The sequence below is a fragment of the Ruminococcoides intestinihominis genome (assembly GCF_040096285.1).
Lineage (GTDB): Bacteria > Bacillota > Clostridia > Oscillospirales > Acutalibacteraceae > Ruminococcoides > Ruminococcoides intestinihominis.
The window spans coordinates 1-44,351 of sequence record NZ_JBBMEY010000016.1; the positions used below are offsets into that span (position 1 = coordinate 1).

Annotated in this window: 57 protein-coding genes and 6 tRNA genes; 54 read left to right on the forward strand and 9 right to left on the reverse strand. The window is 35.8% G+C overall.

Going from position 1 to position 44,351, the window contains the following annotated elements:
• Window positions 1-646: 646 nt before the first annotated feature.
• A complete protein-coding gene (locus WMO18_RS05620) occupies window positions 647-1,150 on the forward strand; it encodes a MarR family winged helix-turn-helix transcriptional regulator (RefSeq protein WP_022505302.1) in 504 nt (167 codons plus the stop codon).
• Window positions 1,151-1,213: 63 nt separating this feature from the next.
• On the opposite strand, the gene WMO18_RS05625 is transcribed toward WMO18_RS05620, so the two are convergent.
• The gene (locus tag WMO18_RS05625; protein ID WP_367286418.1) at window positions 1,214-2,878 is read right to left on the reverse strand and encodes a polysaccharide deacetylase family protein; all 1,665 of its coding nucleotides are present in this window, start codon (window positions 2,876-2,878) and stop codon (window positions 1,214-1,216) included.
• 454 nt (window positions 2,879-3,332) lie between these two features.
• On the opposite strand from WMO18_RS05625, the gene WMO18_RS05630 reads away from it, so the two are divergent.
• From WMO18_RS05630 to WMO18_RS05685, 12 genes are all read left to right on the forward strand, one after another.
• The gene (locus WMO18_RS05630) at window positions 3,333-4,160 is read left to right on the forward strand and encodes a hypothetical protein (protein ID WP_367286419.1); all 828 of its coding nucleotides are present in this window, start codon (window positions 3,333-3,335) and stop codon (window positions 4,158-4,160) included.
• 37 nt (window positions 4,161-4,197) lie between these two features.
• Window positions 4,198-5,124: a hypothetical protein gene (locus WMO18_RS05635; RefSeq protein WP_367286420.1), complete on the forward strand. Its 927-nt coding sequence runs from the start codon at window positions 4,198-4,200 to the stop codon at window positions 5,122-5,124.
• A 119-nt stretch (window positions 5,125-5,243) separates the two neighbouring features.
• Window positions 5,244-6,089 (forward strand): hypothetical protein, encoded by an 846-nt coding sequence (locus WMO18_RS05640; protein WP_367286421.1) that lies wholly within the window; start codon window positions 5,244-5,246, stop codon window positions 6,087-6,089.
• Between the two features lie 63 nt (window positions 6,090-6,152).
• Window positions 6,153-6,887 carry a signal peptidase I gene (locus tag WMO18_RS05645; protein ID WP_367286422.1) on the forward strand — a complete coding sequence of 245 codons (735 nt, stop codon included), beginning with the start codon at window positions 6,153-6,155 and terminating at the stop codon, window positions 6,885-6,887.
• 266 nt (window positions 6,888-7,153) lie between these two features.
• Window positions 7,154-8,683 (forward strand): AAA family ATPase, encoded by a 1,530-nt coding sequence (locus WMO18_RS05650; RefSeq protein WP_367286423.1) that lies wholly within the window; start codon window positions 7,154-7,156, stop codon window positions 8,681-8,683.
• A gap of 78 nt (window positions 8,684-8,761) precedes the next feature.
• Window positions 8,762-11,071 carry a hypothetical protein gene (locus WMO18_RS05655; protein WP_367286424.1) on the forward strand — a complete coding sequence of 770 codons (2,310 nt, stop codon included), beginning with the start codon at window positions 8,762-8,764 and terminating at the stop codon, window positions 11,069-11,071.
• A 21-nt stretch (window positions 11,072-11,092) separates the two neighbouring features.
• Window positions 11,093-12,070 (forward strand): hypothetical protein, encoded by a 978-nt coding sequence (locus WMO18_RS05660; protein WP_211147166.1) that lies wholly within the window; start codon window positions 11,093-11,095, stop codon window positions 12,068-12,070.
• Window positions 12,071-12,101: 31 nt separating this feature from the next.
• On the forward strand, window positions 12,102-13,838 hold the full coding sequence (locus WMO18_RS05665; protein WP_211147165.1) for a hypothetical protein: 1,737 nt from the start codon (window positions 12,102-12,104) through the stop codon (window positions 13,836-13,838).
• A gap of 29 nt (window positions 13,839-13,867) precedes the next feature.
• On the forward strand, window positions 13,868-16,339 hold the full coding sequence (locus WMO18_RS05670; protein ID WP_211147164.1) for an InlB B-repeat-containing protein: 2,472 nt from the start codon (window positions 13,868-13,870) through the stop codon (window positions 16,337-16,339).
• Between the two features lie 21 nt (window positions 16,340-16,360).
• On the forward strand, window positions 16,361-16,678 hold the full coding sequence (locus WMO18_RS05675; RefSeq protein WP_211147182.1) for a starch-binding protein: 318 nt from the start codon (window positions 16,361-16,363) through the stop codon (window positions 16,676-16,678).
• A 202-nt stretch (window positions 16,679-16,880) separates the two neighbouring features.
• Window positions 16,881-17,861, forward strand: coding sequence for an Ig-like domain-containing protein (locus WMO18_RS05680; protein WP_211147163.1), 981 nt, complete (start codon window positions 16,881-16,883; stop codon window positions 17,859-17,861).
• Between the two features lie 31 nt (window positions 17,862-17,892).
• On the forward strand, window positions 17,893-18,615 hold the full coding sequence (locus WMO18_RS05685) for a signal peptidase I (RefSeq protein WP_211147162.1): 723 nt from the start codon (window positions 17,893-17,895) through the stop codon (window positions 18,613-18,615).
• Window positions 18,616-19,011: 396 nt separating this feature from the next.
• Here the strand turns inward: WMO18_RS05685 and WMO18_RS05690 are convergent, their stop codons facing one another.
• The 3 genes from WMO18_RS05690 to WMO18_RS05700 all read right to left on the reverse strand — a co-directional run bounded on the left by WMO18_RS05690 (window position 19,012) and on the right by WMO18_RS05700 (window position 21,306).
• The gene (locus tag WMO18_RS05690; RefSeq protein ID WP_211147161.1) at window positions 19,012-20,556 is read right to left on the reverse strand and encodes a sodium/proline symporter; all 1,545 of its coding nucleotides are present in this window, start codon (window positions 20,554-20,556) and stop codon (window positions 19,012-19,014) included.
• Between the two features lie 79 nt (window positions 20,557-20,635).
• Entirely contained in the window at window positions 20,636-21,136 is a 501-nt protein-coding gene (locus WMO18_RS05695) for a GNAT family N-acetyltransferase (RefSeq protein WP_211147160.1), read from the reverse strand.
• Window positions 21,137-21,229: 93 nt separating this feature from the next.
• Window positions 21,230-21,306, reverse strand: a tRNA-Ile gene (locus WMO18_RS05700).
• Between the two features lie 232 nt (window positions 21,307-21,538).
• On the opposite strand from WMO18_RS05700, the gene WMO18_RS05705 reads away from it, so the two are divergent.
• Entirely contained in the window at window positions 21,539-22,033 is a 495-nt protein-coding gene (locus WMO18_RS05705; protein WP_022505684.1) for a CarD family transcriptional regulator, read from the forward strand.
• A gap of 155 nt (window positions 22,034-22,188) precedes the next feature.
• Here WMO18_RS05705 and WMO18_RS05710 read toward each other — a convergent pair.
• From WMO18_RS05710 to WMO18_RS05725, 4 genes are all read right to left on the reverse strand, one after another.
• Window positions 22,189-22,273: transfer RNA gene (locus WMO18_RS05710), tRNA-Tyr, on the reverse strand.
• A 37-nt stretch (window positions 22,274-22,310) separates the two neighbouring features.
• A tRNA-Thr gene (locus WMO18_RS05715) sits at window positions 22,311-22,386 on the reverse strand.
• A 372-nt stretch (window positions 22,387-22,758) separates the two neighbouring features.
• Window positions 22,759-22,843: transfer RNA gene (locus tag WMO18_RS05720), tRNA-Tyr, on the reverse strand.
• 35 nt (window positions 22,844-22,878) lie between these two features.
• Window positions 22,879-22,954 (reverse strand) — tRNA-Thr (locus WMO18_RS05725).
• A 194-nt stretch (window positions 22,955-23,148) separates the two neighbouring features.
• On the opposite strand from WMO18_RS05725, the gene WMO18_RS10960 reads away from it, so the two are divergent.
• The 8 genes from WMO18_RS10960 to WMO18_RS05760 all read left to right on the forward strand — a co-directional run bounded on the left by WMO18_RS10960 (window position 23,149) and on the right by WMO18_RS05760 (window position 27,608).
• Window positions 23,149-23,472, forward strand: coding sequence for a DUF5658 family protein (locus WMO18_RS10960; protein WP_353845842.1), 324 nt, complete (start codon window positions 23,149-23,151; stop codon window positions 23,470-23,472).
• A gap of 89 nt (window positions 23,473-23,561) precedes the next feature.
• A tRNA-Arg gene (locus WMO18_RS05730) sits at window positions 23,562-23,638 on the forward strand.
• A 23-nt stretch (window positions 23,639-23,661) separates the two neighbouring features.
• Window positions 23,662-24,078, forward strand: a complete 417-nt coding sequence (locus WMO18_RS05735; protein ID WP_211147114.1) for a hypothetical protein — start codon at window positions 23,662-23,664, stop codon at window positions 24,076-24,078.
• 4 nt (window positions 24,079-24,082) lie between these two features.
• Window positions 24,083-24,886 (forward strand): hypothetical protein, encoded by an 804-nt coding sequence (locus WMO18_RS05740; protein ID WP_022505535.1) that lies wholly within the window; start codon window positions 24,083-24,085, stop codon window positions 24,884-24,886.
• A 123-nt stretch (window positions 24,887-25,009) separates the two neighbouring features.
• Window positions 25,010-25,540: an HD domain-containing protein gene (locus WMO18_RS05745; RefSeq protein ID WP_348982007.1), complete on the forward strand. Its 531-nt coding sequence runs from the start codon at window positions 25,010-25,012 to the stop codon at window positions 25,538-25,540.
• A 10-nt stretch (window positions 25,541-25,550) separates the two neighbouring features.
• The gene (locus WMO18_RS05750; RefSeq protein WP_211147113.1) at window positions 25,551-26,297 is read left to right on the forward strand and encodes a putative ABC transporter permease; all 747 of its coding nucleotides are present in this window, start codon (window positions 25,551-25,553) and stop codon (window positions 26,295-26,297) included.
• Between the two features lie 58 nt (window positions 26,298-26,355).
• Window positions 26,356-26,934 (forward strand): phosphatase PAP2 family protein, encoded by a 579-nt coding sequence (locus WMO18_RS05755; protein WP_022505532.1) that lies wholly within the window; start codon window positions 26,356-26,358, stop codon window positions 26,932-26,934.
• Between the two features lie 8 nt (window positions 26,935-26,942).
• Complete coding sequence (locus WMO18_RS05760; protein WP_211147112.1) at window positions 26,943-27,608, forward strand: LbetaH domain-containing protein; 666 nt, start codon at window positions 26,943-26,945, stop codon at window positions 27,606-27,608.
• Window positions 27,609-27,676: 68 nt separating this feature from the next.
• On the opposite strand, the gene WMO18_RS05765 is transcribed toward WMO18_RS05760, so the two are convergent.
• Window positions 27,677-28,192, reverse strand: a complete 516-nt coding sequence (locus tag WMO18_RS05765; protein WP_022505530.1) for a cob(I)yrinic acid a,c-diamide adenosyltransferase — start codon at window positions 28,190-28,192, stop codon at window positions 27,677-27,679.
• Window positions 28,193-28,883: 691 nt separating this feature from the next.
• Between WMO18_RS05765 and rpsJ the strand changes: the two genes are divergently transcribed.
• From rpsJ to rplQ, 32 genes are all read left to right on the forward strand, one after another.
• Complete coding sequence (rpsJ, locus tag WMO18_RS05770; protein WP_022505528.1) at window positions 28,884-29,195, forward strand: 30S ribosomal protein S10; 312 nt, start codon at window positions 28,884-28,886, stop codon at window positions 29,193-29,195.
• Between the two features lie 73 nt (window positions 29,196-29,268).
• On the forward strand, window positions 29,269-29,901 hold the full coding sequence (gene rplC, locus WMO18_RS05775) for a 50S ribosomal protein L3 (protein ID WP_022505527.1): 633 nt from the start codon (window positions 29,269-29,271) through the stop codon (window positions 29,899-29,901).
• A 16-nt stretch (window positions 29,902-29,917) separates the two neighbouring features.
• Entirely contained in the window at window positions 29,918-30,541 is a 624-nt protein-coding gene (gene rplD, locus WMO18_RS05780) for a 50S ribosomal protein L4 (RefSeq protein WP_022505526.1), read from the forward strand.
• Window positions 30,538-30,828: a 50S ribosomal protein L23 gene (gene rplW, locus WMO18_RS05785; RefSeq protein ID WP_022505525.1), complete on the forward strand. Its 291-nt coding sequence runs from the start codon at window positions 30,538-30,540 to the stop codon at window positions 30,826-30,828. The genes rplD and rplW overlap by 4 nt, the downstream gene beginning before the upstream one ends.
• Before the next feature lie 98 nt (window positions 30,829-30,926).
• Window positions 30,927-31,760 (forward strand): 50S ribosomal protein L2, encoded by an 834-nt coding sequence (rplB, locus tag WMO18_RS05790; protein ID WP_022505524.1) that lies wholly within the window; start codon window positions 30,927-30,929, stop codon window positions 31,758-31,760.
• 21 nt (window positions 31,761-31,781) lie between these two features.
• On the forward strand, window positions 31,782-32,054 hold the full coding sequence (gene rpsS, locus WMO18_RS05795; protein WP_022505523.1) for a 30S ribosomal protein S19: 273 nt from the start codon (window positions 31,782-31,784) through the stop codon (window positions 32,052-32,054).
• Window positions 32,055-32,072: 18 nt separating this feature from the next.
• The gene (gene rplV, locus WMO18_RS05800; protein WP_022505522.1) at window positions 32,073-32,408 is read left to right on the forward strand and encodes a 50S ribosomal protein L22; all 336 of its coding nucleotides are present in this window, start codon (window positions 32,073-32,075) and stop codon (window positions 32,406-32,408) included.
• 15 nt (window positions 32,409-32,423) lie between these two features.
• Window positions 32,424-33,095: a 30S ribosomal protein S3 gene (gene rpsC, locus WMO18_RS05805; RefSeq protein ID WP_022505521.1), complete on the forward strand. Its 672-nt coding sequence runs from the start codon at window positions 32,424-32,426 to the stop codon at window positions 33,093-33,095.
• Window positions 33,095-33,511: a 50S ribosomal protein L16 gene (gene rplP / locus WMO18_RS05810; protein ID WP_022505520.1), complete on the forward strand. Its 417-nt coding sequence runs from the start codon at window positions 33,095-33,097 to the stop codon at window positions 33,509-33,511. Before rpsC ends, rplP begins: the two co-directional genes overlap by 1 nt.
• The gene (gene rpmC, locus WMO18_RS05815; RefSeq protein WP_022505519.1) at window positions 33,511-33,708 is read left to right on the forward strand and encodes a 50S ribosomal protein L29; all 198 of its coding nucleotides are present in this window, start codon (window positions 33,511-33,513) and stop codon (window positions 33,706-33,708) included. Before rplP ends, rpmC begins: the two co-directional genes overlap by 1 nt.
• Before the next feature lie 13 nt (window positions 33,709-33,721).
• Complete coding sequence (gene rpsQ, locus WMO18_RS05820) at window positions 33,722-33,979, forward strand: 30S ribosomal protein S17 (RefSeq protein WP_022505518.1); 258 nt, start codon at window positions 33,722-33,724, stop codon at window positions 33,977-33,979.
• A gap of 29 nt (window positions 33,980-34,008) precedes the next feature.
• Window positions 34,009-34,377, forward strand: coding sequence for a 50S ribosomal protein L14 (rplN, locus tag WMO18_RS05825; RefSeq protein WP_022505517.1), 369 nt, complete (start codon window positions 34,009-34,011; stop codon window positions 34,375-34,377).
• 16 nt (window positions 34,378-34,393) lie between these two features.
• Window positions 34,394-34,714, forward strand: coding sequence for a 50S ribosomal protein L24 (gene rplX, locus WMO18_RS05830; protein ID WP_022505516.1), 321 nt, complete (start codon window positions 34,394-34,396; stop codon window positions 34,712-34,714).
• A gap of 14 nt (window positions 34,715-34,728) precedes the next feature.
• Window positions 34,729-35,268, forward strand: a complete 540-nt coding sequence (gene rplE / locus WMO18_RS05835; RefSeq protein WP_022505515.1) for a 50S ribosomal protein L5 — start codon at window positions 34,729-34,731, stop codon at window positions 35,266-35,268.
• Between the two features lie 12 nt (window positions 35,269-35,280).
• Window positions 35,281-35,466: a type Z 30S ribosomal protein S14 gene (locus tag WMO18_RS05840; RefSeq protein ID WP_022505514.1), complete on the forward strand. Its 186-nt coding sequence runs from the start codon at window positions 35,281-35,283 to the stop codon at window positions 35,464-35,466.
• Window positions 35,467-35,478: 12 nt separating this feature from the next.
• Window positions 35,479-35,877 (forward strand): 30S ribosomal protein S8, encoded by a 399-nt coding sequence (rpsH, locus tag WMO18_RS05845; protein ID WP_022505513.1) that lies wholly within the window; start codon window positions 35,479-35,481, stop codon window positions 35,875-35,877.
• A 12-nt stretch (window positions 35,878-35,889) separates the two neighbouring features.
• Window positions 35,890-36,432 carry a 50S ribosomal protein L6 gene (gene rplF / locus WMO18_RS05850; RefSeq protein WP_138157183.1) on the forward strand — a complete coding sequence of 181 codons (543 nt, stop codon included), beginning with the start codon at window positions 35,890-35,892 and terminating at the stop codon, window positions 36,430-36,432.
• 18 nt (window positions 36,433-36,450) lie between these two features.
• A complete protein-coding gene (gene rplR / locus WMO18_RS05855; protein ID WP_022505511.1) occupies window positions 36,451-36,810 on the forward strand; it encodes a 50S ribosomal protein L18 in 360 nt (119 codons plus the stop codon).
• Between the two features lie 18 nt (window positions 36,811-36,828).
• Window positions 36,829-37,326, forward strand: a complete 498-nt coding sequence (gene rpsE, locus WMO18_RS05860) for a 30S ribosomal protein S5 (protein WP_022505510.1) — start codon at window positions 36,829-36,831, stop codon at window positions 37,324-37,326.
• Between the two features lie 17 nt (window positions 37,327-37,343).
• Entirely contained in the window at window positions 37,344-37,511 is a 168-nt protein-coding gene (gene rpmD, locus WMO18_RS05865) for a 50S ribosomal protein L30 (RefSeq protein ID WP_408638764.1), read from the forward strand.
• A gap of 16 nt (window positions 37,512-37,527) precedes the next feature.
• Window positions 37,528-37,971, forward strand: a complete 444-nt coding sequence (rplO, locus tag WMO18_RS05870; RefSeq protein ID WP_022505508.1) for a 50S ribosomal protein L15 — start codon at window positions 37,528-37,530, stop codon at window positions 37,969-37,971.
• The gene (secY, locus tag WMO18_RS05875) at window positions 37,972-39,276 is read left to right on the forward strand and encodes a preprotein translocase subunit SecY (protein WP_211147109.1); all 1,305 of its coding nucleotides are present in this window, start codon (window positions 37,972-37,974) and stop codon (window positions 39,274-39,276) included.
• 15 nt (window positions 39,277-39,291) lie between these two features.
• Window positions 39,292-39,921: an adenylate kinase gene (locus WMO18_RS05880; protein ID WP_022505506.1), complete on the forward strand. Its 630-nt coding sequence runs from the start codon at window positions 39,292-39,294 to the stop codon at window positions 39,919-39,921.
• Between the two features lie 12 nt (window positions 39,922-39,933).
• A complete protein-coding gene (map, locus tag WMO18_RS05885; protein ID WP_022505505.1) occupies window positions 39,934-40,692 on the forward strand; it encodes a type I methionyl aminopeptidase in 759 nt (252 codons plus the stop codon).
• A 7-nt stretch (window positions 40,693-40,699) separates the two neighbouring features.
• Complete coding sequence (locus tag WMO18_RS05890; protein ID WP_022505504.1) at window positions 40,700-40,933, forward strand: KOW domain-containing RNA-binding protein; 234 nt, start codon at window positions 40,700-40,702, stop codon at window positions 40,931-40,933.
• Window positions 40,933-41,151, forward strand: a complete 219-nt coding sequence (gene infA, locus WMO18_RS05895) for a translation initiation factor IF-1 (RefSeq protein ID WP_022505503.1) — start codon at window positions 40,933-40,935, stop codon at window positions 41,149-41,151. The genes WMO18_RS05890 and infA overlap by 1 nt, the downstream gene beginning before the upstream one ends.
• A 39-nt stretch (window positions 41,152-41,190) precedes the next feature.
• Window positions 41,191-41,304, forward strand: coding sequence for a 50S ribosomal protein L36 (gene rpmJ, locus WMO18_RS05900; protein WP_022505502.1), 114 nt, complete (start codon window positions 41,191-41,193; stop codon window positions 41,302-41,304).
• Window positions 41,305-41,339: 35 nt separating this feature from the next.
• Window positions 41,340-41,708 (forward strand): 30S ribosomal protein S13, encoded by a 369-nt coding sequence (rpsM, locus tag WMO18_RS05905; protein WP_138157188.1) that lies wholly within the window; start codon window positions 41,340-41,342, stop codon window positions 41,706-41,708.
• A 13-nt stretch (window positions 41,709-41,721) separates the two neighbouring features.
• On the forward strand, window positions 41,722-42,114 hold the full coding sequence (gene rpsK / locus WMO18_RS05910) for a 30S ribosomal protein S11 (RefSeq protein ID WP_022505500.1): 393 nt from the start codon (window positions 41,722-41,724) through the stop codon (window positions 42,112-42,114).
• A 21-nt stretch (window positions 42,115-42,135) separates the two neighbouring features.
• Window positions 42,136-42,738, forward strand: a complete 603-nt coding sequence (rpsD, locus tag WMO18_RS05915) for a 30S ribosomal protein S4 (RefSeq protein WP_022505499.1) — start codon at window positions 42,136-42,138, stop codon at window positions 42,736-42,738.
• Between the two features lie 68 nt (window positions 42,739-42,806).
• The gene (locus WMO18_RS05920; protein WP_022505498.1) at window positions 42,807-43,760 is read left to right on the forward strand and encodes a DNA-directed RNA polymerase subunit alpha; all 954 of its coding nucleotides are present in this window, start codon (window positions 42,807-42,809) and stop codon (window positions 43,758-43,760) included.
• 46 nt (window positions 43,761-43,806) lie between these two features.
• Entirely contained in the window at window positions 43,807-44,148 is a 342-nt protein-coding gene (rplQ, locus tag WMO18_RS05925) for a 50S ribosomal protein L17 (protein ID WP_022505497.1), read from the forward strand.
• Window positions 44,149-44,351 lie beyond the last annotated feature (203 nt).

Below are 44,351 nucleotides of genomic sequence, written 5' to 3' on the forward strand. Positions count from 1 at the left end.
AGCCATGATGATATTTTAAACAAGTTTAAAATATCAACCACTCCTTTCGTCACCATTCGGTGACACTTCCCTCAGCGGGGAAGCAAAATAATTTGTACAAATATAAAATTAGTACGCAATTTTTAAATAGTACAGACTTTATAAATTAATACAATTTATAGTAAAAACAAAGGCTCCCTCAGACGAGGGAGCTGTCATTCGTGAATTGCAGAGCAATTCACCTTTTAAAGAATGACTGAAGGAGGGAAAAACTATAAATTAGATGAATTAATCGGTTATTATCTAATTTATCTACATTACATAATCAACCCCACAAACCCTAATTTATCAAACTAATCTTTACCCACAGACAAAATTGAAAAGCCCAAATTTATCAACTTAATCTTAACGCACAGACAAAATTGAAAATACAAATATCAATACCAATGAATATAACACCTATAAAAATGTAAAAATAATGATATGTATATGCAATATTTACTATATGAAAATAAACAAATGTGCAGTAATATATATAAAAGAATTTTAAATTAGATAACTGATTTGTTATTTGTTTTCTTTTTAGTGTGATAACATTGACAACTAAATAGACATTTGTTAACATAGTGATGTAAAATTGTTTACTATGTAAAAGGAAGAGTGGCTTATGATGGACGAAAAATTTTTACATGATACCGGTGTAGAGGTTATGCATGTTGTAAAAACAACCCTAAAGGCTTACCGTACATTCAGCAAACTTGCTGTAGAAGGGGAAAAGGTAAGCGTTTGTGGTTTACAGGTTTTAACAACACTAAGATACTATCCGGAGTTAAACACAGTTAGTGACCTTGCAGATAGCCTAGAGTTTAGCAAAGGCCTAATTTCAAGAGAAGTAGAAACTTTGAGAAAAGGTAACTATGTAACTACCTCAGTTGATGAAAAGGATAGAAGAGTTCTAAGAATTTTCATTAATAAAGAAGTTGCAGAACCGGTTATTCTTAAGCAAAAGAAAAAGTTATTTAATCTAATTCATCAGGTTACAGATGGTATTGCTGATGAAGATATTAAAAAGTATAGAGAATTAAATAAGATTTTCCTTGAAAAGGTAACTGAAGTTGATTTTGATAAAGAAGTTGATACTTCTAACTTCGATTTACAGAAGTTTATTTAAAATTAATAATTTTTTCAAACAAAAAAGGAGTGACCGTTTTGGCCACTCCTTAATTTTTTTGTTTTAGTTAACAGTAGGTGTTGTATTATCGGTTACAACATTTTGATTATTTGCTACTGTTGTACTTGTTGTATTGTTTGAGTTGTTACTTTGATTTGTACTGAACTCAGTTTGGTTACTGTTTGTATTACTGTTGTTTCTCTTTTGAGAATAGTTTGTTGTAGGGTAGAAACAAGAATATGTTTCGCCATTTTTCATAGTTGTGTTTCTGTAGTAAGCAAGTTCAGAAACAGTAACTAGCTGATAACCCTTTTTATCAAGATACTTAACAATGTTTGCAACTGCCTTTGGTGTTGAGTCTTGAATATCATGCATTAGAACAATGTCTCCATCAAGGTTTTGACCTTTCTTAAATACACTCTTAATTGCATTAAATGTAGCCTGACTGCTCTTTGTACTCCAGTCTAGAGTATCAATTGACCATAGAATAATAGGGCTAATATTTTCAGTTTCATATACATTAGAAGTAATACCACCCGGACAACGGAAAACAGTAGGATATTCACCGATTACTTTCTTAATAGCATCATTTGTTTTGTTCATTTCAGCTCTTTGCTTTTTCTCGCTGATGTTACTTGCATATTGGTGATCCCAAGAGTGATTACCGATTTCATGACCGGCATTAAATTCTTGCTGAACAATATCTTCTTCACCCTCAATTCTAGAACCAACAAGGAAGAATGTTGCTCTACCGTTTACACTCTTTAGTGATTTTAGAATTTGCTCTGTATTACTTGCATCAGGACCATCATCAAATGTAAGTGCTACCATAGGTTTTGTTCTGTCTAGGTTCTTACGGATTTTAGCCTTTTGTTCTGTAACAATAATTTTGCAGGTAGCAGAAAGGTTGTTGTATAAAGTACAGGTAACATTAGCCTCACCTTCTCTAAGTGCCTTTACAAGACCTTTATTATCAACAGAAACAATGTGGTCATTGTCTGTAGTGAATGTGTAGCTTGAAGTACCCTCATTTTTATTAAATTCCGGAACAATATTGATTGTACCACCAACACCCATTGTTGTGTTAGCTAAGTTTAGCTTAAAGCTGGTAGGTTCATTAAATATTTGTAGCTTAACTTTCTTTTCAATACCATTGTAGCTTGTGATTGTAATAGTTGCATTACCTTTTGATATTGCTTTGATTGTACCGGTCTTATCAATAGTAGCGACATTTTTATTATCTATATTATATGTATAGAAGTCACTAGGTGTATTTTCGCTGTCATCCGGTTTAAAAGTGTAGCTTTCACCATTAGCCATAACTACCTTTTTAGGTGCAGAGATTTTCTTAGGTGCTGATACAACGGTAATGTCAGCATAATTAGTAAGGTTATTATCTGTTGTTACTTTAATAGAACAATCACCTTTCTTAAGTGCCATAACCTTGTTGCCGGTAACTTTAACTATGCTACTGTCAGTAGAGGATAATTTATAGGTGTTTTTTGCATCCTTAGGAGAAAGGACAACATCAAGAGAAGATTCTTGACCAACACCCAAGGTGATTTCTTTTGTCTTAAAACTAACGGACTGAGCATTTGTAGTTATATTCAGTAAACTTTTTGTTTCCTCAACAATGTCAACACCATAAAGTGTAAGACCGGCACAGACAACTGAAATAATAGCTAATATTACGAGTATAGTTGTGATAATAATTGATTTCGCTTTCATATATAATACTTCCTAAATCGTTTTTCTCTATGATACCACATAATTAGACAAAAATAAACATTTAACACATATTTTTTTAAATTATATTTGTTCTGTAGGAATATATGCTATTATAATTTTGTTAAAGAATTATCGCATGTATATTTACAATATGTTCATAATTAAAATTACATAAAATTTGTGCAAAATTTCTAAATGTATTAAATGGTAAATTTTGTTTGTACATTTTGTGATAAATTGAAAATTTTTATTGTGCAACTTTACTCTTGATTTGATGATTTTGTGAATTTTTGCATAAATCGTGGCAATTTTGACTATGAAAAAGGTAGAAACTCGGACATATTGTTGAAGAAACAACTAAATTGTAGTATAATAATAGAGGTTCCGATAAATGTTCCGATAGTTTATGTACGGTTTGTGAACTATCTATTAAAAGGTGAAATAGGGTGGTGCAATGATGGATAACAAGGATGAGTTAACCTTTGAACTTCAAAAGGCTCTTGCTGAAAAAGAAATAATGGACAAAGTCAATGTGCGTGTTCGTAGAAAGACCAGTCTGGTGTTGTTATTCATTTCATTTATGAGTTTAGTCTTAGTAACATTTGCTTGGTTTACTATTAGTACCCTTGCTAATGTTGAAAAGCTGGATATGACTATTGGTACTGCACCGGACCTTAGAATCAGTACAGAGAATCACGGTAGCAACTTTAAACAATATGTAAAGACTGTTACAGGTGCTATGATTGATAAGGAACTAACCGATAGATTTAATACAACAATGAAAGACCAAGTTCTTGATCCTGTTACTTCTTCAAACGGTAGAGCATTTAAAAGCAGAAGTGGCAGAGAAATGGAAAGAAACAAAAACACTTTCCTAGAATTTGACCTTTACTTAATCTCAACTAAGGATTTAACAGTTCATATTACTAATGATGCTGACAATGAAAACAGAATCAAAGGTACTCAGGTTTCTACTAAAGAAACAGGTGATAAGGCTGATATTGTTAAGGCAGTTCGCTTTAGCTTTACTAATGAAGATGGCAGAACTATTATATATGAACCAAACAAAGGCTCAGCAGTTGCCGGTCAAACAACATTTGATTTATCAAGACCAATGACTTACGGTGATGCAAACAAAGTTTGTGACCTTAAGAAGCTAACTCCACAGAAAGTTACAGTTAGAGTTTGGTTTGAGGGTGAAGACCCAGAATGTGTTAACAAAATTCAAGAATCAACTATGGAAGCTATCCTAACATTTGGTGGAGAAGCTGACGCAAGTTAATTCATAAAAATTTACTAAGATAGGGAGGAGATAAAAGTTGTTTAAGAAAAAGAAAAATGAAAATGTGGACTTTACTCCAAGTGACCTTAGTAAATTAACCAAAAAAGGTGCTAGAGAAACCGGAAAAGAAAGTTCATATGGTGAGTTTAGACAAGCAAGAGATGCAGAGGTTCTGGACAAAACCAGAAGAAGAAAAAGACTTTTGTTTTGGTTAAGTCTACTTTTAATTGCTTTTCTACTTTGCTTGTGGTTATTAATGTTTTGGTGGACAAGAGCCGGTGACCTGGTTATTGATGTTGACCGTCTAGCTGACCAAAAAGGTATTATCCTTTCAGAAACTTCAGATTTTAAACATCCCGAAACGGTTTTATCAGGTAAAGGCGTTGATAATGTAACCAACATTACTTATGCTTGGCTAACTGATAATATGACACTTAATGGTGATATTTCTTATTTAGATAAGTATGTGTCAAGTAAGGACAAGTCAATTGACGGTGGCAGTCATAACGGTGACAGTAACAACAATAAAAAGAAAATTGCCGGTACTAATAACGCCGGTGAAAATTACTTGGCTTATACATTCTATTGTAAGAATGCCGGTAATCAGTCCTTAACTTATGATGCAACTCTTATTAATAAGGGCGCTGCTAAGAGTATGGATGAAGCAGTTAGAGTTATTGTTTTCAAAAACGGTGAACCTACTGTTTATGCTCACAAAAAGCATAAAAGTAATGAACCGGAAGACGATAGTAAGTTTATTCCAAAGTCACTTAATTTTAAGGCTTGGATAAATGATAAAGAAATTATGACAACAAAAAGTGAAAACTTTAAGCCAAACCAAGTTGATAAATATACAGTCCTAATGTGGGTTGAGGGCAATGACCCTGAATGTATCAACGAAATCCTTGGTGGTCATATGAAAATGTCTATGACATTCTCAGTTGAGGATGATAAAGAGACATAAAAAGTCCATAATGTTCTATTAACCTTAAATGCTGACAAGAGGGATGGGTAGAACGTGGAATATAAGTAATTAAACCCCGGTGGTGTTTAAGGGGTAATAAATTTTAGGAGGAAATCTCTATGAAAACACATCTATTAACAAAGAAGAGAGCTCTTATCTCTTCAGTAGCAATGCTTCTAGTAGCAATCATTGCTCTAGGTACAGCAACATTCGCATGGTTCACAAGTTCAACAGAAGCATATGCAGACGGTGTATATGTAAGAACAACTAAGGTATCTAACCTAGTTCTAAACAGTAAGCTTGACGCTAGCTGGAGAACACATGTTGAATACAATGTTGGTGAAGCTGGTGCTAGAAAGAAATTAACACCTGTCTCAACAGTAAACGGTAATGACTGGTACTTTGCAAATGCAAAAGAAGGTACTTCTTTCGCAGCTGATACAGCTACAAGGGTAGATACACAGCTTGCTGAAAACAAAAACTTCAATGACTATTATTTTGCTGACCAGATTAACATTAAGAATGCCGGTAAGGCAGATTGTAAAGATGTAAAAATTACTATCGATGGTGATCTAGGTGATTATGGTAGAATTGCTGTTGTTCCTGTAACAGATAAGGGTTTAACAACTATTGCTCCTCTTGAAGAAGGTAAGACAGCATGGAAAGACTATATTATCGATAAAGATGGTGTAGGATATAAGGCTGCAACAGGTACAACACTAAGAACACTTAATGATGAAGATGGTACATACACAGATACGGATGTTGAAGCTGTAACTCCATCCACAAGTAAAACAATTAAAGTTGGTACAATAGCTCCAGACGAAGTAAAATACTTTAATGTATATGTATGGTTTGAAGGTCAGGATGAACAGTGTACAAATGCTAACTCTGGTCAGTTTATTCCTGGTTTAACACTTACAGTTGAAGGTACTGCTGTTGACGATAACGGTGCAGGAAACTAATTTATAATTTTATTAAAGTAAAATTACATAATTAATTAAGAAATGAAATGGAGACCCAGGTAAATGAAAGTTTTTAAGAAAGTGATAAACATAGTAATTGATGTGCTTGTAGTATTAATACTACTTGTATCCGCTCTAATTTTAACATTATCTTTAGCTTCTCAAGATACTGGGTCTCCTAATTTACTTGGATACACACTAAATGCTATCCAAACAGGTTCAATGGAACCTGAGTTTTATGCCGGCGACTTGCTAATAGGTAAGTCAATGGATGTTGGCGAAACTTACAACAAAGGCGACATTGTCTTTTTTGAAAGTTCCTACAAGGGGGAAGATGGTATTGAATACAAAATGGTAAAATGCCATCGTATTATAAAGATTAAGGATGAGGACGGAGTTAAGTATTACCTAACAAGAGGTGATAACAACGCAGCGTCTGATGCAAAGACAGACGGTTGGATTACTGACGGTAAGATTGTGGGTATTTATCAGACAAGTGATTACCAGGGTAAGAAGCTTAGTGGCTTTGGTTCTGTAATTGACTATTTACAGAGCTTCTGGGGATTCTTCTTCGTAATCGTTCTACCAATGATATTATTCTTTATCTATGAGCTGGTTCGTGTTATCCGTAATGTGATGGCTTATACTAAGGAAAAAGCTATTGCCGCTGCTCAAGAGGCTGCCGAAAACGCAGAGCTTAGTGAAGAGCAAAAGCAAAAAGCAATAGAAGAATATTTAGCAAGTCAAAAGGCAAAGGAAGAATCTTCTAAAGAAGAAAACTCCAATGACCAAGAATAAAATTAAAAACTTGCTAAGAGGTGAAAGTCCACTGTTGCAGAGAATTTTCACTACAATTTAGTTGGCAGTACACTAATGAAAATACTGCATATGAGGGCTAAACCGGAAAGAATTATATGGTTAAGCAAATATGTAAACATAAGCGATAAATCTTTCTAACGGGTCAGCAACGCCGGAAAGATTTGTTGTTTGTTTATGATTGAGGCGATTAGTCATAGGACTAAGGGTAAAACTTTTTTAAGAACAGAAAGAGGAGTAGATTCCTTATGGATACAGTATTCAAATTTTTATATGAATTTCTGGGACAATTCTTTACTTCACTTTGGAGTATTGTAACAGGAATTTTCAAGGGCATTGTTGGTATGTTTGATTTTCCAGCGTACGGAAAGATTATTAGCGATTACACATCAGAACTTGGAGGATTAGAGTGGGTAATTGCCATATTTGCAATGATTTTACTTGCAGCTGTCCTTGTATTTTTAGTAATGCTTATTGTTCTATCCTTAAAAAAGTTTTTCCGTTATAAGAAAAAGGTTAAGGATACAGGGGACTTAGTAGCAGAAGTTAATCACCTAACTAAAGAGGTTATGAGACTAAACCTTGAGAAAGATAAGATTCTATCAATGAAGGTTTCTCAGATTGGTCTTAACCCTAACGAAATTTCTGAACTTACAGGGGAAGAAATTGAAGCTCTTAATAATGGTGAAGAAGAAACAACTCAGCGTTTCTACAAGCTATGTCATATTGATGAAGTTTGGGCAGACTATCAGCCTCCAATTTACAACAATACAATTACACTTGAACAGTTCTGTGACCAGTTCCGTAACTTTGCTTGTTCAAGACTTGGTCTTTATTATGATACTAAGTTGATTAGATATTTTGTTGCTTCATTCGGTAGTAACAGACTTATCATCCTACAAGGTATCTCCGGTACAGGTAAAACTTCCCTTGCTCGTGCATTTGGTAAGTTTGTATGTAACGACTCAATCATCACACCTGTACAGCCATCTTGGAGAGATAGAACTGAGCTATTCGGTTACTTCAATGAATTTACTAAGAGATTTAACGAAACAGAACTATTGCGTGCAATGTACGAAGCAAGTTATAACGATAATGTTTATGTTATTGTACTTGATGAAATGAATATCGCTAGAGTTGAATATTACTTTGCTGAAATGCTATCAATTCTAGAAATGCCGGATTGTGATGAATGGGTAATCTCAATGGTTCCAAATGTATGGCCTGATGACCCTAAACACTTTGACCAAGGTAACTTTAAGATACCACCAAATATGTGGTATATCGGTACTGCTAATAACGATGACTCTACTTTTGCTATTGCCGATAAGGTTTACGACAGAGCAATGCCTATTGATATTGATAGTAAGGGTACTCCATTTGATGCACCGGATACTCCACCAGTACAGATTAACTATCATTATTTGGAGAGCCTATTTGACAATGCTAAGAAGCAATATCCTGTTAGCCAAGTACTAATTGATAAACTAAACAAGCTTGATGATTATGTTATTGAACATTTCCGTATTGCTTTTGGTAACAGAATTATGCGTCAGGTAATGTCCTTTACACCATGTTATGTTGCTTGTGGTGGTAAGGAAATTGACGGCCTTGACTATGTCCTAGCAAGAAAAATCTTTAGAAAGTTTGAATCTCTAAACCTATCATATATTAGAGACGAAATTGATGGTCTGGTTGCTTATATGGATCACCTATATGGTAGAGAAAATATGGGCGAAAGTAAGGCTTATCTACATAGACTTCAAAAGCTAGTATAAAAACAATATCACCTCTTCCTTATGGGAGAGGTGGACTTATTAATTTAAGATTATTTTATTGAGAATGAGGTGTGTCCTATGGGCAAAAAATATAATAAATTGTATCGTGCATATTATGAATTGCGTGAAACCCTAAAGGATGACTACACCTTTAATTATTATATTGACGGTATGGATAGAGCTGATAACGGTGAGGATGTTCACAGTGGTGAAATCTTCTCTCGTTATATTGATATGGACTGGGTTGAAGCAATTGAATATGCCTTGCCTTATATCCAAAATGCAGTTGGTGAAATGCGTAGAACAATTATTTCCGAAGAAGAAGTAGTTAATGTTGCAAAAATCAAGAAGGTAGGTCCAGAAACTGTTAAACATTTAGCATCCCATGCTAATTATATTTCAAAAATTGATGAACGTGGTGATGTTATTCCTAACAATCTACTGAATGTTAGAAAAGAGGATACATATAACATTTATGAAAACAGAATGTTGTTTACACTTCTTACCAACATTTCAAGATTTATTTCGGAAAGATTTAGAAAGTTAAGAGAAACTCCGGAAGACTCACTTTATGAAACACATATCCACAGAGATGTTGACTATCATGGTCAGAGGATAAAGTTTAACTTTGACTTTAGAGATGAAAACCATGAAGTTGAAAAAGTAGATAATAATGAAGATGTTGAAAATTTAAGTGACTTTGACAGAGTAGTTAGAATCAGACAAATTACACAGGGTATTTTAAATTCACAACTTATGAAAGAGTTAGTTGGTTGCGAAGTGGTTCATTCACCACTAACAATGACTAACCTTTTGAAGAAAAACCCTAACTTTAAAGAGGCTGTTCAACTTTGGACATTCCTAGAAAAATACAAAAAACCCGGCTTTGTTGTTGAGAAAAATGCCTTTAACGGTGAAATGAGTAAGGATATTAAGCGTGATATTTACGGACTTATGAGCCTTAATCGTTTCGTTATGGAAATTGAACAAAGTCCGGCTTTGAAGGAAGCTCTACATGAAAAGTATTTAGAAGAAAAAGCTGAAGAAGAGGCTCTTGCTGACCAAGGTACAAAGTCTAGAATAGCTTTTGAGAAAAAGCTGAAAGAAGTTCGTCAGGAAGAAATGAACATTAGGCTTCAGGAAATTCGTGAAAGAGAAACTGAAATTCATAAATTAAAGGCAACAATTGAACAGTTAAATATGACTCTTGAGCTAAGAGAACAACAAATTGTTGAATTAACCAATAAGTTAAACTTAGCTTATGAACAGATTGAAGACCTAAAGAAACAGATTATGGTTCTTGAAGAAGAAATTGAAAAACTCAAGGCTGAAATCGAAAGATTATTAGGTATCATTGAAGAACAGAAAAAGAAAATTGCCGAACTGGAAGATAAGGTAGAAAAGTTAACTGCTGAACTTGAAAAGGCGAAAGCAGAAATCACAAGACTACTTGAACTTGAAAAACAGTTAAGAGCAGAGATTGATTCTTTAAATAAAGAAATCGTAAAGTTAAACGGTATTATTGCTAAGTTGAAGGAAGATATTGCTGAAAGAGATAGAATTATTGCTAACCAAAAAGCAGAAATTTCTTCTTTAAATAATAAGGTTGCAAACCTTAACAACACTATTGAAACCGAAAGAAAAGAACATAGTGCTGAAATTAGCCGTTTGAACTTAGAACATAAAAATGAAGTTGATACTTTGGTTGCAAATCATAATAATGAAATTGCTTCTATCAACACAAAGCATAGTGAAGAAATTTCTACTATCAATAGTAACCACCAAAATGAAGTTGCTGAAATTAATAGAAAGCATAGTGAAAATGTTAACTCTATTAATGCAGAGCATAAAGCAGAAGTAGAAGAAATTAATTCTAAAAATGCTGAAAATATCAACAAGTTAAATGCTAACTTTGACAAGAAAATGGCTAATGAAAAAGCTAATTTTCAAAATGAAATGTCAAAGCAACAGGCGTCTTTCCAAAAGGAAAAGGATAGCTTAAATCAGACTAATGAAAAAGAAAGAAAGATTTATGAAGCTAAACTTGTTGTACTAAAAGATGAACAAGAAAAAGAAATTAGCAAGATTAACACTAATCATTCTAAAGAAATAGAAAAGTTACACAGAAGTGCTGCTGATTCCTTAGCAAAGGAAAGAAAGATTCATCAGTCAGAAATTGCTAAGGTTAAAAAGCAGAAAGATAAGGCTTATTCTGAAGAAGAAAAGAAGTTTAATCAAAAGCTAAAAGAAGTTGAAAAAAGACTGGAAAAAGAGTATAATAAGAAAGTTAAAGAAATCAAAGAGCAAGAGGCTAAAAAGGTTAAAGCCATTAAGCTAAAAGCTAAGAAGAAAATGTTTACTGCTGAGGAACTAGAGAATATTAAATAACCTAAAAGTAGTGAGGGTAATATGAGTAAAGACCAGGAACTTGTAAAAGTAAAAAGGGATACCAAATCCCTAGTTATAAAAAACTTAATAGTTATGGCTGTGCTTATTATTATCGCACTAACCGGTGTTATCTCTTGGTTTACAAACAAGACCGAGGCAACTGCTGATGGTATCAATGTTATCTGCGAAGCACCTAAAGGTCTAAAAATTGCAGTTGTGCAACATGGTGAACCTGCTCCTGATGTTAATGATGAAACTCAATGGTCAGAAGGGGAAATTACTTTAACTAAAGAGGATTATCCTTTCTTGAAAGAACAGTCAATTATCGAAATTACAAGTGACGGTACGGATTTCTATAAACCAAAGCTTACTCAAGAAAATGGTAAGGCTAAGCCTGATACAAGTAGTGAGTGGGATGTTGCTGATAAGGATTCTTATTTATCAATTGATGTTTATATGAAAACGGGTGAAGATCATATGGTTTATTTGAATTCAGGAACAGAGATTTCTCCAATCTCTACCACATTAACAGGTGAACAATCCGGTAATAAAAGTGACGACGGTGATTTTTCAAAGGACTGTATTGTTGGAGCAGTAAGACTTTCTACTGTAAACAGTGCTGATTCAAAATTGAAAAATTTATGGATACCGGCTCCTCAAATTCACTATGACAGTGATAAAAAGGAAGTTACTTTAGGTAATACTTCCGGCGATACGTTTAAACATAAGTATTGGAAGGTAACAAAAAATTCAGATGGCAAAACGGGTAAACCTACTGGAACAGCACCGGTAGAATATAAAGATGTTATTACAAACACAAATAATGATTTTAAATTAGGTAAAAATTATGATTTTGCCATGTTAACAAAAAAACAACCTAGTGATAAATATGCTTCAGGTATGACAACAGTAAATATTTGGGTTGACGGTGAAGATGATGAAGCAAGATTTGCTATGGTTGGTGGAAAGTTTAAGGCAACAATTAAGTTATCCTTGTAATAAGGCACTAAATTGAAAGGAAGTGATATGAGTGAAAAAAGAAAAGTATGTTTCAAAACATTGTGGTAATGTTTCACATAGTTTTAAGGGTATTTCTTATTCATATATATCACTCTTTTTAGTTGTTATGGTGCTTGTTGGTACAACAGTATCTTGGTTTACAATTAAGGATAATGCAAATATTAATTCAAATATTATGAATTTTAATTCAGGTACAGGGCTTCGTGTTAATGATGGTGAAGATATTACAAATCATATTAAAGTTGATAACTTTAAAATTGATGAGGCATCAAGTGTTGATGGCAGAAATTTATTTTTTCCCAATAATAACGTAGATGGTGATAGTAATTTAACCTACTCATTGCAATATAGAGATGCTACTGTTGGTGACAAGAACCAAAGGTTTTTGTACAAAGATTTTACTGTTAGTGCAGACTCAAAGGAAACTAATGTTTATGTAAAGAGTTACACAATTAAAGTCGGTAACGAAACATTTAATGGTTCAACACAGATTTTGTTTGAAGATAAAAATAACCCTTTGAAACCAACCGGTATTGTTACTCACGATGCTTGTCCCATTAGGATTGCATTCATTACTGACAGTCAGGATAAACCAACAGTTTTTGATCCAACTGCCCTTGTTGACAGATATGCAAAGACTTATCCGGCAATTAGTTCGACTGCTTTGGATACTGGTTTGGTTATAAATACAGAAAATTCAACTTCCATTTCATTCTCTGATTACTACTACGCAGTAGGTAAGCCAATATTTACACTAGAGGGCACGACCCCAAAGAAGGTGACTATGGTTGCGTGGCTTGAGGGCACAGGTGATAATTGTGATAAATATGCAGGTAAAGATCTTTCTATCGATATAGAACTTGAAAGTAATTTTAAAGATATGGAATGGATTACTTTTGTAGATGATACTGTAGGTGATAATGATCCTTCAGTAACACATTGGATTAATAAAGACAAAGACTGTATTGTAACTATGACTTATAAAGACATTACTACAACAGGTTCACCTTATCGTACAGTTATTATGCAAGAAAACGATAAAGATGCAAAAGGAAATCCAACATGGGTTGCTCCAATTCCTGAAAAAGTTGTAACAGATATAACCTTTAATAGATACAGTCTTAACGATGAAATGATTTATAACGCATGGTATACCCGAAAAGATGTTGAAACAATGTGGGCAAAAAAGCTAAATACTGACAGAAAAAAAGCTCCACTTCAAGAGTCCAGAGAAATAAATGGTACAAGAAAAACTGTTTATACAGCTCTTGGTGGTAATGGTTATAGTACAACTGAGGATATATCAGAGAGATTATCACCTTGTTTGGGTTATTGGGATTACGAAAATATTTCCAGTGGTGGTTCTTCTTCCGGTGGTGGTTCCGGTTCAGGTGGCAGTGGCTCCGGTGGTGGAATTGTTGAAGATCCAAATGCTAAGATTAAGATAGGTATTGACTTTAACATAACTGCTAATAATAAGAATTGGATAAAAAGTAATATTAATGATAATGGTTACACAATGTATGCTAAGTTTATCGATGGAACATTGGTTCCTATGGAATTGGACAACGATGTTTGTAAGATTAATAATTATGAGATGAAAGTCAATTCGATTTTAACCAATTTTGTGCTAAAGAGCAAATCAGATACAAAGACAATTAGAATAGATCAAAATGTTATATTTAATAGAAGTATGAATATTGCAATGGAAATTTCAAATGATGATGTTGCTCATAGAACAAATTAATGAATTATTAAGATAAGGAGATGTCACAAATGAATAAGAAAAGGCCATTACATGGCAAAAAAACTGAGAAAAGTGATAATTTCCTTGGACGTGTTTCAATTAAGACAATTGTACTATCAGTTGTAGCACTTATCCAAATGATGCTTTTAATTACCGGTACAACATTTTCTTGGGTAGAAACAATTTCTTCTTTGGCACTTACCGGTGGCGGTAAAATTGACAATCCTGTTATGACAGTTGCGAATATCGGTTCCGGCAGTGGTTATAACGAAACCCTTGATTTAGACGGCTATTTCAAAAAAGCCGGTAATGTTCATTTAGCTACATGTTCCAGTGCTGACGGTCAGAACTTTTATTTTCCTATTGTTGGTGATAACAATAATTATCGTCAATCAACTGTAAATGACCGTAATGTAAACTACATTGGTTATAATCTTAAAGTAGTAAATAAAGAAAAAAATAAAAGTAAAGATTTTAAGTTTGGTAAAATACCATCAATCAAAATCGGTAATGAGGCAGTAACAGACAACAGAGTGCGAATTGCTATTACAGTTGATGGTGTTACTAAGATATTCTCTAATAAAGATGCTACTGAAAATGTTGTAGCAGCTACTAACGGTACGCCTTCAGAAACTACGGTTAACGCTTTTGATAAATATACTAATTCAGATGAAAAAGTGACTTTACCGGTATTTTCTATACCTGCAAATTCTAGTAAAGAAGTAAAAATTTCTCTTTGGCTTCAAGATTCTAACGGTGGCAATAACGGAGATGTAGCAGTAAATGACTTTACACTGGTTGTCAGCAAGAAGCGTGTAGAAGTGAAATATGGCACTGACTCAAATGAAACAATGGGTAATATTTCTATTGGTAGCAAAAATCAGAAAGTTTGTTACGGAGAAGAGGGTACTACGGTTCCTCTAAATGCTACTGCAAACCCGGGTTACAAGTTTATGGGTTGGTACAAAGATATTGATTGTACAATTAAAGCTCCTGTAACAGACGGTGAATTTAAAATAGGTAGTGACAGCAATATAACTTTATATGCGTTATTTAAGAAAACTTATACCGTTAATGTTATTGCCGTAACTGATAATGTTCAAGGTGGCACAGGCGGTACAGTTAAAATTAATTCCGGTACTGCATCTGACAGTGCAATTAAAAGTGATGTAACTGTTGGAGAAACGGTAAAACTTACTGCGACACCTAATGAAGGTTATGATTTTGTGGGTTGGTTTGACAGTGCTACCGGAGGTACTCAGATTACCGGTGAAAACCCTGCTAATGTTGAGATTGACAGTGTTAATCCTACTGATAGAACTTTCTATGCCAGATTTGAAATCAAGAAATATACAGTTACTGCAAGTGCAGTTTCTGAAGATGACGATAAAAACAAACAAGGAAACAAAATCACCTATGGTAATGAACATAAGGCACAAGTTCAAGTTATTGTAAATCATGGTGGTTCTGTAACATTTACGGCTGTCCCTGTTGATGGCTCCGGTTATGTATTTGACGGTTGGTATAGTGACAAGGATTGTTCAGCAGGTAATAAACTTTCAAGTGAGAAAAGTTATACAGTTAACTCTGTAAAATCTCATATGAGTATTTATGCAAAGTTTGTTTTGAAACGATACACGATTGATGTTTACGCATATTGTTATAATGATAAAACAACAGATTTGAGTGAACAGGTTAATTATGGTAAAATTAAATCAGATAATGAAACACTAGAAACTCATACTACACGAATTGTAAAGTATGGAACATCATTCTCATTTACAGCTGTAGGAAATGAAAACTGCGAATTTGAGGGTTGGTATAATAAAGCTGATGATACTTTAATTGATAGTGAAAATGTTACATATAGTGTTGATTCATTTAAAGGTGACCCTCAAACAAGCGAAAACAAAAAGAGTTTTTATGCTAAGTTTAAGATAAAAACAAAGACAATCAATGTTCATCTGGTAAAGAATGATACAACAGATACTTCAACAGTAAATATTAACCGTACACTTACTACTGATGTGATTAACTATGGCGAAACAGCAACAATTTCTGCTGAACCTGGTGCAAACAGTGAGTTCAAGGGTTGGTTTACTGATGAGGCTTGTACTGAGAGAGTCGGAGAAAATTATCTTGACAAGAATTTGTCTATTACAGTAAATAAAGATACACCTACTGATTATTATGCTAAGTTTGAGAAGAAAACTACGGTGACAGTTTACTTCAAGAATGTTCCGGGTTGGACACCACCTTATGCTTATGTGTGGTATGACAAAACCCATAATGATTCAATTGAAATGACTAAGGTTAGCGACAACTATTACAAAGTCGATATTGATGTAAAATATACCAAAATTATTTTTAAAAACAAAGATAATTGGATAGGTCAAACTAAGGACTCTCCTATTCCAAAAATCGGTGATGAAAATAATTGTTTTATTTACGATACATCCCATACACAGTACAATGGTTATTGGACAAAGTATGTAGAGTAAACTCCTGCAGAAAAATATACTATTTACCTAACCAATAATAAATATTGGAACGAAGTATACTGCTATGCGTGGAATGGTACTATCAAAAATGGCGATTTTCCAGGTGTAAAAATGACTGATACGAATTATAAAAATAATCTAGGTCAGGCAGTTTATAAGGTTGAAATTGACTCAACTTATACAGGTTTAGTATTTAGTAACGGTAAAAAAGAGCAGGGTGCAGAGCAGACAGTAGAAATTAGTGATTTTAAAGATGGTACTGCTTATTATTTAAAGGATGACAAAGATACTAATCAACATTACAATGTTGATACATGGACTTATACTCCGAGTAATTAAGAAATAGCGAGGTGAAACTATGAGAAAAACAAGAATAATTGCAATTTTGTGCTTATCATTAATATTATGCTTTTTGTGTGTTTCAACAAACACCTTCTCATGGTTTACCCGACCTAAAGAAGGAAAAGGTAATTCTTTTAGTTGGAGTAAGAATTCTTATAATCAAACTTCTAGTAAAAATTTTGAGGTTAAAACTTACGAAATGACTAGTGAAGAGGGAGTTTATGATACAACTTCTATTTCTGAAATAAATGGTAAAACTATACCTGCCGGTAAAAGATTGTGCTATAAAACAGAGATAAAGAATACCGGTGAACTAAAAGCTCAAACAGTTTCACTTTATCTTTCCGGTGTTGATTCTAATGACTACGCTAGTACATATGTAGGCGTTAATAATCCTATGAAAACCCATAAGCATTTACAATCTAATACCGGTAACAAGGTTATCAATGATATAAACAAGAAAAATGTTTATGTTGGATTTAATACTTCAAATAATTTTAATCCTGCTGATTTTTCAGTTCACTATTGGGGTGATGGTGTTACTCCAGGTAATTCAGTTGTGGCTTCTGAGTATCCGCATGGCACAATAGATGCATTTAATTCCGAATACTTTCTTTATCATGCTGAGATTCCATATGATGCAACTTGTGTAAAACCTAGATTGAAAGATAGCGAAAATTACTACGGTGCTGATAATACTAATGTAGATACTAAAAACCTAATTGGTATTTTTAAAGGTGGATTCGGTACTAACGCTGACTATGCTTCTACAGGCAAGGGTGCAGGTATTAAGCAGTTTTATTCTTTGGCAACAGTTAGTGTTGGTAAGACTATTGACCTTTCTGCTATTGCTCAAGGAACAAGTATTAATTACAAAGTAGAAGATAGTAAAATAGCAACAGTTGATAGTAATGGTGTAGTTACCGGTAAGTCTGTTGGTCAAACAAAATTGACATTAACTGCTACCGGTGCTCATGGAGACACTCAAACTGCTAATTGTAGACTGGTTGTTACAGATGAAACAAAAAAATTAATCAGTGTTCCGGTAGTTACTAATATGGTAACATATCCTTATAATGAAAAGAGTAAAGAAAATTTAGTGACTGTATATTGGTATATTAAAAATGAAGGTTCTTCTGATATTACTGTTAGTGTTGACAAAATCAATTTGACACTATAATCTTATAGTATAAATATTATTTGGTGATAGTGTGAAGAAAGCAGTAAAAGAAAAATCAAAAAAGTATAAAACATTTGTCACAGTAAAGAACACCATCGGCTGGTTCTTAGTTGTATTACTGGGAATTGCGATGGTTATTATTGTGGTAACAAGAATAAATGGAGAAACTCCAACAGTATTTGGCTATACTATTTTTAGGGTAACAACCGGTAGTATGGAACCGGAATTGCATGTTGGAGATATTATCCTTGATAAATCGGTAGAAGAAAGTGAAATCAAAGTAGGGGACATAATTTCCTATGATGGCAGTGGTTCACTTGACGGTATGGTTATCACCCATAAGGTTATTAAAGCTCCTTATAAGGATGATAATGGCAACACAATGTTGCAAACTCAAGGTGTTGCTAACGATACACCTGACCATCCAATAAAGATAAGCCAAGTTAAAGCAAAATTTGTGGCAAAAATACCACTTGTCAATTCTTTGTATAACTTGTTCTTGTCACCATGGGGTCTGGTAATATTCTTGCTACTGATTATACTAATCTTCCTTGATGAACTTATTAATTTCATAAGAGTTCTTACAGGTAATGCAAAACCTAAGGCTGATATTAATGATATTATTAAGCGACTTCAAGAGGAAGAAAGATTAGAAAAAGAAAAGAAAAAGTCATCAGAGATTGATGACCCTAAAATGAAAAAGATTGATGATGTTTATAATCATATAGTTAAAGATGATTCGGATAAAAAATAAGAAAAGGCTGTTGCAATGAGGCAACAGCCTTTTGCTATGCCTATAAATCCTCAGATTTAAGCTGTATCAATTGATAAAGTGTTAATATAGTAAATGTATGAATACTTAGTTAAAATCAAAATAGCAAAAAATAAGGATACCAATGATGGTATCCTTATCTGAATATTAGTGCTAAATGTGATGATTAAAAATCGTTTTCCAACTTTTTAATCTCATTTAATAATTCCTTCTCAGGCAAATGCTTATCTATTAGTTTTTCTAATTTAGTTTTTCTAATTGAAATACTTTTCTATGATTTTTCATTTGATTTGCTACAAATACAGTTGTATCTTTTGAATAGTGTTCTATACAGTAGATAACTATATGACAAAACTGACTTAACTTACTTACTATAAATTAATTCATTTTCTTTACTTCTTCAAAAGTATCTACAATGTCCTGACTAGGCTTTTTAGTTAGTAGGCTAACAACAATAATTACGATTAAACCGGCTAAGAAAGCAGGTAGTAGTTCATAAATGTTTAGGAATGAAAGTTCAGGGTTAGATGCACCGATAGGAGCGATTAGGTACTTCCATACAAATACCATAGCACCACCTACAAACATACCGGTGAATGCACCGTACTTATTAGCTCTTTTCCAGAACAAAGCACATAGTACAACAGGACCAAATGCTGCACCAAAACCGGCCCAAGCAAATGATACAATTTGGAATACTGATGAGTTAGGGTCCCAAGCTAGGATAACTGCTACAACTGAGATTACAAGAAGTGTAACTCTGGCAATAATCATAGCTGATTTTTTTGATGTTTTAACCTTAAATAATCCACCAACAATGTTTTCTGAAACACCGGAAGATGCAGCCAGTAGCTGACTGTCAGCAGTACTCATTGTTGATGCCAAGATACCGGCCAAGATAACACCGGCTAATAAAGCAAATACAATACCATTCTTAGAAAGTAGATTTGCAATGCTTATTATGATAGTTTCGCTATCTGCTAAGTGTTCAAGAGTACCGTTATTTGTCATAGCAAGACCAACAAAACCGATAAATACTGCAATTGCAAGTGAAATAACAACCCATACAGTTGCAACTCTTCTTGATAGCTTTAACTGCTTACTGTCACCAATAGCCATAAATCTTAGTAAAATATGTGGCATACCAAAGTAACCAAGACCCCAAGCCAGTAGGGAGAATATTGAAAGTAAACTAAATGGTGTTGATGTTTTTGTGGCTGCATCAAAGCTTTCTGTTAAGCTAAAGTAACCCGGAAGTGACTGAGCATTTGCAATAACATTTTCAAAACCACCGGCAGAATAAGTACCAAAGCCAAGAATAACAATTAATGCAACTGTCATAATGATACTTTGCATAAAGTCTGTTGTTGATGCTGCAAGGAAACCACCAATAGTTGTGTAGCCTACAATAACAAGTGCAGAGAGTACCATTGCCAAATGGTATTCAAGACCAAATACTGTACTGAATAGCTTACCACAAGCAGCAAAACCGGATGCAGTATATGGAACAAAGAATACAATGATTACTACTGCTGAAATTGCCATAATAACCTTATTCTTTTCACCAAATCTTTTTGAGAAAAACTCCGGAATAGTAATAGCGTCAATCTTTTGGCTATAGTTACGAAGTCTTTTAGAAACAATTAGCCAGTTAAAATATGTACCGATAGCAAGGCCTAAAGCTGTCCACACAGCTTCACTGGCACCACTTAGGTATGCAACACCTGGAAGTCCCATAAGTAGCCAAGAACTCATATCAGAGGCCTCAGCACTCATTGCAGTTACAAGTGGACCCAGTTTTCTGCCACCTAAATAAAAGTCATCTACAGAATTGTTTTGTCTAGCACATACAACACCGATTATTAGCACAAGGAAAAGATATGCTACAATGGATATTAATATGCATATGTTGGATGTTGTCATAATACCCCTCCATAATAAAAAGTCTTTATCATTTTACCACATTAAAGTGCAGTAGTCAAATAAAAAGGAGTATTTTGGCTTATAATGTAAGTTCCATTACATAGTCATCCATAATATAACCTTTGCCAATGTCAGTTTGTTCACTTCTTATTGTTTTGTAGCCACAATGGTTATACACATCAATTGTGTGCTTATTGTATTTATTTACAGTTAAGTAAACTGATTTCTTCTTTAGCTCTTTTGCTCTTGCGATAACAAAGTTCATCATTTTACTTGCATAGCCTTTACCTCTGTTTTCAAGTGTTAGGTAAAGTTTGCTTAAAAATAACTTTTCTTCTTCCGGATGAACAACAATGAAACCTATGTTTTCATTATTCATTTGCACAAAATAAAATTCATAGCCACTATTAATTTGCTTATCCATAGCGTCTTTACTAAAGAACATTTCAACCATATAGTCAATTTGTTCTTTCTCAAGAATACAAGGAAAGTACTCATGCCATACTTTGTCTGCAAGAAGATAAAAAGAATGAATTTCATCATTATTTTTAACTAATTTGTAAGCTAGTTCCTTATTCATAATAAAACCTCTTTATGTGTGATAATACAATTATACAACTAAAATTATTAATGTAAAATGAAAAAACGCACTAGCAAATGCTAATGCGTTCTATGGTGGGCCAACAGGGATTCGAACCCCGGACCAACCGGTTATGAGCCGGTGGCTCTGACCAACTGAGCTATTGGCCCCAACAGTATTTTTAATTATATCAGTGGTTCTCTAATTTGTCAATAATTAATTGTTTATTTTTTGTGCATTTTTCTGTAAAATTAAGGGCTTTTTCGCAAGAAATTTTACTTTTAAAGGTATGTGAAATTTTTTTAAAATGTGATATAATATATACGTAAGAAATATATGAGTAATAAATCGAATTATTAAGAAGCTCAGACTGAACAGTGTTATTTGAATGGAGAATGAAAGATGTATCAAGAGGGTGACAAGGTAATCAACAGCAATGGTGTTGCCTGTGTAATTGACAGAATTGAAAGAATGAAGATGCCTCATAGCAAGATTAGAAAAAATTACTATGTTATGCACGATATTCAGAAAAGTGATAATGTTTATTACATACCACAAGAAAATGAAGAGAATATGCGTTCGCCAATGACTAAAGCAGAGGCAGAGGGGTTGATTGACAATATTCCTCAAGTCGATCCTATTGATGTTAAATTTGATAGGTTTAGAGATGAAGCATATAGAAAATGTATGAAAGAGGCTACTCCGGAAGTACTGGTTGCTATGCTAAAGTACTTTGTCGCCAGAAAGAAAAAGCGTCAGAGAGTAGGGAAGAGCCTTTCTGCTATTGATGAAAAGTATATGAGAATTTCATCAAGAAATCTATTTTCGGAACTTTCTTGTTCAATGGATATTTCTGTTGAGGAAGCTGAAAACCTTGTGTATGGTAATTTCTCATAATTACTCAATCTAATATTAAATTAGGACTATCGTTTGATAGTCCTTTTATTTTGCATAATTTGCATAAAATTATTATATTTGGCTGAAAAGATAACCGAATAAAAATAGATATATAGATATAAAAAATAAGAACCATTCAAACGAACAGTTCTTATTGGTGGGAGATGGTGGATTCGAACCACCGAAGGCGTTGCCAGCAGATTTACAGTCTGTCCCCTTTGGCCACTCGGGAAATCTCCCATATTATAAAGCCTACTATATTAAGTAGGCTTGTTTTTGGAGCTGGTGGACGGACTTGAACCCCCGACCTGCTGATTACAAATCAGCTGCTCTACCAACTGAGCTACACCAGCTTATGTAGTTTTCTCAGTAATTTGAGTTCCAAATTACTGACGCTCCATTACTATACCACAATAATAATCTGTTGTCAAGAAAAAATTGAAAATATTTTGATTTTTGTTTGTTTATGAGAGAAGTTTGTTCAATTATGTCTGTGGGTAAAGATTAATCAGTTCTGCAAATTAGTTTTCAATTTTGTTTTTGCGTATATAGATAGGTTATTCAATAAATTGAAAAAAGTTTCTTATGGATTAGCACAATTAAAATTAAAAAACTAATTTGTCACAATAAACATAGGGAGAGAGTGATAAATTACGATAATAATAAAGATAAAGAAAATAAAAAATGCAAAAAAATAAGAACCATTCAAACGAACGGTTCTTATTTGGTGGGAGATGGTGGATTCGAACCACCGAAGGCGTTGCCAGCAGATTTACAGTCTGTCCCCTTTGGCCACTCGGGAAATCTCCCATATATAAAGCCTACTGTATTTAGTAGGCTTGTTTTGGAGCTGGTGGACGGACTTGAACCCCCGACCTGCTGATTACAAATCAGCTGCTCTACCAACTGAGCTACACCAGCTTATGTAGTGTTTTGTGTTAGTGAACTTTCCGTATCTCTAACGCTCCCTTACTATACCATATGGAAAAATTTTTGTCAACAATTTTTTTGAATTTTTTTAAATCTTTTTTAATTCTTTTTAAAGAAAAGTATTTTTTATTGGCTTTTAGTTACACTATAGTGAGGTGAAAAGTGTGAATATAACTGGGCTACAGGTGGCTAATTGTCGAAGAAAATTATTATTATTATTTTTTTTAAATATATCCGATTATCTCTGCACAATTACAATAATTCAGTACAATGGATTTAAAGAAATAAATCCTATAATGATTTATCTGCTGGAGAAACCTATGTTTTGCTTTATGATAAAGTGTGTTTTGCCTTTATTATTGGTGGGTTATATTTTTTATGCCATTAAGAATGCATCGGATAATCTGATTTTTATAGTAAATATTGTAATGTTTGTTGTGGTAGTGTTTTACTTGCTGATTAACATTATGCACATAATTAATTTTATAGTTTTGTTCAATATGTACTAAAAGTGTTTTAGAAAATTTGCAAAACATAATCATAATTCTTTTAAAGCACGAAACAACCTTATACTATGATATAATGATTTCATAAAAATCCACCTGTAGCGTACTTGGATAACGCATCAGATTCCGATTCTGGGGATAGCAGGTTCGAGTCCTGTCAGGTGGACCATTAAAAATAAGGAGGTTGGTGTTATGATAAAGAAAATTAGCACTCTTGCTATTTGCGATTTTGTTTTGGCTCTAATCATATATGCCAGAGTAAACCTTAAGAATGCACTTCTTTCTGAAATAACCACATATACAAGCAGAGAAACTGCTAATCAAGTTTTAACTAACAGTAATTTTGTAGTAGTCATAACACTGGCCCTTGTAGGTGCAGTAATAAGTGTTATGGTTTTATCAAGTACAAAAAACATTCCACAGCTTTTGATGGATATACTTTTCATTGGTGTTGTTGGTGTGGTACTTGCTTTGTGGTGGAAAGTCCTTGCAGTTACCGGTTGGGGATATTTCTGTAGTTATCAAGAACTAATGACCTATGTAGGCTCATTTATGGTTGGTGCTTGTATATTAAAACTTATTACATATATTTTCCGTAAAAGGATTTGATTGTATGGGGATTATAAGCAATATAAAAAATAAATATAAAGTAAATAAAAATATTTTGTGGGCAATTAATGGCATACTGACTGCTATTACAACGGTTTATAGTGGATACATAATTTATTCTTGTTTTCCAATTGTAAAGGGAAGCATTGCTCTAATTACAGTAGCAACACTATGCATTATTTTTAATTTTCTTTCTTTTTGTCTGAATAGAAAGTATCTTAATACGCCCATTTCAATTTGCTCACTGATTATTATGGCATTATTAACTGCTATATTAGTTATTAACCCTAATTATAATTGGTATATGTGGGTTGAAGTTGCGCTAAATGTTGTTACTGCATTGCTGACTATTATATATCAGTTTGTTGGTGTAAAGATTGGTTGGAAAGAAAATAAGCTGGTGAAAATCGCTAAGGTTAAACTTGACTTTGATTTTAAGCCGGAGGACTTGATTGAAGAATATAAAGTAGCGCTGAATGCTATTGATAAGAAGTATCATTTTGGTGCTAAAGATAGAGAAAAGTTTGAAAAAGAAAAAGAAGAACTTTTGCAGGATACTCACCAAATTTTGAAAGAATTTATCAGTAATGATGAGGTCACTTTGCTTGATAAACTGGAAACACTTTATAAAGCAAAGGCAATTTTGATTATTTCTGAGGACAACTATCTTCTCTGGAAAAATCAGCTTATTAACAACTCAACAGAGATTGAAAGAGTTAAGAAAGAAACAGAAAACCTATACAAAGTAGGTAGTATCAGTGAAGAAGAATACAACCATTGTATGAAACTTCTTGAAGATGAATTTTAAATTAACACTTCAATTTGTTATATATACACAAACGATAATGTATATTGTTTGTGTATTTCCATTTTTTTACTGTTGAAAGAAAAATGAGAAAAATGATATAATAGTAACATATGAGATTAGGAAGTGTTTACAATTAACGATAAGCTGTTGAATTGTTTCGGTATAATTACAAAGTCAGAGATTGATTTGTTTCTTGACTGCATAAGTGATTTGATTGAAAGTGAAGTAGTACAGAAAATGTGTAACTTTACTCAGCATGGAGATACAACAACCTTTGACCATTGTTTGATGGTTTCTTTCAAAAGTTTTCAGTTTTGTAGAAAATTCAATCTTGATTATCGTGCTGCTGCAAGAGGAGGACTTCTTCATGATTTGTTCCTTTATGATTGGCACGATAAGGATTTAGAAATAAACCTTCATGGCTTTTATCATCCGGGAATAGCACTTAGAAATGCTGAAAAAGCCTTTGTTTTGGATGATAAAGAAAAGGAAATTATTAAGAAACATATGTGGCCACTTACAGTTGTGCCACCAAAATGTAGGGAAGCGTATGTCATCTGTTATTTTGACAAGACATGTACCTTAAAAGAAGTTTTCAAAGAATGGGGAGTGTCCTTGCGTAAACTGATGACAAAGGGTTTAGTTAAGAAGTAGGTGGAGAAAAGTGAACTTAGTGCAATATTTTTTAGCGTTTATGTTATATAGCATTATTGGCTGGGCCTATGAAACTGCACTATATACAGTTCAGGAAGGAAGATATATCTCTTCCGGATTTCTAAAAGGTCCTTACTGTCCGATTTATGGTGGTGGGGCAGTAGCAATGGTATTTTGCTTTTATGGTAGAACAGATAATTCTTGGGTGATTTTCTTTGGAGGTATGGCTATTGCTACAATTATTGAATATTTAGTAGCAGTTATACTGGAAAATTGTTTCCATAAAAAATGGTGGGACTATAGCAATATTAGATTTAACTTTCAAGGAAGGATTTGCCTTTTAGGTGCATTGTGTTTTGGTACACTTTGTATGCTTTTATGTAAAGCAGTACATCCTGCTTTTATGAAAATGATTTCTATTATTCCGGAAGATTATCAGTTTTGGTCAGCTATTGTTTTGGCTGTTATCTTTGTATGCGATTATATTTATACAATAGCTATGTTACATAAAACAAAGAAAACTCAGTCAAAAAACAGAGAGGAATACGAAAATGAACTTCCTCAGCTAAATACTCAGGAGTTGTTTTCTAATTTAGGTAACAAGATTAATAGCAAAATTAAGATTAAAGATAGAATTCACTTTGGTGGTATCAGCTATATTATAGAAAAACTAAAATTAAAACCTTTCTATATAGAAAAGGTTGAACCACTATATGCTCCTATTAAGGAGAAGTTTAAAGAATTTAAAGAAAAATAATAATTAACTAAAATGCGAAGATTTTTAGTCTTTGCATTTTTTTCGGTAAGGAGATAAGATGGGATTTTTCGACTATATTACAAAAATTGATTTTAGTATTCTGTACTATATTCAAGAACATTTAAGATGTTCTTTCCTTGATTTCTTAATGCCACTGTTTGGATTTATTCAAGAGGGTGGTATGGTGTGGATTGTAATTTCAATCATACTAATTTGTTTTAAGAAAACAAGATATTGTGGTTTTGCAATTTTACTTGCAATGGGCATAGACACTTTAATAACAGAATTTACACTAAAGAATATTATTTGTAGGGTTCGCCCTTGTAATATAGATTTCTCTATAAAAATGCTTGTTTCAAGACCTGATTCTTATGGCTTTCCATCAAACCATTCAGCAAGTGCTTTTGCAGCAGCAACTGCTTTGCTTGTTACTTTAAAGAAAAAGAGATGGGCTATTTTGGGATATATCCTTGCAACAGCTATTGCCTTATCTAGATTATATGTTTTTGTACATTTCCCATCAGATGTACTTGTTGGTGCTATTGTAGGTTCTTTAATTGCATTGTTGGTATGCTTCTTAATGAAGAAAACAGGTTTTAAAGAATTTTTGATACATAAAAATATTATTGAGAGGTAAAAATTGTAATGGAAAGATTAACAATTAAGAAGTTGTACAATTTAGACGAAACTATTGCAAAAGATTTGTTTGATGGTCTTACATATCCTTGGGAGGCTTTGCCTTTAATTGGTGACTTTATTATTAAGCTAGGTAACACACTTGATCCTGATATTTACGAAAAGAAAGGTGACAACATTTGGATTGCTAAGTCAGCTAAAGTTTTTGACTCAGCATACCTAAATGGTCCACTTATTATTGATGAAGATGCCGAAGTTAGACAGTGTGCATTTATCAGAGGTAATGCTATTGTAGGTAAGGGTGCTACTGTTGGCAACTCTACAGAACTTAAGAATGCTATTCTGTTTAATGGTGTTCAAGTTCCTCACTTTAACTATATTGGTGACAGTATTCTAGGTCATATGTCACATACAGGTGCAGGTTCAATTACATCGAACCTAAAGAGTGACAAAACTCTTGTAACTGTTTTATTAGACGGTAAAAAGGTTGAAACAGGTGTTAAAAAGTTTGGTGCTATGCTAGGAGACCATGTAGAGGTTGGCTGTAATTCAGTTCTGAACCCAGGTACTGTTATCGGTAAAAATACTAATGTATATCCACTTTCATTCGTTAGAGGCTATGTAGCAGAAAACTCAATCTATAAAAGATTAGGCGAGATAGCTGAAAAGTATTAATAAATATAGGACAGGTAGAACAAAGCCCCACATATTATTATGTGGGGCTTTACCTATATATAGTATAGTTAAAATTCAATTCCTTTTCTTGCAGATATACCTCTGTCATAAGGATGAGCAACTTTTCTCATTTCAGTACAGTAGTCAGCAAGTTTAAGTATCTTTTCACTTGGGTTGTGACCGGTTAAAACAATTTCGATATTCTTAGGAGCATTGGCTAAGAAGTCAAAAAGATCACTTTCAGAAAGCATATTGTTTTCAATTGCGATAAATATTTCATCAAAGATAACCATATTGTATTTGCCTACTAATGCTTCCTTAGCACAATACTCAAATGTATTTCTGCAATGTTGACGACATTGCAATTTTTCTTCATCAGTCATATCTCTGACAAACTTAACATGGTCAGGACAAGGAGTAAGGGTAATGTTAGGTATAAGCTCCATTGAGCGTCTTTCACCGGAATCATTGCCTTTTAAGAATTGAGAGAATAGCACCTTCCTGTCGCTACCGGCAGCTCTCATAGCAATACCAACAGCACAGGTGGTTTTACCTTTGCCATATCCATAGTAAATGTGTAGCATATAGCACATTCCTTTCTATATATAATAGTATAAGTTATTTTCTAATATAATAATATATCCCATTGAAAAAATAATCAAGTGTGTTATAATACAAAGAAGGAGTGATTTTATGAATTATCAGAAGAAAAGAAAAAGACAGATGATTATAATTCGTATAGTTGCCATTGTATGTGCAGTGCTTATTTTGGGTTCAGTTTTTGCTGCTGCTTACTTTAGTTAATGAATTTTTTGTAAAATTATTCTTTAAAAGCAGCAAAAATGCCGATTTATAGGGCTTTTAGGGGTGAAAATTCTTTATGTGCAATAAAAATATAATCTTTGTGCATAATACACAAAAACATCTTTAAAATATTTATAAACTTCTAATGATATAATTGTGTAAAAACCTTGAAAAAGCCCATTAAATCTAGTATAATAAGCCTTGCGTGACTGCGATAGATATGCGAAGAAGCGGGAGGTTGCGACAGTTAGTCGGTTTTTCCGTGGAGTATGTCCGATTTTAAACCGGGCGATTAAGTTAAGATTGAGCAAATATTACCCAATAGGGTAACACTATGCTCTTAATGCGCTTTGAACTGCCCGAATGAATAAAATTCATCCGGTTTTTTTAATGCAAGGGTGTGAAACACCCGGATGTGTTATCAGTTAAAAGCACGCCCGCCAACTCAAAACTATTTAAGGAGGCGTTATTATGGCAGTCAAGGAAAAAATTCGTATAAGACTTAAGGGTTACGATCATCAGTTAGTTGATCAATCAGCTGAAAGAATCGTTGCAACAGCCAAGAGAACAGGTGCTAGAGTTTCAGGTCCTGTACCTCTACCAACACAGAAGCAGGTTGTTACAATTCTAAGAGCTGTTCATAAGTACAAGGACAGCCGTGAGCAGTTTGAAATGAGAACTCACAAAAGACTTATCGACATTCTAAGACCATCAAACAAAACTGTTGATGCTCTTATGAAATTAGAACTCCCTGCAGGCGTTGACATCGAAATTAAGTTATAATTTCATTTCAACCTACCGGTAGACAGGGTAAATGTTGGGAAACCAACCAATAACCTAAAAGGAGGAAAACATAATGCAGAAGGCATTAATCGGAAAGAAAGTCGGTATGACTCAGATTTTCGACGAAAAGGGACGTTTCGTTCCTGTAACTGTTGTTGAAGCTGGCCCATGTGTAGTTTCAATGAAAAAGACAGTTGAAAGTGATGGCTACGCAGCAGTTCAGATGGGCTACGGCGATATGAAGCCTCACAAAGTAAACAAGCCTATGAAGGGTCATTTTGACAAGGCTGATGTTGCTCCAAAGAAAGTTCTTAAAGAATTTAGATTTGAAGACACAGATGCTTACAACGTAGGCGACATCATCAAAGCAGATGTTTTTGAAGCTGGTAACAAAGTTGATGTTACTGGTAAGAGCAAAGGTAAAGGCTTTGCCGGCGTAATCAAGCGCTGGAATTTCCAGAGACTTAAGGAAACTCATGGTTCAGGTCCTTGTGTAAGAGACGGTGGTTCAATGGGTTGCTGTTCATCTCCTTCTCGTGTATTCAAGGGTAAGAAGATGGCCGGTCACTTAGGTGCTGAAAAAGTAACAGTTCAGAATCTTGAAATCGTTAAGATTGATGTAGAAAACAACCTCATTGCTATTAAGGGTGCTATTCCAGGCCCTAACAAAGGCTATGTTGTAATCAAAGATTCTGTAAAGGCTTAAGAAAGGGGGACTACAAATGCCAAGTATTAACGTTGTTGATATGAAGGGTTCAAACGCTAAGACAATCGAACTAAACGATTCTATTTTTGCTATCGAACCAAACGAAGCAGTAATGCATCAGATGGTAGTTCTCTATCTTGCTAATCAGCGTCAGGGTACTCAGAGTGCTTTAACTCGTTCAGAAGTATCCGGTGGTGGTAGAAAGCCATGGAGACAGAAGGGCACAGGTCGTGCTAGACAGGGTTCTACAAGATCTCCACAGTGGACACACGGTGGTATCGTATTTGCTCCAAAGCCAAGAGACTACAGCTTCAGTGTAAATAAGAAGGTAAAGAGACTTGCTATGAAGTCAGCTCTATCTTCAAAGGTTGCTGCAGATGAACTTATCGTTGTTGATAAGATCGCTTGTGACGACTACAAAACAAAAACTATGGTTGAGATGCTCAAAGCAATCGGCTCTGAAAAGAAGACACTAATCGTTCTTCCAGAAGTTGATAGCAAAGTTATCAAGTCAGCAAACAACATTCCTGGTGTTAAGACTTGTCAGTATAACGAAATCAATGTTTATGATATTCTAAATGCAGACAAGCTAGTTATCGCTGAGGGTGCAATTGCTAAGATTGAGGAGGTGTACGCATGATCGCTCATGACATCATTATTCGCCCAATCATCACTGAAAAGTCAATGATGGGTATTGCAGAAAAGAAGTACACCTTTGAAGTTGCTAAGACAGCTACAAAGATTGATATTGCTAACGCTGTTGAAGAAGCTTTCAAAGTTAAAGTTGCTAAGGTTAACACAGTTTCTGTTCGTGGCAAACTAAAGAGACAGGGCAGAACACAGGGCTATACAAAGTCTTGGAAGAAGGCTGTTGTTACTCTAACAGAAGATAGCAAGAGCATTGAATTTTTTGAAGGCATGATGTAAGCCTAATTAAGAATTCTAAAAAATTACTAATTAATAGGCAGAATGTATGGGGCTTCACCATAAACCCCGCAAAGCCATCATGAGGAGAGTGAAATCAAATGGCCATTAAGGTATATAAACCGACCACAAACGCACGCCGTAATATGTCGGTTACTGATTACTCATCTCTTTCAAAGGTAGCACCTGAAAAGAGTCTACTACAGCCAATCAAAAAGAATGCTGGTCGTAACTCTTATGGTAGAATTACTGTTCGTCACAGAGGCGGCGGTAACCGTAGAAAGTACAGAGTAATTGATTTTAAGAGACAGAAGTTTGACATTCCTGCAACAGTTAAGACATTAGAATATGATCCTAACCGTTCAGCATTTATCGCACTAATTCAGTATGAAGACGGCGAAAAGTCATACATCATTGCACCGGAAGGTCTCAAGGTTGGCGACACAGTTGTTGCCGGTCCTAGTGCAGATATTAAGCCTGGTAACGCACTACCACTAAGTGCTATTCCAACAGGTACATTCATCCACAATATTGAACTTTACCCAGGTAGAGGTGCCCAGCTAGCTAGATCAGCTGGTAATATGGCACAGCTAATGGCTAAAGAAAACGGTATGGCTCTACTTAGACTACCATCCGGCGAACTAAGAAACGTTCCTGATAACTGTATGGCTACAATCGGTGTTGTAGGTAACTCAGATCACGAAAACGTTAAGATTGGTAAGGCTGGTAGAAAGAGAAATATGGGTTGGAGACCAACAGTAAGAGGTTCTGTAATGAACCCTAATGACCACCCACACGGTGGTGGTGAAGGTAAATCACCAGTCGGTCGTCCAGGTCCATGTACTCCTTGGGGTAAACCTGCTCTTGGTTACAAGACTCGTAAGAACCACAAGGCTTCTGACAAGCTAATTGTAAGAAGAAGAAACGGTAAGTAAGACGGAAGGAGCTAATTTAATATGAGTAGAAGTACTAAAAAAGGCCCTTTTGTCCAGCCTAAGCTGCTCGAAAGAGTCATTGATATGAACGAAAAGGGAGAAAAGAGAATTCTAAAGACTTGGTCAAGAAGTTCAACAATTTTCCCTGAATTTGTAGGTCACACATTTGCAGTCCATGACGGACGTAAGCATGTTCCAGTATATGTAACTGAAGATATGGTTGGTCACAAGCTTGGTGAGTTTGCTCCAACTAGAACATTCAGAGGTCATGCTGGTAGTAAGACATCTAAATAAGCGGAAGGAGTAAGCAAGATGGAAGCAAAAGCATATGCAAAATATGTTCGAATTTCACCTCGTAAGGTTTCAGTTGTACTAAACCTTATCCGTGGTAAGGACGTAAAACTTGCAAAGGCTATTCTCGAGCATACCCCAAAGGCCGCTTGTGAGCCACTACTTAAGTTGCTCAAGTCAGCAGTTGCTAATGCTGAGAATAACCACAGCATGGACACATCTGCACTATATGTTGCAGAATGTTCAGTATCCCAGGGCCCAATTCTTAAGAGAATTAGAGCAAGAGCTCAGGGTAGAGCATTTAGAATTGATAAGAAAACATCTCATATCACTCTAGTGCTAAAAGAGAAAGAATAAAGGAGGTTTGTAGCAATGGGACAGAAAGTTAATCCACACGGTATTCGTGTAGGCGTAATTAAAGACTGGGACTCAAGATGGTTTGCCAGCAAGAAAGATTTCGGCGATACACTTGTTGAAGACTACAACCTTCGTAAGGTATTAAAGAAACAGCTTTATACAGCAGGCATCTCTAAGATTGAAATCGAAAGAGATGGTAAAAAAGTAAGACTTCACATTCACTGTGCTAAGCCTGGTATGATTATCGGTAAAGGCGGTAGTGAAATTGAGAAGCTAAAGGCTCAGTGTGAAAAGTTCTTAAACAAGCCTGTTAACATCAACATTGTTGAAGTTAAGCATCCTGATACAGATGCTCAGCTTGTTGCAGAAAACATTGCACTTCAGCTAGAAAAGAGAATTTCATTCCGTCGTGCTATGAAACAGGCAATCGGCAGATCAATGAAGTTCGGCGCTAAGGGTATCAAGACAATGTGTTCCGGTAGACTTGGCGGTGCAGAAATTGCAAGAAGTGAACAGTATCATGAAGGTACTATTCCTCTACAGACACTTCGTGCTGATATCGACTACGGTTTTGCAGAAGCAAACACAACATACGGTAAGATCGGTGTTAAGGTTTGGATCTACAAGGGTGAAGTAATCGGTAATGTACAGAAGCGTCCAGCTCGTAAAGAAGGAGGCAAGAAGTAATGTTATTACCTAAGAGAGTAAAGTACAGAAGAGTACACAGAGGTCGTCTTACAGGTAAAGCTTACCGTGGTAATAAGGTTACTTACGGTGAATTCGGCCTTCAGGCTTTAGAGCCATCATGGATTACATCAAACCAAATCGAAGCAGCCCGTGTAGCTATGACTCGTTACTGCAAGCGTTTCGGTAAAGTTTGGATTAAGATTTTCCCAGATAAGCCGGTTACAGCAAGACCTGCTGAAACTCGAATGGGTAAAGGTAAAGGTAACCCAGAATATTGGGTAGCTGTTGTTAAGCCAGGCAGAGTTATGTTTGAACTTGGTGGTGTTGACGAAGCTACAGCAAGAGAAGCTATGCGTCTTGCTGCTAATAAGCTACCTATTAAGTGTAAGTTTGTTACAAAGGAGGTTGAACAGTAATGACATCAAAGGAAATTAGAGAACTTTCTACTGAAGAACAGCAGACTAAGCTAAAAGACTTGAAGGAAGAACTATTCAACCTTCGTTTTCAGCTTGCTATTAATCAGCTAGAAAACCCAACAAGAATTAAGGCAGTTAAGAAAGATATTGCTAGAATTTCAACAATTCTTCGTGAAGATGAATTAGCTGAAGCTTAAGGAGGATACAACAATGAGCGATAGAAATTACAGAAAAACTGTTGTCGGCAAGGTTGTATCTGACAAAATGGATAAAACCATTGTCGTTGCAATCGAAGACAGCGTAAAGCATAAGCTTTATAATAAGATTGTTAAGAGAACTGTTCGCTATAAAGCACATGATGAAAATAACACAGCAGGTGTAGGCGACAGAGTAAAGATCATGGAAACTCGCCCACTCTCTAAGGATAAGAGATGGAGACTAGTCGAGATCATTGAAAAAGCTAAATAAGTTAGCTTGAGAAAAAGGAGGAACACACTGTGATTCAACAGCAGACTTATCTCAAGGTAGCCGACAATACTGGCGCTAAGGAACTTATGTGCATTCGTGTTCTCGGTGGTACTAAGAGAAGATATGCCAACATTGGCGATGTTGTAGTTGCTTCTGTAAAGAAAGCAACACCAGGCGGCGTTGTAAAGAAGGGTGATGTAGTTCGTGCAGTAGTTGTACGTTCTGCTAAGGGTGTTCGTCGTGAAGACGGCACATACATCCGTTTCGATGAAAACGCAGCTGTTATTATTAAAGATGATAAGAGTCCAAGAGGCACTCGTATTTTTGGACCAGTTGCTCGTGAGCTTCGTGAAAAGGACTTCACAAAGATCCTTTCTCTAGCTCCTGAAGTACTTTAATTGGAGGTGTCAAGTTATGAATAATAAAGTTCATGTTAAAACAGGCGACACCGTTGTAATTATTAGCGGTAAAGACAAAGGCAAGCAGGGTACTGTTATGGCTGTTTCACCAAAGGAAGGCAAAGTTATCGTTGAAAAGTGCAATATGGTAACTAAGCATGTTAAGCCTAGAAGAATGGGTGAAGCAGGTGGTATCCAGAAGGCTGAAGGTGCTATGTATGCATCAAAAGTTCAGCTAGTATGCCCAAGATGCAAAAAGCAGACTAGAGTTGCTCACAAGATTAACGCTGACGGCTCTAAGGATCGTATTTGCGCTAAGTGTAAAGAAGAAATTTAAAGGAGGATTTCACAGTGGCTAGATTAAAGACTTTCTACAAAGAAGAAGTTGCACCGGCTCTTATGAAGAAATTCTCTTACAAGAGCGTAATGCAGATTCCAAAGCTAGATAAGATTGTTATCAATGTTGGTGCTGGTGAAGCTAAGGAAAACCACAAGGTTATCGACTCAATTTGTACTGACCTTCGTGCTATCACCGGCCAGCAGCCAATGATTTGTAAAGCAAGAAAATCAGTTGCTAACTTCAAACTAAGAGAAGGTATGGCAATTGGTTGTAAAGTAACACTAAGAGGCGACAGAATGTATGAATTCCTAGATCGTCTATTCAATGTTGCTCTACCAAGAGTTCGTGACTTCAGAGGTATTAACGGTAACTCATTTGATGGTCGTGGTAACTATAACATGGGTATCAAGGAACAGTTAATTTTCCCTGAAATCGAATATGATAAGATTGATAAAGTTCGTGGTATGGACATTTGTTTCGTTACTACAGCTCAGACAGATGAAGAGGGCCGTGAGCTACTAAGCTTAATGGGCGCTCCATTCACAAAGTAAGGAGGAATAGTTGTGGCTAAGACAGCAATGAAAATCAAACAGCAGAAAGAGCCTAAGTACTCTACAAGAAAGTACTCTCGCTGCAAAATCTGCGGCAGACCACATGCTTACCTCCGTAAGTACGGTATTTGCCGTATCTGCTTCCGTGAACTCGCTTATAAGGGTGAGATTCCAGGCGTTAAGAAATCAAGCTGGTAAGGAGGTAAAGTTATGCAGATTACTGATACAATTGCAGACTTACTTACAAGAATTCGTAATGCAAGTTCTGCTAAACACGATACAGTTGACATTCCAGCATCAAACATGAAGAAGGCTATTTGCCAGATTCTTGTTGATGAAGGTTATGTTAAAGAATTTACTACAATGGAAGATGGTAAGCAGGGCGTAATTAAGGTAACACTTAAGTACACTGAAGATAAGACTCCTGTAATCACAGGTCTTAGAAGAGTTTCAAAGCCAGGCTTACGTATTTACAGCAATGCAGAAAACCTACCAAAGGTTATGAAGGGCCTTGGTATCGCTATCATCTCAACTTCTAAGGGTATCATGACAGACCGTCAGGCTCGTAAAGAAAATATCGGTGGCGAAGTTCTTGCATTTGTTTGGTAAGGAGGTGCCGAGATGTCTCGAATTGGAAGAAAACCTATAAATATTCCCGCTGGCGTTACTGTTTCAGTAAACGAAGGCGTTGTAACTGTTAAGGGTCCTAAGGGTGAATTAACTCAGAAGGTACACCCAAATATGACAGTTGAAATCAATGGTGATGTTGTTGAAGTTAAGCGTCCTAATGACGACAAGCTAAACAGAAGCCTACATGGTCTTACTCGTTCTTTAATCCACAATATGGTTATCGGCGTTACAGAAGGCTACAAGAAGGAACTAGAAGTTAACGGTGTTGGTTACAGAGTTCAGAAGCAGGGTAACAAAGTTGTTATGAACCTAGGTTTCTCTCATCAGGTAATTGTTGAAGAAACAGACGACATTAAGATGGAAGTTCCAGATCCTAATAATATCATTGTTCTTGGCTGCGATAAGCAGAAGGTTGGTCAGTTCGCTGCTGAAGTTAGAGAAAAGCGTCCACCAGAACCATACAAGGGTAAGGGTATTAAGTATAAGGATGAAGTTATCCGTCGTAAGGAAGGTAAAGCCGGTAAAGGCAAGTAATTAAGGAGTGAATGACAAATGGTAAAAAGACCTGATACAAAAAAAGCCCGTCTAAATCGCCATAAGAGAGTTCGTGGTAAGATTAGCGGTACTGCAGAATGTCCACGCCTTTGTGTATTCCGTTCTACTAACAACATTTATGCTCAGTTAATTGACGATGTTGCTGGTGTTACACTTGCTGCTGCTTCTACTCTTGATAAGAGCATTAGTGGCAATGGCGGAAACAAAGAGGCTGCAAGAGCAGTTGGTAAGTTAATTGCTGCTAAGGCAGCAGAGAAGAATATCGTTGATGTTGTATTCGACAGAGGCGGTAATATCTATCACGGCCGTGTTAAAGAATTGGCCGAAGGCGCCCGTGAGGGTGGCCTCAATTTCTAAGGAAGGGGAGGAATTACTTTGGCTAATTATGATAGAAATGACGACAGATTTACAGAAAGAGTTGTTACAATCAACCGTGTATCAAAAACTGTAAAAGGCGGTCGTATTTATAAGTTCGCAGCTCTTGTAGTTGTAGGTGATGGCGAAGGTACTGTTGGTTTCGGTATCGGTAAAGCCGGTGAAGTTCCGGACGCTATCAGAAAGGGTATTGAAGATGCTAAGAAGAACCTAATGAAGGTTTCTCTAAGAGGTACAACAATCCCTCATGAAATTATCGGTGAATTTGGTGCAGGTAGAGTTCTTATGAAACCTGCTGCTCCTGGTACCGGTGTTATCGCTGGTGGTCCTGTTCGTTCAGTTGTTGAAGCTGTAGGTATCAAGGACATCAGAACAAAGGCTCTTCGTTCAAATAACCCTTGTAATGTAGTTAGAGCTACACTAGAAGGTCTAAAGAATCTAAGAACAGCTGAAGAAGTTGCTGCTATTCGTGGCAAATCAGTTAAAGAAATTTTATAATAGGGAGGTTGCTAAGAATGAAAATTACTCTAGTAAAAAGCCTTATCGGCACTAAGAAGGATCAGATTGCAACTGCCCATGCACTTGGCCTAAAGAAGATTGGCGACACAACAGAACAGCCAGACAACCCTTCAACACAGGGCAAGATTGCTAAAATTGTTCACCTTATCAAGGTTGATGCTTAAGGGAGGTGCAAGGTAAATGAAATTACATGAACTTTCACCAGTAGATGGTTCTAAAAAGAGCGTAAAGAGAATTGGTCGTGGCCATGGTTCTGGTTGGGGCAAGACTTCCGGTAAAGGTCATAAGGGTCAGAAGGCTCGTTCAGGTGGTAGCATTCGTCCGGGTTTTGAAGGCGGTCAGATGCCACTACAGAGAAGAGTACCAAAGAGAGGTTTCAACAACATTTTCAGAAAGAAGATTGTTGCTCTTAACCTAAAGCAGCTAGAAACTAAATTTGACAACGGTGCTGTTGTTGATGTAGATGCTCTAAGAAACGCTGGCCTTGTAAAGAACTCATTTGACGGTGTCAAGATTTTAGGCAACGGCGAATTAACAAAGAGTTTAACTGTTAAGGTTGATGGTTTCTCAGCAGCTGCAAAAGAAGCTATCGAAAAGGCAGGTGGAAAGGCTGAGGTGATTTAATTGTTTAAGACAATTAGAAACGCTTGGTCTATTCCGGACTTAAGAAAGAAAATCCTTTTCACTTTATTAATAGTTCTAGTATTTAGAATTGGTTCAGTTATTCCTGTTCCATTCTTAGATATGGGTGCTCTAAATACACTAATGAAGGGTGTTGATGATAGCGGTTCAATGCTTAGCTATCTAAACACACTTTCCGGTGGTGCATTCTCAAATGCAACATTGTTTGCAATGGGTGTTACACCATATATCAACAGTTCAATCATTCTACAGCTTCTATGTGTTGCTATTCCTCCTCTTGAAAGAATGGCTAAAGACGGTGAAGTTGGTAGAAAGAAAATCGGTAAGATTACTCGTTATGTAACAGTTATTCTTGGTCTTGTACAAGGTGCAGCATACTTCTGGTACTTATATCGCAGTAATGTTACAGTATATAAGAGTGGTTTTGATCTAGTTTACTCAGCTATCATCATCATTCTTGTATTCACAGCCGGTACTGCCCTAATGATGTGGATGGGTGAACAAATCAACAACTATGGTATTGGTAATGGTATTTCAATCTTACTATTTGCCGGTATCATCGCAAGATTCCCTTACACAATCAGCAGACTAGCCGGTTTCTGGAAAACAGGTCTTGAAGGTTCAACAGAAATGCTTGTTTTCGTTCCACTATGGATTGTAATTTTCCTAGCAGTTATCTGGGTTATTACATTTATGCAGGATTCAGAAAGAAAGATTCCTATTCAGTACGCAAAGCGTGTTGTTGGTAGAAAGATGTACGGTGGTCAGTCAAGTCACCTTCCAATCAAGGTTGCACTTGGTGGTGTTCTTCCAATCATCTTTGCTTCTTCAATCCTATCAATTCCTAGTACAATTCAGATGTTCTGGCAGCCTAAGTCAGGCTTCTGGGTAAGTTTCTTCAATGCGTTTAGCACTGAAGGTTGGCTATATATGGTACTATACTTCATCTTTATTCTTGCTTTTGCTTATTTCTACACAGCTATTCAGTATAATCCTATTGAAATGGCCAATAATCTAAAGCAGAATAATGGTACAATCCCAGGTATCAGACCTGGTCAGCCAACAGTTGAGTTTATTCAAAAGATTCTTTCAAGAATTACACTAATCGGTGCTATGTTCCTAGCTCTTATCGCACTTGTTCCACTAATTTACACAGCTGCGACAGGTATGACAGGACTTTCAATGGGTGGTACATCAGTTATCATCATCGTTGGTGTTGCTCTTGAAACATCAAAACAACTTGAATCCCAAATGATGATGCGTCATTATAAGGGTTTCCTTGATTAATAAACGGAGAAAAAAATGAAGTTAATATTTTTAGGTGCTCCTGGTGCCGGTAAAGGCACACAAGCTGAAATCATCAGCAAAGAATTAAATATTCCAACAATCTCCACAGGAGATATGATAAGGGAAGCGCTGAAAAACGGTACTGAGATGGGACTTAAAGCTAAGTCTTATATGGAATCAGGTGCTTTAGTACCTGACGAAGTTGTAATCGGCATTGTAAAGGAAAGACTTTCAAAGGACGATTGCAAGAACGGCTTTATCCTAGATGGTTTCCCAAGAACTATTCCTCAGGCCGAGGCTCTGGACTCTATGGGTGTTGAAATTGACCTAGTAATTGATCTAGAAGTTAGTGACGACATTATCATTAACAGAATGTCCGGACGCCGTGTCTGTGAAAAGTGTGGTAAGACTTATCACACAATCAACAAGCCTTCAAAAATCGAAGGTGTTTGTGATGTTTGCACAGGTGCCCTTATTCAGCGTAAGGACGACCACATTGATACAGTAAAGACTCGTCTTGAAACATATCATAAGGAAACAGAACCACTTAAGGATTATTACGAAGCACAGGGTAAGCTAAAGCTTATTGACTGTCCAGACTCTATTGACGGTACTACAAAGCTAGTACTTGAAGTACTTAAGTAAGAAGGTTTTAGAATGGTAGTTATCAAATCATCACGAGAACTTCAACAGATGAAAGAGGCTTGCAGAATTTCTGCTAATGCTTTAGTAGTAGCAGGAAAAGCAGTTGAACCGGGTGTTTCAACACTTGAAATTGATACTATCGTCCGCAAGTATATCGAGAAAGAGGGGGCTACCCCTTCCTTTCTCGGATATGGTGGATTTCCTGCAAGTGCATGTATATCAGTAAATAATGTGGTTATCCATGGCATACCTAGCAAGAAACAGATCCTTAAAGAGGGTGACATTGTTAGTGTTGACGTTGGTGCTTTTATTGACGGTTTCCACGGTGACAATGCTTACACTTTTAAATGTGGCAAGGTTAGTGCTGAAGCTGAGGCACTTTTAAAGGCTACAGAGGAAAGCTTGTATGAAGGTATCAAACAAGCAAAGGCCGGTAATCGTGTTGGCGATATTGGCTCAGCTGTTCAGAAGTATGTCGAAGATCGCAGTTACTCGGTTGTACGAGATTTTGTCGGCCACGGAGTAGGTGCGAAACTACATGAAGACCCTAGTGTACCTAACTATGGTACTGCCGGAAGAGGCGTAAGACTAATTCCCGGTATGACTATTGCAATCGAACCTATGGTTTGTGCAGGTGACTATAAGGTAAAGGTTATGCCTGACGAGTGGACAACAGTAACTTGTGACGGTAGCCTTGCTGCTCATTTTGAGCATTCCATTGCCATTACTTCCGATGGTCCACAAATCCTAACAATTCCTGACTTAAAGTGAGGTAAGGATGATTAAAGAAGGATCAATCGTAAAAGCAAAGGCAGGTCGTGATAAAGACGATTTGTTCGTTGTAGTTGGTATTGATGGTAGTTATGCTTACATTGCCAACGGCAAAAGAAGAAAAGTGGAGAAACCTAAGAAAAAGAAGTTGATTCACTTACAGCATACAAATGGATGTGCAAAAACTTATAAAACTAATCCACAAATAAAAAACAGTATTAAAGAGTTCGGAGGTTTATAATGTCTAAGCAAGATGTTATAGAAGTAGAAGGTACAGTAACTGAAGCTTTACCAAATGCTCAGTTTAAGGTTGAACTACAGAACGGTCATGTTATTTTGGCTGTTATTTCAGGTAAATTAAGAATGAACTACATTCGTATTCTACCGGGTGATAAGGTTACAGTGGAGATGTCTCCATACGACCTGACAAGAGGAAGAATTACTTGGAGAACAAAGTAATTCATTAAATACAAGAATTTAAGAAAGGAATGATACTTAATGAAAGTCAGACCTTCAGTAAAGAAAATTTGCGATAAGTGCAAAATCATCAAAAGACATGGTAAAATCATGGTAATCTGTGAAAACCCAAAGCATAAACAGCGTCAGGGTTAATTAGTAAAAACTTTTAAATTTTATGGAGGTGCACAATGGCTCGTATAGCAGGTGTTGACTTACCAAGAGACAAAAGAGTTGAAATCGGTTTAACTTATATCTATGGTATTGGTAGAAAGACTGCAACAGACATTATTGCAGCAACAGGTGTTAATCCTGATACAAGAGTAAGAGACTTAACTGAAGAAGATGTTTCAAAGTTAAGAGAATATATTGATAAGCATTGTATTGTTGAAGGCGACCTTCGTCGTGACATTGCTTTTGACATTAAGAGACTTATTGAAATTGGTTGTTATCGTGGCGTTCGTCATAGAAAGGGTCTTCCAGTAAGAGGACAGCGTTCTAAGACAAATGCAAGAACTCGTAAGGGCCCACGTAAGACAATGGCAAACAAGAAGAAGTAAGGAGGATTAAGCAATGGCAGCAACTAAGAAGACTGTACGCCGTCGCCGTGATAGAAAGAATATCGAAAAAGGCGCAGCTCATATCCAGTCAACATTTAACAATACTATTGTTACTATTTCTGATACACAGGGCAACGCTGTATCTTGGGCTAGTGCTGGTGAACTAGGTTTCAGAGGTTCTAGAAAATCTACACCATTCGCAGCTCAGTCAGCAGCTGAAACAGCAGCTAAGGCTGCAATGGAACACGGTATGAAATCCGTAGAAGTTTATGTTAAAGGACCTGGTCAGGGTCGTGAAGCTGCAATCAGAGCTTTACAGTCAGCAGGTCTTGAAGTAACAATGATCAAAGATGTTACACCAATCCCACATAATGGATGCCGTCCTCCAAAGAGAAGACGTGTATAGTAGATAGAAGGAGGAATAGTTATGGCAAAGAATATGCAGCCAATCGCTAAGCGTTGTAAGAAGCTTGGTATCGAACCTTCTGTTATGGGTTACAACAAGAAGACTACTAACAGAAACTCTAACGGCAATATGAGAAGAAAGAAGAGCGAATATTGCTTACAGCTTAACGAAAAGCAGAAAGTTAAATTTATTTACGGCATTATGGAAAAGCAGTTCCGTCGTTACTACGACCAGGCTGCTAAGAAGGAAGGTAAGACTGGTACAGTCCTACTAACAACTATCGAACGCAGACTTGATAATGTTGTATTCAGACTAGGTCTTGCTTCTTCAAGAAGAGAAGCTAGACAGCTTGTAAACCACGCTCACTTTACAGTAAACGGTCAGAAGGTAAACATTCCTTCATATATGACTAAACCGGGCGATGTAATCAAGGTTAAGGATAGCAGCCGTTCAAAGGCAAGATTTAAGGAAATTGCAGAAGGCGAAACAAAGTCAATGGTTTCACCTAAGTGGTTAGAAAAAGATGCTGACCTACTTGGCGGTAAGGTTATCGCAATGCCTGAAAGAGATGATATTGACTATCAGGTAGAAGAACATCTAATCGTCGAATTGTACTCCAAGTAATCCACGCATCCGTAGGTTATTAGAAACAGGCACATATATGTGTGCATATATGTTTAGGAGGTTATTTCATGATCGAAATTGAAAAGCCAAGAATTGAAGTTGAAGACCTATCTTCTGACGGCAAATTCGGCAGATTCGTTGTTGAACCACTAGAAAGAGGTTTCGGCAACACACTAGGTAATAGTTTAAGAAGAGTTCTTCTTTCATCCCTTGAGGGTGTAGCTGTTCAGTCAATTAAGATTGACGGTGTGCTTCATGAATTTTCAACAATTCCTGGAGTTAAAGAAGATGTTACTGAGATTGTTCTTAATATGAAAAGCCTTGTTTGTAAGCTAAACGACAATGGTCCTAAGACTGTAGAAATATCTGCAACAGGTCCTTGTGAAGTTAAAGCAAGCAACATTAAGGCTGATAGCGATGTTGAGGTCCTAACTCCGGACCTTCACATTGCAACACTTGGTGAGGGTGCAACACTTAATATGGAAATCACACTAGACAGAGGCAGAGGCTATGTTCCTGGCGAAAAGAACAAGCAGCTTGCCAGTAACAATGTTATTGGTGTACTTCCAGTTGACTCTATTTACACACCAGTATTAAAAGTAAATTACACTGTTGACAACACTCGTGTTGGTCAGATTACTGACTACGACAAGTTAACCCTTGATGTTTGGACAAACGGTGTAATCAATGCACAGGAAGCAGTTTCTCTAGCTGCTAAGGTTCTAACAGAACACCTAAATCTATTTGTTGACCTATCAGATAAGGGTTCAACAACTGAGATTATGGTAGAGAAGGACGACAAGGGTAAGGAAAAGGTTCTTGAAATGACTATTGAAGAACTTGACCTATCAGTTCGTTCATTCAACTGCTTAAAGCGTGCAGGAATCAACACTGTTGAGGATCTTATTTCTAAGAGTGAAGACGATATGATGAAGGTTAGAAACCTTGGTCGTAAGTCACTTGAAGAAGTAATTCAGAAGCTTGAAAGCTTAGGTTTCGGACTTCGTGACGAAGACGAATAATAAAGACACTTATAATTCCAATATTTAGGGTAAAGGAGTGATATAAATGCCAAGAACAAGAAAGCTAGGTAGAGCTACAGATAGCAGAATGGCAATGCTAAGAGCTATGGTAACATACCTATTTGAAAATGGTAAAATCGAAACAACTCTTGCTCGTGCAAAGGATGTTTCTTCAATGGCAGAAAAGATGATCACAGTAGCTAAGGAAGACAATCTTCACAATAAGAGAATGGTTATGGGTTTTGTAACTAAGGAATCAGTTACTCATAAGCTATTCACAGAGATTGCTCCTAAGTATGCAGACAAGAATGGTGGTTACACAAGAATCACTAAGATTGGTCCTCGTCGTGGTGACGCTGCAGAAATGGCTATCATCGAATTACTATAATTTCATTGATACTTTTAAAGGCTTGTCTTTATGACAAGCCTTTTTGTTATGTTCACCAGTTAGTAGTGTGATACCTATGGGATTATCGTTCTGTTTACAGGTGATAAATTAAAAATATCTACATAGGGTAAAGCACCGATATAAAGGATAGTTTGTAACGGCCCACCAATTAAGTGAACATCAAAGATAACGAGTCATAGGCA

Excerpts from the sequence above, each read along its gene's own strand:
- WMO18_RS05620 (WP_022505302.1), top strand. The coding sequence starts at position 647 with ATGATGGACGAAAAATTTTTACATGATACCGGTGTAGAGGTTATGCAT.
- WMO18_RS05625 (WP_367286418.1), bottom strand. The coding sequence starts at position 2,878 with ATGAAAGCGAAATCAATTATTATCACAACTATACTCGTAATATTAGCT.
- WMO18_RS05630 (WP_367286419.1), top strand. The coding sequence starts at position 3,333 with ATGATGGATAACAAGGATGAGTTAACCTTTGAACTTCAAAAGGCTCTT.
- WMO18_RS05640 (WP_367286421.1), top strand. The coding sequence starts at position 5,244 with ATGAAAACACATCTATTAACAAAGAAGAGAGCTCTTATCTCTTCAGTA.
- WMO18_RS05645 (WP_367286422.1), top strand. The coding sequence starts at position 6,153 with ATGAAAGTTTTTAAGAAAGTGATAAACATAGTAATTGATGTGCTTGTA.
- WMO18_RS05650 (WP_367286423.1), top strand. The coding sequence starts at position 7,154 with ATGGATACAGTATTCAAATTTTTATATGAATTTCTGGGACAATTCTTT.
- WMO18_RS05655 (WP_367286424.1), top strand. The coding sequence starts at position 8,762 with ATGGGCAAAAAATATAATAAATTGTATCGTGCATATTATGAATTGCGT.
- WMO18_RS05660 (WP_211147166.1), top strand. The coding sequence starts at position 11,093 with ATGAGTAAAGACCAGGAACTTGTAAAAGTAAAAAGGGATACCAAATCC.
- WMO18_RS05670 (WP_211147164.1), top strand. The coding sequence starts at position 13,868 with ATGAATAAGAAAAGGCCATTACATGGCAAAAAAACTGAGAAAAGTGAT.
- WMO18_RS05680 (WP_211147163.1), top strand. The coding sequence starts at position 16,881 with ATGACTAGTGAAGAGGGAGTTTATGATACAACTTCTATTTCTGAAATA.
- WMO18_RS05690 (WP_211147161.1), bottom strand. The coding sequence starts at position 20,556 with ATGACAACATCCAACATATGCATATTAATATCCATTGTAGCATATCTT.
- WMO18_RS05695 (WP_211147160.1), bottom strand. The coding sequence starts at position 21,136 with ATGAATAAGGAACTAGCTTACAAATTAGTTAAAAATAATGATGAAATT.
- WMO18_RS05705 (WP_022505684.1), top strand. The coding sequence starts at position 21,539 with ATGTATCAAGAGGGTGACAAGGTAATCAACAGCAATGGTGTTGCCTGT.
- WMO18_RS05735 (WP_211147114.1), top strand. The coding sequence starts at position 23,662 with ATGATAAAGAAAATTAGCACTCTTGCTATTTGCGATTTTGTTTTGGCT.
- WMO18_RS05740 (WP_022505535.1), top strand. The coding sequence starts at position 24,083 with ATGGGGATTATAAGCAATATAAAAAATAAATATAAAGTAAATAAAAAT.
- WMO18_RS05755 (WP_022505532.1), top strand. The coding sequence starts at position 26,356 with ATGGGATTTTTCGACTATATTACAAAAATTGATTTTAGTATTCTGTAC.
- WMO18_RS05760 (WP_211147112.1), top strand. The coding sequence starts at position 26,943 with ATGGAAAGATTAACAATTAAGAAGTTGTACAATTTAGACGAAACTATT.
- WMO18_RS05765 (WP_022505530.1), bottom strand. The coding sequence starts at position 28,192 with ATGCTACACATTTACTATGGATATGGCAAAGGTAAAACCACCTGTGCT.
- rpsJ (WP_022505528.1), top strand. The coding sequence starts at position 28,884 with ATGGCAGTCAAGGAAAAAATTCGTATAAGACTTAAGGGTTACGATCAT.
- rplC (WP_022505527.1), top strand. The coding sequence starts at position 29,269 with ATGCAGAAGGCATTAATCGGAAAGAAAGTCGGTATGACTCAGATTTTC.
- rplD (WP_022505526.1), top strand. The coding sequence starts at position 29,918 with ATGCCAAGTATTAACGTTGTTGATATGAAGGGTTCAAACGCTAAGACA.
- rplW (WP_022505525.1), top strand. The coding sequence starts at position 30,538 with ATGATCGCTCATGACATCATTATTCGCCCAATCATCACTGAAAAGTCA.
- rplB (WP_022505524.1), top strand. The coding sequence starts at position 30,927 with ATGGCCATTAAGGTATATAAACCGACCACAAACGCACGCCGTAATATG.
- rpsS (WP_022505523.1), top strand. The coding sequence starts at position 31,782 with ATGAGTAGAAGTACTAAAAAAGGCCCTTTTGTCCAGCCTAAGCTGCTC.
- rplV (WP_022505522.1), top strand. The coding sequence starts at position 32,073 with ATGGAAGCAAAAGCATATGCAAAATATGTTCGAATTTCACCTCGTAAG.
- rpsC (WP_022505521.1), top strand. The coding sequence starts at position 32,424 with ATGGGACAGAAAGTTAATCCACACGGTATTCGTGTAGGCGTAATTAAA.
- rplP (WP_022505520.1), top strand. The coding sequence starts at position 33,095 with ATGTTATTACCTAAGAGAGTAAAGTACAGAAGAGTACACAGAGGTCGT.
- rpmC (WP_022505519.1), top strand. The coding sequence starts at position 33,511 with ATGACATCAAAGGAAATTAGAGAACTTTCTACTGAAGAACAGCAGACT.
- rpsQ (WP_022505518.1), top strand. The coding sequence starts at position 33,722 with ATGAGCGATAGAAATTACAGAAAAACTGTTGTCGGCAAGGTTGTATCT.
- rplX (WP_022505516.1), top strand. The coding sequence starts at position 34,394 with ATGAATAATAAAGTTCATGTTAAAACAGGCGACACCGTTGTAATTATT.
- rpsH (WP_022505513.1), top strand. The coding sequence starts at position 35,479 with ATGCAGATTACTGATACAATTGCAGACTTACTTACAAGAATTCGTAAT.
- rplF (WP_138157183.1), top strand. The coding sequence starts at position 35,890 with ATGTCTCGAATTGGAAGAAAACCTATAAATATTCCCGCTGGCGTTACT.
- rplR (WP_022505511.1), top strand. The coding sequence starts at position 36,451 with ATGGTAAAAAGACCTGATACAAAAAAAGCCCGTCTAAATCGCCATAAG.
- rpmD (WP_408638764.1), top strand. The coding sequence starts at position 37,344 with ATGAAAATTACTCTAGTAAAAAGCCTTATCGGCACTAAGAAGGATCAG.
- rplO (WP_022505508.1), top strand. The coding sequence starts at position 37,528 with ATGAAATTACATGAACTTTCACCAGTAGATGGTTCTAAAAAGAGCGTA.
- WMO18_RS05880 (WP_022505506.1), top strand. The coding sequence starts at position 39,292 with ATGAAGTTAATATTTTTAGGTGCTCCTGGTGCCGGTAAAGGCACACAA.
- map (WP_022505505.1), top strand. The coding sequence starts at position 39,934 with ATGGTAGTTATCAAATCATCACGAGAACTTCAACAGATGAAAGAGGCT.
- WMO18_RS05890 (WP_022505504.1), top strand. The coding sequence starts at position 40,700 with ATGATTAAAGAAGGATCAATCGTAAAAGCAAAGGCAGGTCGTGATAAA.
- infA (WP_022505503.1), top strand. The coding sequence starts at position 40,933 with ATGTCTAAGCAAGATGTTATAGAAGTAGAAGGTACAGTAACTGAAGCT.
- rpmJ (WP_022505502.1), top strand. The coding sequence starts at position 41,191 with ATGAAAGTCAGACCTTCAGTAAAGAAAATTTGCGATAAGTGCAAAATC.
- rpsM (WP_138157188.1), top strand. The coding sequence starts at position 41,340 with ATGGCTCGTATAGCAGGTGTTGACTTACCAAGAGACAAAAGAGTTGAA.
- rpsK (WP_022505500.1), top strand. The coding sequence starts at position 41,722 with ATGGCAGCAACTAAGAAGACTGTACGCCGTCGCCGTGATAGAAAGAAT.
- rpsD (WP_022505499.1), top strand. The coding sequence starts at position 42,136 with ATGGCAAAGAATATGCAGCCAATCGCTAAGCGTTGTAAGAAGCTTGGT.
- WMO18_RS05920 (WP_022505498.1), top strand. The coding sequence starts at position 42,807 with ATGATCGAAATTGAAAAGCCAAGAATTGAAGTTGAAGACCTATCTTCT.
- rplQ (WP_022505497.1), top strand. The coding sequence starts at position 43,807 with ATGCCAAGAACAAGAAAGCTAGGTAGAGCTACAGATAGCAGAATGGCA.